This window comes from Streptococcus criceti HS-6, from assembly GCF_000187975.2.
Lineage (GTDB): Bacteria > Bacillota > Bacilli > Lactobacillales > Streptococcaceae > Streptococcus > Streptococcus criceti.
Genome location: NZ_AEUV02000002.1, coordinates 1,210,779 through 1,268,449, shown reverse-complemented (window position 1 = coordinate 1,268,449; position 57,671 = coordinate 1,210,779). Strand labels below are relative to the sequence as shown.

General features: G+C 41.4%; 51 protein-coding genes, 1 pseudogene and 1 other annotated feature (1 of these 53 only partly in view). Of the genes and pseudogenes, 9 read left to right on the top strand and 43 right to left on the bottom strand.

Features of this window, described 5'->3' with window-relative positions:
* Nucleotides 1-214 precede the first annotated feature (214 nt).
* Complete coding sequence (locus STRCR_RS05960) at nucleotides 215-2,626, bottom strand: flavocytochrome c (RefSeq protein ID WP_004226554.1); 2,412 nt, start codon at nucleotides 2,624-2,626, stop codon at nucleotides 215-217.
* A 17-nt stretch (nucleotides 2,627-2,643) separates the two neighbouring features.
* On the bottom strand, nucleotides 2,644-3,240 hold the full coding sequence (locus STRCR_RS05955; RefSeq protein ID WP_004227953.1) for an NADPH-dependent FMN reductase: 597 nt from the start codon (nucleotides 3,238-3,240) through the stop codon (nucleotides 2,644-2,646).
* A gap of 236 nt (nucleotides 3,241-3,476) precedes the next feature.
* On the opposite strand from STRCR_RS05955, the gene STRCR_RS05950 reads away from it, so the two are divergent.
* Nucleotides 3,477-4,685, top strand: a complete 1,209-nt coding sequence (locus tag STRCR_RS05950; protein ID WP_004229524.1) for an L-lactate MFS transporter — start codon at nucleotides 3,477-3,479, stop codon at nucleotides 4,683-4,685.
* Nucleotides 4,686-5,369: 684 nt separating this feature from the next.
* Nucleotides 5,370-6,254 carry an AraC family transcriptional regulator gene (locus tag STRCR_RS05940; RefSeq protein WP_004228279.1) on the top strand — a complete coding sequence of 295 codons (885 nt, stop codon included), beginning with the start codon at nucleotides 5,370-5,372 and terminating at the stop codon, nucleotides 6,252-6,254.
* A gap of 91 nt (nucleotides 6,255-6,345) precedes the next feature.
* On the opposite strand, the gene eno is transcribed toward STRCR_RS05940, so the two are convergent.
* Nucleotides 6,346-7,647, bottom strand: a complete 1,302-nt coding sequence (gene eno / locus STRCR_RS05935) for a surface-displayed alpha-enolase (protein WP_004229431.1) — start codon at nucleotides 7,645-7,647, stop codon at nucleotides 6,346-6,348.
* 200 nt (nucleotides 7,648-7,847) lie between these two features.
* Between eno and STRCR_RS05930 the strand changes: the two genes are divergently transcribed.
* A complete protein-coding gene (locus STRCR_RS05930) occupies nucleotides 7,848-8,318 on the top strand; it encodes a DUF1694 domain-containing protein (protein ID WP_004227270.1) in 471 nt (156 codons plus the stop codon).
* Nucleotides 8,319-8,728: 410 nt separating this feature from the next.
* Nucleotides 8,729-9,127 carry a PaaI family thioesterase gene (locus STRCR_RS05925; protein ID WP_004228494.1) on the top strand — a complete coding sequence of 133 codons (399 nt, stop codon included), beginning with the start codon at nucleotides 8,729-8,731 and terminating at the stop codon, nucleotides 9,125-9,127.
* Nucleotides 9,128-9,357: 230 nt separating this feature from the next.
* On the opposite strand, the gene STRCR_RS05920 is transcribed toward STRCR_RS05925, so the two are convergent.
* The 9 genes from STRCR_RS05920 to lacA all read right to left on the bottom strand — a co-directional run bounded on the left by STRCR_RS05920 (nucleotide 9,358) and on the right by lacA (nucleotide 17,472).
* Nucleotides 9,358-10,077, bottom strand: a complete 720-nt coding sequence (locus STRCR_RS05920) for a Sir2 family NAD-dependent protein deacetylase (protein ID WP_004229591.1) — start codon at nucleotides 10,075-10,077, stop codon at nucleotides 9,358-9,360.
* Nucleotides 10,078-10,368: 291 nt separating this feature from the next.
* On the bottom strand, nucleotides 10,369-10,638 hold the full coding sequence (locus tag STRCR_RS05915) for a DUF3884 family protein (RefSeq protein WP_004226297.1): 270 nt from the start codon (nucleotides 10,636-10,638) through the stop codon (nucleotides 10,369-10,371).
* A 16-nt stretch (nucleotides 10,639-10,654) separates the two neighbouring features.
* Complete coding sequence (locus tag STRCR_RS05910) at nucleotides 10,655-11,551, bottom strand: aldose 1-epimerase family protein (protein WP_004227272.1); 897 nt, start codon at nucleotides 11,549-11,551, stop codon at nucleotides 10,655-10,657.
* Between the two features lie 191 nt (nucleotides 11,552-11,742).
* Nucleotides 11,743-13,152 (bottom strand): 6-phospho-beta-galactosidase, encoded by a 1,410-nt coding sequence (lacG, locus tag STRCR_RS05905; RefSeq protein ID WP_004228572.1) that lies wholly within the window; start codon nucleotides 13,150-13,152, stop codon nucleotides 11,743-11,745.
* A gap of 11 nt (nucleotides 13,153-13,163) precedes the next feature.
* Nucleotides 13,164-14,870, bottom strand: a complete 1,707-nt coding sequence (locus tag STRCR_RS05900; RefSeq protein WP_004229637.1) for a lactose-specific PTS transporter subunit EIIC — start codon at nucleotides 14,868-14,870, stop codon at nucleotides 13,164-13,166.
* 2 nt (nucleotides 14,871-14,872) lie between these two features.
* Nucleotides 14,873-15,187 (bottom strand): PTS lactose/cellobiose transporter subunit IIA, encoded by a 315-nt coding sequence (locus STRCR_RS05895; RefSeq protein WP_004227077.1) that lies wholly within the window; start codon nucleotides 15,185-15,187, stop codon nucleotides 14,873-14,875.
* Nucleotides 15,188-15,463: 276 nt separating this feature from the next.
* Nucleotides 15,464-16,444, bottom strand: coding sequence for a tagatose-bisphosphate aldolase (gene lacD / locus STRCR_RS05890; RefSeq protein ID WP_004228613.1), 981 nt, complete (start codon nucleotides 16,442-16,444; stop codon nucleotides 15,464-15,466).
* 53 nt (nucleotides 16,445-16,497) lie between these two features.
* Nucleotides 16,498-17,013: a galactose-6-phosphate isomerase subunit LacB gene (gene lacB / locus STRCR_RS05885; protein WP_004228452.1), complete on the bottom strand. Its 516-nt coding sequence runs from the start codon at nucleotides 17,011-17,013 to the stop codon at nucleotides 16,498-16,500.
* 30 nt (nucleotides 17,014-17,043) lie between these two features.
* Nucleotides 17,044-17,472 (bottom strand): galactose-6-phosphate isomerase subunit LacA, encoded by a 429-nt coding sequence (gene lacA, locus STRCR_RS05880; RefSeq protein WP_004226261.1) that lies wholly within the window; start codon nucleotides 17,470-17,472, stop codon nucleotides 17,044-17,046.
* Between the two features lie 250 nt (nucleotides 17,473-17,722).
* Here lacA and STRCR_RS05875 point away from each other — a divergent pair, with 250 nt between their 5' ends.
* Entirely contained in the window at nucleotides 17,723-18,487 is a 765-nt protein-coding gene (locus STRCR_RS05875; RefSeq protein WP_004225726.1) for a DeoR/GlpR family DNA-binding transcription regulator, read from the top strand.
* 320 nt (nucleotides 18,488-18,807) lie between these two features.
* Here the strand turns inward: STRCR_RS05875 and dexB are convergent, their stop codons facing one another.
* The 7 genes from dexB to STRCR_RS05835 form a co-directional block, all read right to left on the bottom strand.
* Nucleotides 18,808-20,421: a glucan 1,6-alpha-glucosidase DexB gene (gene dexB, locus STRCR_RS05865; protein ID WP_004226767.1), complete on the bottom strand. Its 1,614-nt coding sequence runs from the start codon at nucleotides 20,419-20,421 to the stop codon at nucleotides 18,808-18,810.
* Between the two features lie 562 nt (nucleotides 20,422-20,983).
* Nucleotides 20,984-22,117, bottom strand: a complete 1,134-nt coding sequence (locus STRCR_RS05860) for an ABC transporter ATP-binding protein (RefSeq protein WP_004227706.1) — start codon at nucleotides 22,115-22,117, stop codon at nucleotides 20,984-20,986.
* Between the two features lie 23 nt (nucleotides 22,118-22,140).
* Entirely contained in the window at nucleotides 22,141-23,586 is a 1,446-nt protein-coding gene (gene gtfA, locus STRCR_RS05855; protein ID WP_004229237.1) for a sucrose phosphorylase, read from the bottom strand.
* A 36-nt stretch (nucleotides 23,587-23,622) separates the two neighbouring features.
* Complete coding sequence (locus tag STRCR_RS05850; RefSeq protein ID WP_004227298.1) at nucleotides 23,623-24,456, bottom strand: carbohydrate ABC transporter permease; 834 nt, start codon at nucleotides 24,454-24,456, stop codon at nucleotides 23,623-23,625.
* Between the two features lie 16 nt (nucleotides 24,457-24,472).
* Nucleotides 24,473-25,345, bottom strand: coding sequence for a carbohydrate ABC transporter permease (locus STRCR_RS05845; protein WP_004228890.1), 873 nt, complete (start codon nucleotides 25,343-25,345; stop codon nucleotides 24,473-24,475).
* A 10-nt stretch (nucleotides 25,346-25,355) separates the two neighbouring features.
* Complete coding sequence (locus STRCR_RS05840; RefSeq protein WP_004228293.1) at nucleotides 25,356-26,615, bottom strand: extracellular solute-binding protein; 1,260 nt, start codon at nucleotides 26,613-26,615, stop codon at nucleotides 25,356-25,358.
* Between the two features lie 64 nt (nucleotides 26,616-26,679).
* Nucleotides 26,680-28,845 (bottom strand): alpha-galactosidase, encoded by a 2,166-nt coding sequence (locus STRCR_RS05835; RefSeq protein WP_004227051.1) that lies wholly within the window; start codon nucleotides 28,843-28,845, stop codon nucleotides 26,680-26,682.
* 125 nt (nucleotides 28,846-28,970) lie between these two features.
* On the opposite strand from STRCR_RS05835, the gene STRCR_RS05830 reads away from it, so the two are divergent.
* The gene (locus STRCR_RS05830) at nucleotides 28,971-29,825 is read left to right on the top strand and encodes an AraC family transcriptional regulator (RefSeq protein WP_004225965.1); all 855 of its coding nucleotides are present in this window, start codon (nucleotides 28,971-28,973) and stop codon (nucleotides 29,823-29,825) included.
* Nucleotides 29,826-29,979: 154 nt separating this feature from the next.
* Here the strand turns inward: STRCR_RS05830 and galE are convergent, their stop codons facing one another.
* From galE to STRCR_RS05815, 3 genes are read right to left on the bottom strand one after another with little or no spacing between them, the layout of a single operon-like run.
* Nucleotides 29,980-30,984 (bottom strand): UDP-glucose 4-epimerase GalE, encoded by a 1,005-nt coding sequence (galE, locus tag STRCR_RS05825; protein WP_004226346.1) that lies wholly within the window; start codon nucleotides 30,982-30,984, stop codon nucleotides 29,980-29,982.
* A 54-nt stretch (nucleotides 30,985-31,038) separates the two neighbouring features.
* Entirely contained in the window at nucleotides 31,039-32,511 is a 1,473-nt protein-coding gene (gene galT, locus STRCR_RS05820; protein WP_004228210.1) for a UDP-glucose--hexose-1-phosphate uridylyltransferase, read from the bottom strand.
* A 12-nt stretch (nucleotides 32,512-32,523) separates the two neighbouring features.
* Nucleotides 32,524-33,699: a galactokinase gene (locus tag STRCR_RS05815; RefSeq protein ID WP_004229277.1), complete on the bottom strand. Its 1,176-nt coding sequence runs from the start codon at nucleotides 33,697-33,699 to the stop codon at nucleotides 32,524-32,526.
* Nucleotides 33,700-33,837: 138 nt separating this feature from the next.
* Between STRCR_RS05815 and STRCR_RS05810 the strand changes: the two genes are divergently transcribed.
* On the top strand, nucleotides 33,838-34,836 hold the full coding sequence (locus STRCR_RS05810) for a LacI family DNA-binding transcriptional regulator (RefSeq protein WP_004225508.1): 999 nt from the start codon (nucleotides 33,838-33,840) through the stop codon (nucleotides 34,834-34,836).
* Between the two features lie 168 nt (nucleotides 34,837-35,004).
* On the opposite strand, the gene STRCR_RS05805 is transcribed toward STRCR_RS05810, so the two are convergent.
* The 6 genes from STRCR_RS05805 to relB form a co-directional block, all read right to left on the bottom strand.
* Nucleotides 35,005-35,934 (bottom strand): aldo/keto reductase, encoded by a 930-nt coding sequence (locus tag STRCR_RS05805; protein WP_004225739.1) that lies wholly within the window; start codon nucleotides 35,932-35,934, stop codon nucleotides 35,005-35,007.
* 204 nt (nucleotides 35,935-36,138) lie between these two features.
* Nucleotides 36,139-36,300: a hypothetical protein gene (locus STRCR_RS12125; protein WP_157769174.1), complete on the bottom strand. Its 162-nt coding sequence runs from the start codon at nucleotides 36,298-36,300 to the stop codon at nucleotides 36,139-36,141.
* 99 nt (nucleotides 36,301-36,399) lie between these two features.
* Nucleotides 36,400-37,959 (bottom strand): cation:proton antiporter, encoded by a 1,560-nt coding sequence (locus STRCR_RS05800; RefSeq protein WP_004229229.1) that lies wholly within the window; start codon nucleotides 37,957-37,959, stop codon nucleotides 36,400-36,402.
* Between the two features lie 133 nt (nucleotides 37,960-38,092).
* Nucleotides 38,093-38,917 carry a CPBP family intramembrane glutamic endopeptidase gene (locus STRCR_RS05795; RefSeq protein ID WP_234944258.1) on the bottom strand — a complete coding sequence of 275 codons (825 nt, stop codon included), beginning with the start codon at nucleotides 38,915-38,917 and terminating at the stop codon, nucleotides 38,093-38,095.
* A gap of 420 nt (nucleotides 38,918-39,337) precedes the next feature.
* Nucleotides 39,338-39,676, bottom strand: coding sequence for a type II toxin-antitoxin system RelE/ParE family toxin (locus tag STRCR_RS05790; RefSeq protein ID WP_040804897.1), 339 nt, complete (start codon nucleotides 39,674-39,676; stop codon nucleotides 39,338-39,340).
* Nucleotides 39,669-39,962, bottom strand: coding sequence for a type II toxin-antitoxin system RelB/ParD family antitoxin (gene relB / locus STRCR_RS05785; protein WP_004227383.1), 294 nt, complete (start codon nucleotides 39,960-39,962; stop codon nucleotides 39,669-39,671). Before relB ends, STRCR_RS05790 begins: the two co-directional genes overlap by 8 nt.
* Nucleotides 39,963-40,206: 244 nt before the next feature.
* Between relB and STRCR_RS11995 the strand changes: the two are divergent.
* Nucleotides 40,207-40,425: pseudogene (locus STRCR_RS11995) on the top strand (IS982 family transposase); the annotation flags it as partial.
* Nucleotides 40,426-41,027: 602 nt separating this feature from the next.
* On the opposite strand, the gene STRCR_RS05775 reads toward STRCR_RS11995, so the two are convergent.
* From STRCR_RS05775 to STRCR_RS05710, 13 genes are all read right to left on the bottom strand, one after another.
* Nucleotides 41,028-42,092 (bottom strand): alpha/beta fold hydrolase, encoded by a 1,065-nt coding sequence (locus STRCR_RS05775; protein ID WP_004229471.1) that lies wholly within the window; start codon nucleotides 42,090-42,092, stop codon nucleotides 41,028-41,030.
* A gap of 409 nt (nucleotides 42,093-42,501) precedes the next feature.
* On the bottom strand, nucleotides 42,502-43,251 hold the full coding sequence (locus STRCR_RS05770) for a HEPN domain-containing protein (RefSeq protein ID WP_004225783.1): 750 nt from the start codon (nucleotides 43,249-43,251) through the stop codon (nucleotides 42,502-42,504).
* Nucleotides 43,252-43,534: 283 nt separating this feature from the next.
* Nucleotides 43,535-44,893 carry a 23S rRNA (uracil(1939)-C(5))-methyltransferase RlmD gene (rlmD, locus tag STRCR_RS05765; protein ID WP_004227223.1) on the bottom strand — a complete coding sequence of 453 codons (1,359 nt, stop codon included), beginning with the start codon at nucleotides 44,891-44,893 and terminating at the stop codon, nucleotides 43,535-43,537.
* A 429-nt stretch (nucleotides 44,894-45,322) separates the two neighbouring features.
* Complete coding sequence (locus STRCR_RS05760; RefSeq protein WP_004227951.1) at nucleotides 45,323-46,747, bottom strand: LCP family protein; 1,425 nt, start codon at nucleotides 46,745-46,747, stop codon at nucleotides 45,323-45,325.
* 34 nt (nucleotides 46,748-46,781) lie between these two features.
* Nucleotides 46,782-47,606, bottom strand: coding sequence for a prephenate dehydratase (gene pheA / locus STRCR_RS05755; RefSeq protein WP_004228808.1), 825 nt, complete (start codon nucleotides 47,604-47,606; stop codon nucleotides 46,782-46,784).
* The gene (locus tag STRCR_RS05750) at nucleotides 47,603-48,079 is read right to left on the bottom strand and encodes a shikimate kinase (RefSeq protein WP_004230143.1); all 477 of its coding nucleotides are present in this window, start codon (nucleotides 48,077-48,079) and stop codon (nucleotides 47,603-47,605) included. The genes pheA and STRCR_RS05750 overlap by 4 nt, the downstream gene beginning before the upstream one ends.
* On the bottom strand, nucleotides 48,072-49,355 hold the full coding sequence (aroA, locus tag STRCR_RS05745; RefSeq protein ID WP_004229057.1) for a 3-phosphoshikimate 1-carboxyvinyltransferase: 1,284 nt from the start codon (nucleotides 49,353-49,355) through the stop codon (nucleotides 48,072-48,074). The genes STRCR_RS05750 and aroA overlap by 8 nt, the downstream gene beginning before the upstream one ends.
* A gap of 327 nt (nucleotides 49,356-49,682) precedes the next feature.
* Nucleotides 49,683-50,981 (bottom strand): polysaccharide deacetylase family protein, encoded by a 1,299-nt coding sequence (locus STRCR_RS05740; RefSeq protein WP_004226599.1) that lies wholly within the window; start codon nucleotides 50,979-50,981, stop codon nucleotides 49,683-49,685.
* A 1,035-nt stretch (nucleotides 50,982-52,016) separates the two neighbouring features.
* The gene (gene rplT / locus STRCR_RS05730; protein WP_004227782.1) at nucleotides 52,017-52,376 is read right to left on the bottom strand and encodes a 50S ribosomal protein L20; all 360 of its coding nucleotides are present in this window, start codon (nucleotides 52,374-52,376) and stop codon (nucleotides 52,017-52,019) included.
* Nucleotides 52,377-52,423: 47 nt separating this feature from the next.
* Nucleotides 52,424-52,624 carry a 50S ribosomal protein L35 gene (gene rpmI / locus STRCR_RS05725; RefSeq protein WP_004229520.1) on the bottom strand — a complete coding sequence of 67 codons (201 nt, stop codon included), beginning with the start codon at nucleotides 52,622-52,624 and terminating at the stop codon, nucleotides 52,424-52,426.
* Nucleotides 52,625-52,664: 40 nt separating this feature from the next.
* Nucleotides 52,665-53,198, bottom strand: coding sequence for a translation initiation factor IF-3 (infC, locus tag STRCR_RS05720; RefSeq protein ID WP_004228388.1), 534 nt, complete (start codon nucleotides 53,196-53,198; stop codon nucleotides 52,665-52,667).
* Between the two features lie 14 nt (nucleotides 53,199-53,212).
* Nucleotides 53,213-53,342, bottom strand: a sequence feature (ribosomal protein L20 leader region).
* Nucleotides 53,343-53,365: 23 nt separating this feature from the next.
* Complete coding sequence (gene cmk, locus STRCR_RS05715) at nucleotides 53,366-54,046, bottom strand: (d)CMP kinase (RefSeq protein WP_004227552.1); 681 nt, start codon at nucleotides 54,044-54,046, stop codon at nucleotides 53,366-53,368.
* 1 nt (nucleotide 54,047) lies between these two features.
* Nucleotides 54,048-54,683 carry an SAG1386/EF1546 family surface-associated protein gene (locus STRCR_RS05710; RefSeq protein ID WP_004226120.1) on the bottom strand — a complete coding sequence of 212 codons (636 nt, stop codon included), beginning with the start codon at nucleotides 54,681-54,683 and terminating at the stop codon, nucleotides 54,048-54,050.
* A gap of 52 nt (nucleotides 54,684-54,735) precedes the next feature.
* Between STRCR_RS05710 and STRCR_RS05705 the strand changes: the two genes are divergently transcribed.
* Nucleotides 54,736-54,933 (top strand): ferredoxin, encoded by a 198-nt coding sequence (locus STRCR_RS05705; protein WP_004228511.1) that lies wholly within the window; start codon nucleotides 54,736-54,738, stop codon nucleotides 54,931-54,933.
* Here STRCR_RS05705 and STRCR_RS05700 read toward each other — a convergent pair.
* Together STRCR_RS05700 and STRCR_RS05695 are read right to left on the bottom strand one after the other, a co-directional pair.
* Nucleotides 54,917-55,420 (bottom strand): EbsA family protein, encoded by a 504-nt coding sequence (locus tag STRCR_RS05700; RefSeq protein ID WP_004229273.1) that lies wholly within the window; start codon nucleotides 55,418-55,420, stop codon nucleotides 54,917-54,919. The genes STRCR_RS05705 and STRCR_RS05700 overlap by 17 nt on opposite strands.
* 157 nt (nucleotides 55,421-55,577) lie before the next feature.
* Nucleotides 55,578-57,671: the 3' portion of a GBS Bsp-like repeat-containing protein gene (locus STRCR_RS05695; RefSeq protein ID WP_040804502.1), read on the bottom strand. 474 nt of this gene lie beyond the right edge of the window; 2,094 of the gene's 2,568 nt are visible here — the last part of the coding sequence; the start codon falls outside the window, past its right edge — the gene reads right to left on this strand; the stop codon is at nucleotides 55,578-55,580.

The window sequence follows — 57,671 nt, the reverse complement described above, 5'->3', positions numbered from 1 at the left end:
CCCATTTTCAGACACCTCCTTAAACAGTCCACTGGACTGTTTAACTACTCCGCAATTGCTAGCAGCCATCTTTTCCACTAATGAACTTGTGCAGGGAGCAAGACTTCTTGGCCTAGCCAACAAGTCTTGCTCCCACCTACTGCGCCAAGAGCTTATCCCAAAACAGGATCACCAGACAAGTTTGTTTTCCAGCCTCTTAATATCTTATACTGTTTTAACACCACTCATCAACCGCAGTTTGACCAGCAATTCGGCCGAAGGTAAAGATATCAGTCAAGGAGTTGCCACCCAGACGGTTACCGGCATGAAGACCGCCAGCGACTTCTCCTGCTGCATAGAGTCCCGAGATAATACGGCCTTGTTGGCTGATAACATGGGCTTGTGTATCAATCTTTAGGCCGCCCATGGTATGGTGAACTGCCGGCTTACGCGGAGTCGCATAGAAAGGCGCTTTTTCAACCTTGAGGTCAAAGGCTCCCTTATTGAATTCAGGATCATAACCCGCATCAACATAAGAATTATAATCAGTGATAGTTTGGACAAAGACCCTTGGATCAACATTAATTTTCTCTGCTAATTCTTCTAGAGTATCAGCGCGATAAAGCGTACCTGCTGCTACCTGTGCCTCGATTTTTTCGTCACTAGTATTGTAGGCTGTTTGTTTGATATTATCATCCGCAATCAGATAGAAAAGCCCGCCATTATCAATAGCCGCTTGTGACAACTTATCACGACTACCATATTCATCAACGAAACGCTTACCTTCCTTATTAACCATGATAAAGTTTGCAGGTGGTACCTGCAGACCTGAAAAAAGGGCTCCGGTTTCTGGATCTGATACAGGCATCATTTGAGTGAAGCCCATACCCACAAGATCAGCTCCGACACTTTGCCCAAGGAGAATGCCATCTCCTGTGATAGCTGGTGAGTTGGACGTCCTGATGTCATCGTCAATTTCTGTCCAATAAGTGTTGTATTTCTGCAACATCTTAGTGTTAGCACCGAAACCGCCTGAAGCCAGAATCACAGCCTTAGCATAAACTGTGATAATTTGACCGTTGCGGCCTTCTGCAATTGCTCCTTGGATGTGACCATCTTCAACAAGCAATTCCTTAACAGGAGTATCCGTCAGAATAGTTCCTCCTGCCTTACGAACATAGTCGTCAAGGACGGAAATATAGGCATAGCCCATTGGCGTTTTAGGCTTATGACCGCGGCGCCAGATAGCCCCCACCGGCATAGTTACATCACTGTGATCAAATTCGACCCCGACATTTTCCAGCCAGTGAACCGAATCCAAGGCATGTTCGGTCAAGATTTTCACCAAATCATAATTACCATGAATTTCATTACCCTTGAGGTCAGTTCGTTTACCACCTAGATAGGTTTGGATACGATAGAGCAATTGAGAGTCAAAAAGAAAGCTTGGATCTTTAAGATAGGCTTCGACTTGCTCTTGGAGTGCTCGGAAATCGTCACGATATTCTGGATCAATTGTTGATAAATCCATGGAAATCAACTCTTCCAAATTATGGGCTTCGCCAGGATTAGCCGCAAAGGTCTTTTGCCAGTCAGGATCCGGAGCATTCATAGGACCGCCAGCCCGAACTGTATTTCCGCCCAAGGCTGGGAATTTTTCTAGAAGGACAACGGATTTACCTTTTTGCAGGATAGTAGCTGCGGCAGAAAGGCCAGCACCACCACCGCCAACAACCAAAACATCGGTGGTAAATTCCTTGTCTTCTTTATCCAAGGCGGACGGAGCTTTAGGCCGCTTCTTCAATGTATCAGGATTACCGCCAGCTAGCCGAACGGCTCGGGCTACACCATCAAGAACACCATTAGAGGTTACGGAAGCCCCAGAAACAGCATCTACATTAAGGGTTTGCCCTTCAATAATTTCATTTGGAATACGGGTAAAGACAATATCAGAAATACCGGAAGTTTCGCCTGAACTGTCAATATCAATCTTTTCAATCCTGTCATCAGACAAGGTAACCGTCACAGGCAGAGGACCATTATGGCCTTCTGTCGTAACCTCGTATTCACCAGGCTCAAAATGAACGTCTTCGGGCTCATTGAGCTGGTTAGCGATGCCGACAAAGCGGACAAAACGATAGAAACAGCTTTCCAAAAAGTCCACTGTCTTTTGATCCTTGATATTCCCCTTATCATCAAAAGCTTTATGGGCAAAGCCTAGCAAAAATTCATTTCCAGGCATAACGGTCGCATTAACACCAGGAGCATCCAAAATCTGCCGCAAATGCAGCTGGGCCCGTGAAGACCCCTGCTCGGAATAGGAAGCTCCAACAATCATAATTGGTTTGCCATCAAGCGGATGAATATTAAAAGACAGCCATTCAAGCAAACTGTTCAAACTGGAAGGAATGGTATGATTATGCTCAGGTGTAGCAATAATAACTCCTTCAGCCTCAGTAATCTTCTGATTAAAATTTTGGATGACAGGTGAATCTGTCTGATCATCGGTTTCATTAAACATGGGAACTTGATCAATGTCCAAGATTTCAATCTCGGCTTTACTAGCAAAATGCTTAGCCATAAACTGCAATAGCAACCGATTGTAGGAATGCTTAGCATTGGTCCCTGTAATAGCAACTAATTTCATAATAATTCCTCCCCGCCTTATACTTCCCAAGCAAAGGCTTGTTTACGCTTTGTATCAGCTTCCTTGACTAACTGGTTGGTTAGATTAACAAAGTCTTGAAATTCCGCAAAGCAATCGTCCAGTTCGGAAACTTTCTCAGGATTATTTAGCTGGTTATCATCGGTTAGAACCTGCTCGGAGTGTCCTAATAAGAATTCATTTCCAGGCATAACCCTAGCCTTTAATTCTGGAGCATCCAAGATTTGCCGCAGGTGGGCCTGCGCCCGAGAAGTCCCCAGAAGCCCAAGTGAAGCTCCGACAATCATCGTTGGCTTATTAATCAAAGGGCGGCTGGTGTAAGCAATCCATTCCAAGGCACTTGAGAGCGGTGCCGGAATAGTGTGGTCGTATTCCGGAGTCGCAATAATCACACCTTGTGCATCTACAATCTTCTCATTAAAGTCAGCCACAGCTTGAGGAACTTGCTTATCTTCGGGTTCATTAAAGGCTGGTAAATCCTGAATTTCTAGGATTTCAATGTCAGCTTGGTTGGCAAAATGCCTAGCCATAAACTTCAAGAGTTTCCGGTTAGTTGAACGGGTCGAATTGGTCCCAACAATCGCAACTAATTTCATTTTGTTACCTCTTTCACATTATTGGTTCCCCCTCATTGTACTACTCTCCTATTTTTTTGTAAACGCTATCTCTTGAAAATTAATGTCATAGTATCTATTTTTCAGATAATAGTATTGCTTTTGTCGATATTTCTTAATTTTTATTCATTTTTTTGTTAAATAGCATTGACAGCGTTTCCAAAAGATAGTATAGTCTTTGTGAAAACACAAACAAAGTTTCAGAAAGGACTATTACCATGACAAAAACTACCAATCGATGGTACACCATAGCGGCCTCTACTGCTATCTTACTTTGTACAGGAGCAATCTATGCCTTTAGTATCTTTGCCGGACCACTCAGCAAACAGACCGGTTGGACCATGCCCCAGATTATGCTGGCCTTCACCTTAAACAGTGCCATCGGTCCTATTCCGATGATTTTAGGTGGTTACCTAGTTGATAAGGGTTATGTTAAGTGGACCATTTCCTTAGGGGCTCTTCTCTTTTCAGTTGGCTTTTGCCTCAGTGGCTTCGCCACTAGTCCAACCATGCTTTACCTCACTTATGGCCTTATGGCTGGACTCGGTCAAGGTTTCGCCTATTCCGGCGCTCTCAGCAATACCTTACGCTTCTTCCCCGATCGGCGTGGTTTAGCCTCGGGTATTCTAACAGCTGGTATGGGCTTTGCAGCTGTCATTGCTTCCCCAATTGCTAGTCATTTGATTCAGGCTTATGATGCTAAATTTGCTTTCCGCCTCCTCGGACTGGTCTATATTATTGTTGTCCTTATTGCTAGTTTCTTCATCAAGGCAGCACCAGCAGGTTACAAACCTGAAGGCTGGAATCCACCCGCTCAAAAGAAAACTGTTTCCTCTAACATCAATTGGATTGGCATGCTAAAATCACCAATCTTCTACACTGTTATCTCTATGTTTTTCGTCGGCTCATTCTCTGGTCTTATGATTGCTTCGCAAGCAGCAACTATTGGACAATCCATGTTCGGCCTATCAGCAGGAACTGCTGCCCTTTATGTTAGCTTGTATTCTATCAGTAACTCTAGCGGCCGCTTTATCTGGGGAACCATCTCCGATAGGCTCGGCCGAAGCAAGACCCTGACTATTATCTATTCTGTTGTAGCTTTGGCCCTCCTAGTTTTGGCCCTACTTCCCGGCCAAGCTGCCTTTGCTATCGGTATCATTGGCCTAGGTATCTGTTTTGGCGGTGTCATGGGGGTATTCCCGTCTATCGTTATGGAAAACTATGGACCAATCAATCAAGGCACTAATTATGGTATCGTATTTACTGGCTACTCCTTAGCAGCCTTCTTTGCTCCTCGACTTGCAGTGAAAATGGCGATGTCCAACCACGGCAACTACAGCTATGCCTTCTATGCAGCAATTATCTTAGCCTTGGTCGGTTTAGCTCTGAACCTAGTCTATAAGACGTTGAGCCAGAAAAATGCCTAATATTAACGGAGTCTGGGGAAAACTCGTCCAGTATCCCTGTTTTGGAATAAACTCTTGGTGCAGTGGTTGGGAGTAAGACTTGTTGGCTAGGCCAAGAAGCCTTACCACAGTTCATTAGTGGAAAAGATGGCCGCTAGCAATTGCGGAGTAGTTAAACAGTCCAGTGGACTGTTTAAGGGGGTGCTTGAAAATGGAACTGCACCCCAAAATAAGGACTCCCAACCACTGTGTCAAACTGTTATTACTGCAAAAAATAGAAAGCTGGAATACTTTTTTCCAGCCTCAATGAACTACTGCTGGTTGGTTTTCGTTTTGCCACAAGGTTAAAACGGAAAAAAGAATGTGATGATTATCGTTCCTCTTATTTCCAATCTCAAAAGGCCTTCAAACCTTTCGAGATATACGGGGGTGGGTTAACAAGGTCTGAGAGACCTTGTTAATCGGGAAGTAAAGCTTGCAAAGCAAGTGTCAAAAGCGGCCTGAGGAGAGACCGTTTTAGGTCACCACTTTAAAACCAGAACGTGGTGAGAACCAAAATTTTCAATTTTTGAGTTGACTCCACCACCCCTTTTTTACCCGAAAGCGGTCTTGTCTTACCCTTGATGCTTCAGTCTCAAACAGAGGCACGGCTTCTCAAAGCCTATGTTATAATGAGCTTACAAAATTGATTAGAATGAGGTAATTATGATGCAGGCTCCTTCTTATATTAGAGATGATCCATCTGGCTTTCCTTATGAATTTTATCAGACTCACTTAGTCTATGGACAACCAGAAATCATGTATCACTGGCATCCCGAACTTGAAATTTCTTACATCAGCATGGGCAAAGGCATCTACCACATCAACGATGAAGCCTTTGACTGTCAAACTGGAGCCATTATGCTGATTCAACCCAATGCTATGCACTCCATTCAACCAGCAAGCGAGCAAGAATTGATTAGCGATACCTTTAGCATTCATCTGGACAATCTCGGTCGTTCCATTATTGATAAATACAGCCAGCGCTACTTACAGCCCCTGCACAATGGCCATTTTAAACTAACTCCCCGTATTCAACCCAGTATGATCGGCTACCAAGCTATTAAAGATTGTTTATTTGAGATCTTTGAATTAGTCAGCCAGCAGTCTCTTTATTTTGATATGCTCTTAAAGTCCAAGTGTCACGAACTGCTCTATCTACTCTTTAAATATCGCTATATTAATCGTCATTATACAGATAACACTTATCAGAACTATCAAAAGCTCAAAGAATTGATTGACTATATTAATGAGCATTACGCCGAACATCTGACCATCTCCTTTTTAGCTGACTACTTTGGCTATAGCCGCACCCACTTCATGAGCATCTTTAAACAGCACACAGGCAGCAGCTGCCTTGAGTTTATCCTCCAAGTAAGACTCAATAGAGCCTGCGAACTACTCCTGCAAACTAACCACTCGATCCAAGATATCACTAGTCAGGTCGGTTTCGCCAACCAATCCAATTTTAATCGCCAGTTTAAGAAATATTATAAGCTAACACCCAGACAGTATCGACAAGAGTTTACAAAAGGATCTTTGCGGAAGTAATCTTCTAATTTAGTCAAAGCTCTCCTTCTAAAAGATCACAAAAAAGCTACTAGAAAAACCTAGTAGCTTTTATCAGTACTCCACTAAAACCTTATTTTTTAAGGTTGTAGAATGAGTTGATTCCTTTGTATTGAGCAACTTCACCAAGTTGATCTTCGATACGAAGCAATTGGTTGTATTTAGCCATGCGGTCTGTACGTGACAATGAACCTGTCTTGATTTGACCAGCGTTAGTTGCAACTGCGATGTCAGCGATTGTAGAATCTTCTGTTTCACCTGAACGGTGTGATACAACTGCAGTGTAACCAGCTTCTTTAGCCATTTCGATAGCTTCGAATGTTTCAGTCAAAGTACCGATTTGGTTAACCTTGATAAGGATTGAGTTAGCAGCACCTTCTTTGATACCACGTGCAAGGTAGTCAGTGTTTGTAACGAAGAAGTCGTCACCAACCAATTGAACACGATTACCAAGACGTTCAGTAAGAGCTTTCCAACCGTCCCAGTCGTTTTCATCCATAGCATCTTCAATTGTGATGATTGGATATTTGTTTACCAATTCTTCGATGTAATCGATTTGTTCAGCGGCAGTACGCTTAGCACCAGTTTCACCCTCGAATTTAGTGTAGTCGTAAACGCCATCTTCGTAGAATTCTGATGAAGCACAGTCGAAACCGAGCATGATTCCGTTTTCACCAGCTTCGTAACCGGCAGTTTCAATAGCCTTAAGGATAGTTTCAACACCATCTTCAATACCGTCGAAACGAGGGGCAAATCCACCTTCATCACCAACAGCAGTTTCAAGACCACGTTCTTTAAGGATTTTCTTCAAAGCATGGAATACTTCAGCACCCCAACGAAGACCTTCCTTGAATGTTGGTGCACCAACAGGCATAATCATGAATTCTTGGAAAGCGATTGGAGCGTCAGAGTGAGAACCACCATTGACGATATTCATCATTGGAGTTGGAAGAACTTTAGTGTTGAATCCACCAAGGTAGCTGTAAAGTGGGATTTCAAGGTAGTCAGCAGCTGCGCGTGCTGCAGCGATAGACACACCAAGGATAGCATTTGCACCCAATTTACCTTTGTTTGGAGTACCATCAAGAGCGATCATTGCACGGTCGATTGCTTGTTGGTCGCGTACATCGTAACCGATGATAGCTTCTGCGATGATGTTGTTTACGTTGTCAACAGCTTTTTGAGTGCCAAGACCGCCGTAACGAGATTTGTCACCGTCACGAAGTTCAACCGCTTCGTGTTCACCAGTAGAAGCTCCTGAAGGAACCATACCACGTCCGAAAGCACCTGATTCAGTATAAACTTCTACTTCAAGTGTTGGGTTACCGCGTGAGTCAAGGACTTCGCGTGCGTAAACATCAGTAATAATTGACATTACAATACTCTCCTTATGAGTTTAAATTTTTTACATCACAATAGTAACACAAACTTCGTCAATTAGCAAACGAGAACTGAAACTACCATCATTATTTTTTTAATTTTGAAAAAATTTCTAAGCTTCTTTTTCCTTATCGTTTTAGCCATCTCTAGCCTTTATTTTCTATCTTATGATAAAATAAGGTAACGAGGTACACTATGGATAATTTAGAAAAGAAATTAATGACAGCTGCTTCTGGTGAAACTAGGTTAAAGCCAGACGAACAGCGTCAATACATCGGCACTTTTCGCGAACGTGTTCTGCTTACGATTGATAAAAATATGGGCAATCGGGATGATGTCAAAGCGGCTTTTCCAAAAATCTTGGAAGACCTCAAGAAAAACTATTCTGCCATCAAGGTCAAATCCTGCTCCAATCTAACTCAGACCAATCAAGTCATCTACATGAAAATGGCTCAAGAGGCTGGAGTCAGCTTTACCAATGTTAATGAAAAAGGCGAGCATGCTTTCGACCTGATCGTTCATACCGACAAGGCTGTCAATCGAGAAGAAACTGATATCTTCAAGCTCTATTCCCAGTTTTTTGAAACGGTCGCTGAACCAGCCACTGAAAAAAAGAGTTTTTGGAAAAAATTGTTTGAGAGTGGGACAAAAATCAGTAAATCGTGATAAAATCACGATTTTGATTTTCCTCATTCCTTTGTTTTAAGGCTCAGGCCTCTGCCACTTTCCTATTTTTAGGCGGCAGGCTATCCCCAGACTGCCAAAGTCCGCTGGAGCATTTCAATCCCACCTCCGCACAGTTGATCTTGGTTTTCTCAAATAAGACTGCTTGGCCTATCACTTGTATGGTAGTTAAACAGTCCAGTGGACCCGTTTAAGGGAGCGCCTGAAAATGGGACTATGCCCCAAGACACCCAAACAGCAGGGATTCATTGGTGCTAAAGCACCTAATGAATTGTACAGGGGGAAGGCCTATTACCCCAAGGCCACTGCGTCAATCCGGTAAATCTAGAACAATGCTATCGAGTCTGAACTGTCGTCTCAGACTCTTCTTCTAAAACAAAGAGGATCGAAAAATGAAAGAGAATTACATCCACGAAATCAAGGCCTTTGAAAATCACCAACTAGACAGCTTTGACTATGGTCATGTGGTCGTGACCAGTGACATTGTCCAGTCATCCCTCAACTACTACGGTCAGGCCCACGGAGGCTACCTCTTTACCCTCTGTGATCAAATTAGTGGCTTAACAGCCATTTCAACTGGTTCTGATGCCGTGACCCTCCAATCAAGCATCAACTACATCAAGCCAGGGAATTTAGGGGACAAGCTGACTATTGAAGGTAGCTGCACCCACGATGGTAGAACCACCAAAGTCATCGATGTCACCATCAATAATCAAGATAGGGAACTCGTAGCCAAGGCTAGTTTTACCATGTACGTAACTGGCCAGCATAAGGAAGAAACAATCCAGTAGGAATGTGTGACCAACCACAGTCAGTTTGAGAATAGGACGTACTATCTGACTAAAAAAGCGCCTTTTAAGCGCTCCTACTATTAATAGACTTGTTCGGTAACCAAAACTGGTATAAGCTCATGAAAGCCGCATACGACAGTTCCTAAATTTTATTCCAAACATTTAAAATGGTTAAGCTAAGTTGATTTGTGGCATTACCAGTTATGAAATGCCTTAGTTTTCGAACAAGTCTAATCTTCAAAAAAATCTCTAAAATCTTCCTGAATAAATGGGATATCGGGGTGGCTCCTTGCCACCTCATTTTTTTCCTTATCCAGCCAAATAATTTTTGCAGGATCTTGCTGCAGAACTAAGCCTGCCAAAGGGTAGACTTCCAAAGTTGACCCAATAACAATGATAAGATCACTGAGCTGAGTCCAACGAGCTGCCAAGGCTAAATTGTCGGGATCAATGGCATCACCATAGAGGACAATTGCCGTGTCGACGTGATCCGCTAGAATAGCTAGAGGATCGCTGGTTAGCAAAGTGTGGGCATGTTTCATGATAGCTTGATCATCCCGCAAATCAATTTCCTGAAAACAGCTTTGACAAATCCCTATGTCGGCCTTGCCATGAAATTCAATAATATCCTTTGAACCAGCCTGACGGTGAAGCCCATCAATATTTTGTGTCAGGACAGGAACTGCCTGCTTAGCTATCCAACGGTGAACCTTGTTGGGCTCCAGTCTTTGTAAAAATTGTTGCTTATGCCACTGCCAAAACTCTCTAGGATAAGCTTGGAAAAAGGGACGTGATAAAATTTCACGGGCTTGGAAGTAGCGTCCCTTGAGCTTCGTTCCCTTCATGGTGGTATAGTCAGGGACTCCAGATAGAGTCGAGACACCTGCACCCGTGACAACGATAGGGTTCTGAGCTAACTGGATGCGGTTTTCGAGGTCTTTTTGGTTCATAGCTGCCTCCTTATCTTTTAACTTTATTATACTACGAAACGAAAACCTTAGTGTTTTCAAGCCACAGTCACACTTAAAGGGCTATGGAATATATCTCAGATATCGCCAATGAATAGCTTTAAAAGAGAGTGAGATCAACCTAAAAATGGAAAATTTTGAGTCTCACCACATCCTGATTTTAAAGTGTCAAAAACGGTCTTAGGAAGAGACCGTTTTTGACACTTGCGTTGCAAGCTCTATTTCCCGATAAAAACCGTCTCCCAGACCTTTTTAACCCACACTCTCTTTTTATCATTTTGAAAAGGGAAGATGGTCTTGGCTAAAGATTACCTGTTCTTCAGTTAGACTCGTTAGGGTTAGAAATTTTTTCTTAAACTCTTCTAGAGAATCATCGGAATGGCAGTACCACTCCTCACCGCTGGTAATATACCATTTGGCAAGGGATTTGATTTCCTTGGTCACTTGAGGAATATGAGACTTATCTTTAAAAGTAATCAGGTAAACTATTTCAAAGGCAGCTGCTATAGATTTATTTCGCAAAACTTTTAAAGATTCTAACATAATAGGTACCTACTTTCTAAAGGATACTAATGCTGAATGACTTGCAATCAGTTTGCTTGGGCTCAACCAAACTAACATTGCGCTTATCCTCAAAATAATCAGACTCGTCTAAGGATGTTGATAGTCCGCTCCACGGTTCAAGAGCGATGAAAGGACTTTGGTTGACAGTAGACCAGAGCACCAGATAAGGAAAATCCGGAAAATCTAATCGAACGCCTTTGTGATGTTTACGAGAACATAAAGTGACACTGCGAGACTGAAGTCGATCCAGCGTCAGTGCATCACGGGAGAATAGACGATAATCCAAATTAAGCCTCTTCTGCTGCTCCAAAAACGGGAGCCGATCATTAAGATCTAACAGTCCTGTATTCGGGAATGACCGCGGAATTGAGCATGTTTCTTCTTGTTCGAATTCAAGATAGTAATCTTCATACTTATCCGTTTCCAGCAAGGGGCAATTAAACCCTGGGTGACCGCCAATAAAGTAGGGTAAAGTTTTGTCTGTCTCTTCATTAGTTACCTGATAGGTCGTCTGAATTCTTTTACCTGATAAACGGTACGTAATGCTCAAATGAAAATGATAAGGATAAGCTCTCAGTATTTTTTCTGTTGGCCTTATCGAAAAGGTAACAGAATCCTCAGAGATATTATCCACCGTAAAATATTCCTTACGTACTAATCCGTGCCTAGGAATACTACCTGTAAAATGCGGACGATCCGCTGGTCTATACACAGTCCAATTCATTCGCAAACTGCCACAGATAGGGAAGAGTACCGGAGCTTGGGAACTCCAATACTCAGGATTCCCCTGCCATAAATACTCAATCCCATCTTTATCCTTGATCGATGTCAGAGCAGCACCAAATTCTGATAATTGAACTGCCAATTTATCATTTTTTAATGTAATCGTCATGATGTCCTCACTTAGTTTATATTTTAAATCAAAACAAGACAAGAGTCTCAATTAAACATTGTGACTCTTGCCTCGCTACGGTCTTTTCTGAAATTGAGAAAAGGGATTTTAATGAATTAGGTGGAGATTTCAATTAATAAATGGAGAAATATTTGAAAGTTACAAGTTAGAAAGTTAATAAAGTATACTAATTATTCATCAATTTCCTGAGTTTGAGCTAACTTTTTATACCAGTAAGCGCTCTTTTTAGGATAGCGCTCCTGCGTATCAAAGTCAACATAGAAAAGACCGTAGCGTTTCTCATAGCCATTAGACCATGAGAAAACATCCATCAAGGACCAGATGAAGTAGCCTTTGACATTGGCACCATCAGCAATGGCATCTGTAAGAACCTCTAAGTGCTTTTTGACATAGTCAATCCGTGCGTCATCATAAACAGTATGATCGATAAATTCATCTTTGTAACCAAGACCATTTTCGGTGATATAGATCTTCTTATAATTAGGATAGTCTCTTTTCACGCGCATGATCTGATCGTACAGTCCCTGTGGGTAAATAATCCAATCCCAATCTGTTTTTGGAATATGGGTTGGCGCTTCTCTGCGGCCGACACCTTTAATTTGGTATTTAGAACTGCCTTTTTCGCCTCTACCATTATGAATAATTTCCGTTTCGCCATCAAAAGCCTGCATCCAATCGCTCATATAGTAATTAATGCCCAAGAAGTCATTCAGATCCTTTGCAGCCTTAAGAGCTGCAAAATCGTCATCGCGCAGGTCCAGTTCTCCGCCGTTGACAGCTAAGATATGGTTGACTCCTTCCATGGTTTTATCCGAATATTCCCCTAAATAAGTGGCATCAAGGATAAATTTATTGTGGATGATATCTTCTAGTTCCGCAGCACGCACATCAGCAGGATTCGACGGATCGTAAGGGTACTTAGTTGGAAGAGCATGAACCACGCCAATTTCACCAGAGTAACCGCCGTCTTTAAAGGCTTTCACCGCACGGGCATGAGATACCATCATATTGTGATGAGATTGGAAAACTTTAGCCAAATCGTATTTAATGCCCGGCGGGAATTTTCCTACCAGATACTGACCGTCACCAATGGGGCCAATTTCATTGAAGGTTGTCCAGTAGTTAACTTCTGGAAACTCTTTAAAACAGAATTTTGCATAATCAACAAAGTGATCCATATTTTCCCGGTTGAGGAAATCTCCATTAGCATGGAGAGCTGCTGGGGTATCAAAATGGTGCAGAGTCACAAAGGGTTCAACATGACGCTTGTGACATTCGGCAAAGAGCTTGTGATAGAACTCAACGCCTTTAGGATTAACATCGCCAAAGCCTGCTGGGAAAATCCGCGACCAAGCAATAGAGATACGAATACCATTGACGCCAAATTCTTCAGCCAATTTTAAATCAACGGGGTATTTATGATAAAAATCGCTGGCAGGTTCTGCGGTGTACCAATAATTATCTTCCAGATATTTGTCCCAAGCAACAGGACCCTTGCCTTCTCCTTTGGTGACACCTTCTGCCTGATAAGCAGCGGTTGCGCCACCAAAGATGAAGTCTTTTGGTAATGTTTTAGTCATCTTATGACCTCTCAATCTTTAAATTGCTCTTCAACAAATGCCAAGGCTCCCTGACCATCACGTGTCAGCTTGATGTATTGAGCACCCTCAGTCTTAGCTAATTTAATACCAAGTTTGTCTGTTTCAGCCTTCATATCATCGTAGTTAGAGGCCACTTGCGGTGCTAAAATAACTAATTGATATTGTGGCAGGATTTCTCGGTGAGCACCGTAGCTGCCAGCAGCTGCCTTAACAGGTGCTCCGTATTCTGCCGCTGCCTTATTAAGGGCATTAGCTAAGAGACCGCTGGTACCGCCACCGGCACACAGGACCAGAACGTTGGTTTCTTCTTGGATACTGCTACTTTCTGCATCAGCTTTCGCATCTGAATTTTCAAGAATGGCATCGGCCTTTTTAGTATCAAAGTTAGCAGCAACTTTTTCTTTAAGAGAATCGGCAGCGTCACCACCGGCTGCTTCTTCAGCCAGAATTTGTTCATCATAAACCTTAACGAATGGATAGTAAATAGCGACATCAACTACAATCAAGAGAGCAGCTAAGGCAAATGATAGAATACCAAAGCCAGTCCCCATAACAATTCCCAAAGGTCCAGGGGTCGTCCAAGGTAAATTGACACTAAAGCTATTCATGCCAAGCGTATCAACAAAGAACTTGAAACACCAGACATTAACAATCGGAGTCAGAACAAATGGAATAAAGAAAACAGGATTCAAGACGATTGGGGCACCGAACAAAATCGGTTCATTAACCCCAAAGAACGTTGGCACAACCGAAGCACGCCCAATGGCCTTGTTCCGTTTGGACTTCGTCAGCCACATGAACATGAAAGGCACAACCAGAGTTGCCCCTGTACCACCCATAGTAGCGATAAACATCTGCGTTCCTGATGTGATAACCTTATCAGCATGTTGGCCAGCTTGCAATAATTGATAATTGGTTTCAACATTGGCATAAGTAATCGCTGCAATCGCGGGTTCAACGATGGATGGGCCATGAATCCCCACAAACCAGAAAAGAGCATAGGCACCAAAGATAATGGTAATACCAATATAGCCATCCGCAGCTGAGAATAACGGAGCCAAAAGGGTTCCGATTGATTCTGCTACATTAACACCAATAGTGGCGTGCACAACCAATTGGATAGCATAAAGAATAATAATAGAGAAGGCAAAAGGGAAAATATCTTTAAAAACTTGGGAGATATTTGGCGGAACCTCCTCAGGCATCCGAATCGTCACATTGTGTTTGACACAGAATTTATAGACATTAACAGTGATAAAAGCTGCAATAAAGGCGGTCAAGAGCCCCTTAGTTCCCATAAAAGCACTGAGGAAGCCGCCTTCCTTAGCGGGATCAGCTGCCATGATTAGGAAGCCAGCCATTGATGCCAGCATGGTTGAGATAAAATTAATTTGATTGGTGCTTTCTAAGCGGCGATTCATAGAATCTGTCAAAGACTTGGCTGTTGTTCCAGCTACTAAGAAGCCAATAATCCCCATGGTATAGTTGTAAGGGGTCATCAAACCATTTTCAATAGTTTTCGGCCAGATAAACCCAAAAATATTTGGGACATAGGCAATCAAGAGGAAGATACTCGAAAACAAGATAACCGGCATGGCTGAAATAAAACCATCACGAATAGCCCGCAGGTAGATATTTCGAGACACCTTCTCAAAGAAAGGTTTTCCCTTTTCAATTTGAGCAATTAAGGCATTCATAATTAATTTCCTCTCTTATAAAGTTCTACGATATGGTTAATCAAATCCTTAATAACCATTGTTGTCATCAGGTGGTCCTGACCGTGCATCAAAGTGACGCTAAAAGCAACATCATCACCTGACGCTTCTTTTTGGAGCAAACTTGTTTGAGCATTATGCGCATCGACTAAACAAGCATCTGCTTCCGCAATGAGACTTTCTGTCTTTTCATAGTCACCAGATTGGGCTGCTTTCAAAGCCTCTAATAATTTCGAACGAGCGTCTCCAGCGTAGGCAACAATTTCAAAACCTAATAAGGTTGTTTCTTCTCTATTCATGGTTTTCCTCCTTTCTAATTCCAAACAAAAAGAGACCACAAACAAACCAAAGAAATTCACTGTTCCTTGATTCATTTGTAGTCTCGCCTAGTTTGTTTAGTTACGATCTACCCTATTCAATTATGTTTTCATATTAACATAAACAAGGAAAAATGTAAACCCTTACTTTTCATGATATTTTCAAAGTTTTTACATATATAGATATAGCAGGAGATCAGCAATTTTCGAGCAACTCTCCGTATTTACACGCAAAGAGAGCGGAGAAAGCCATCACTCTTAAGCTTTAGTTTTCCAAGAAGTGGCTGTTTTTTGCAGGACCTTATTAAGGTCGTCAATATTTTTAAAGCCAGTGGTTCGCAGCCATTCACGAGCGGCTTGCTCGCCATTTTCAATATAATCTTTAACACTGCCTGCCCAAGTGGCACGACCGCAGAGAACACCATTGAAATTAGCTCCCGACTCATGAGCAAAAACTAAAGTATCTTGGAAGAGTTGGGCTGACACACCCGCACTCAAATAGATATAAGGAAGATTAGTTGCTTGCTCTTGTTGTTTAAAGAATTCAGCAGCTTCTGCCTTACTATAAACAATCTCTCCATCACCAAATCCTTCAACATAATTCATATTAACTGGGACTTCAACCTTTAATACATCAATGTTAAAACGTGGATCTGAGAAGACCTTCATGGCTCCCAAAACTTTGTGCGGTTTCACCTTAGCAAATTCTGCACCCTTAGCGTCCGCAATCTTTTCATCGTAGGCCAAAATTTCCAAGAAGAAAGGAATATCTTCAGCTACACATTCAGAACCAACTCGTTCGATATAGGCTTGTTTTTGCTGATTGAGATCCTCGCTGCTATCCACATCGTAGTAGAGTAAGAACTTAACCGCATCCGCTCCTTGCTCCTTCAAGCGTTTGGCTGACCAGACGTCCAAACAGTCTGGCAGGCGTTTCGTGCTGGTAGTATCGTAGCCGGTCTTTTCGTAGGCCAAGAGGAGACCAGCATTTTTATCCAAAACCTTTGTCGCTGGCAAACCATATTCTGGATCCAAAAGCATGGATGAGGCATAAGGGGTCAATTCTTCTGCCACCAAAACTTTCAGTTCTTCCATTTGAGCAACAGTGGGCTCTGTATCTTGGTGCTCAGCCATCAAACGTTTGAGGGCCCCCCGCTGGTCAAAGGCTAGGGCTGAAATGATGCCATTTTCATCACTCAATTTTTCCATGTAGTTGCGTTTTTGTTCTGTTAATACCATTTTGCTTCCTCACTACTATCTTCAAGTTTTCTATTGTAACGTAACATCTGAGCTTAATCGTGGTATTCACCGCGGTCCCACTTATCAAGGAATTCCTTGAAAAAGTCTGGATCCGATTGATCAGCATTTGATGTTTCTACATGGGCAATCTTAGCAATCAATTTGTCATTTTCTGGGGTTGCTTTGTATTCAGCATTGATAAATGCGTCAATGATATCGTTCATCAAAAGTCCACCAGTAATCATGCCACCAAAACCAATAACATTAGCATTGAGTTGCTCTTTAGCATAAAGAGCAGACGTCATATCCCGTACCAAGGCTGAACGAACGCCCGGCACCTTATTGACCGCATTATTAATACCGACACCAGTACCGCAAATACAAACACCAAGATCAGCTTGGCCGCTGACAACAGCTTCACCGACCTTTTTCCCGAAGATAGGATAGTGGGTTCGAACATGATCATAGGTTCCAAAATCAAGTACTTCATGGCCTTTTGATTTCAAGAATTCTGAGACAGCCATTTTATCATCCGTTACAATATGGTCACAACCAATAGCAATTTTCATTTTTACATCCTCCAGTTCAAGCTACTTCTCTTAGCACATCTTATTAAGCATATCCACGCGGACTTGATGACGGCCGCCATCATAGTGCCCTTCAACAAAGCCTTTAACAATATTCTTAGCCAGCTCATCCCCGACGATTTCAGCACCCATGGTAATGATGCGGGAATTATTGTGCGCCCTTGTCATATAGGCCGAGCGCTCATCAGAAACTTCTGCAGCCACCATGCCCTTGATTTTAGTTGCTACCATGAAAGGACCAGCTCCATAAGCATCGATCACAATGCCAAGGTTACCTTCTGCTGCATTGACTTCCTTAGCCACAGCTAGGGTGACATCAACAAAATCCTCTTGTGAAGCGTCACTCACATCAAGGACTTCAAACCCTTTTTCTTGCAAATAGCCCTTTACGAGTTCTTTAAGATGATTTCCTGCCTTATCGGCACCAAGTACAATAGCCATTTTCGTTCTCCTTTGTTTGTTTTTGTTTGTTACGAGATTATGATAAACCAAAACCAACTTTTTGTCAAGAAAAAGTTGGTTGATTTTGTTTGTTTTAAAACACTCTTGTAAACCCTTTCATATCAATGATTAGGACTATTTTCCAATCATTTTTATAAAAAAATTTTTTCGTAACTTTTTGTTTATAAATGTGTTTTTTGTCTGTTTAATATGATATAATGTCATCACAATAAAGGACTGGAGCAAGGGAATGATTAAAAAAGAACGTTTAAATTGGATATTAGATCAGTTATCCCAGCAATCTATCATTACGGTCAATGCAATTATGGATGCTCTTAAAGTCTCTGATATGACTGTTCGCCGTGATTTAGCCGAATTAGAAAAAGAGCACCGCCTTATCCGTATTCACGGCGGTGCTCAAAGTATCAATTTATCAAATCGTCAAGAAAAAACAAATGTGGAAAAGCAATCACAGCAGGTTGCTGAGAAGAAACAAATCGCTTCTTACACTGCCAAGCGGATTCAAGATGGGGAAACAATTTTTATCGGGCCAGGAACAACCTTAGAATTCTTGGCCCAAGAATTAGTGGACAGAAAGCTGAGGATTATTACCAACAGCCTGCCCATCTTTGATATTTTGAAGGATAGTAACAGTGTCGATCTCCTACTGATTGGTGGTGAGTACCGACCTATCACTGGGGCTTTTGTGGGGTCCTTAGCCAGCAATAATATTGAAAGTCTAGTCTTTTCCAAGGCATTCATCAGTGCCAATGCTGTCTACAAGGATACGGTAGCCACCTACAGCGAGTCTGAAGGTACCATCCAAGAGTTAGCCCTCAATAAATCCATTGAGAAATATCTCCTGATTGATTACAAAAAGTTTGACTCCTACGACTTCTTTGTCTTCTATAAAACCAGTGATTTTGATTATGTTATCACCGATGGAAAGCTGAGCAATGACAAGAAAAACGAATATGAGGAATTTACCCGTGTTTTAAAAGCCAACGAAGGGTAGCTTTCTTACGCAAACAAAGCCAGCTCCAGCAACTTGGGCCTCTTTGGGGAACATTGTAAAATCCCATTTAAAACCGCAAGCAAAAAGACCATCAGGACTGAACCTGATGGCCTTTTCATATCTAAAAATGCGAGCGAGTAGGTGTTTTATGATCAAAGAAAACCAAGGATAGGCAAGATAACAACCTCTTTCCATGTCATTATTTGGATTGCCATGGTCTGACCCCTTTAGCTTACTAGCACTCAAGTATTTCTTCAAGTTTAGCTGGACAATAAGCCGTTGGACTTTTAGCGCTTAGTCTGCATACTATTACTTTTAGGTTAATGACTGAGCTTCAGGCAGAAAGCATCCCAGGGCCTAAGCCTCCTATTGGTTAAAACACCTTGGATATCTGTATTTGCAATAATGATCTCTTCAAAAGAGCTGGACCAAGCAAAATCTTGCTCCTGATTTGATAGATTGGCTACAACAAGGTAACTATCTTGATCTAAGACACGCTTATAGGCAAAGATCTTATCCGCTGTCTCCAGAAGTTCAAAGTTGGCATCAATTAGCCATTCATTATCCTTACGAAGTTTAATTAATTTCTGATAAGTATAAAAGATTGATTCTGGATCTGCCAAAGCTGCTTCAACATTAATAGTTTGGTAATTGGGATTAACTGGCAGCCAAGTGTTAGGAGTGTCTGAAAAGCCGGCTTGTTCCGATCTGGTCCATTGCATTGGGGTTCTGGCATTATCCCGTCCAATCATCCGAATACTGTCCATGATCGCTGGCATATTCTGACCTTCTTCCAAGGCCTCTTGGGCAAAATTGAGCGATTCAATATCATTGATTTCTTCAAGGTCAGTAAAAGGATAATTGGTCATACCGATTTCTTCCCCCTGGTAGATGTAAGGGGTCCCTCGCATCAAATGTAGGAGAATGGCCAGAGCCTTAGCAGATTTTTCCCGATAAATACCAATATCACCCCAGATAGAGAGAATCCTTGGAAGATCGTGGTTATTCCAAAATAAGGAATTCCACCCCTGCCCCAGTTCAAGCTCAGTCTGCCACTTATTAAAAATCTCTTTAAGAGCAGGAATATTGAGCTCCCTCTCATAATCCCATTTAGGTGCCCCCAGCTTATGCTGCAGACCGATATGTTCAAATTGAAAGACCATAGAAAGCTCATGATGTTCGGGATTGGAGTACTGTTTAGCAATTTCAGGGCTGGCTCCCCAAGTTTCCCCAACTGTCATCAGATCATGGACGCCAAAGCTAGCTCGATTCATTTCCTTTAGATAATCATGGAGCTTGGGACCGTTGGTCGAAATACCTTGATCAGGGATTTTCCCAATCATGTCAATAACATCCATGCGAAAACCACCGATACCCTTGTCAATCCAAAAATTCATCATGGCGTAAATTTGCTGGCGGAGCTGGTCATTTCCCCAATTCAAATCAGGCTGTTTCTTACTGAAAAAGTGGAGATAATATTGACCTGATTTTTCATCATATTGCCAGGCGGAGCCACCAAAGATAGATTGCAAATCATTAGGTTGAGCCCGCCAAATATAGAAGTCCCGCTCTGGGCTACTAGGATTTTCTTTAGCTTCAATAAACCAAGCATGCTCGTCAGACGTATGATTGACCACCAAATCCATGATAATCCTGATTCCCCGTTGCTTAGCCTGATCCAAGAGCTCTTCCATATCTGCCATATCGCCAAAAATATCGGCGATAGCTTCATAATTTGAAATATCATAACCATTGTCATCCATTGGACTCTGATAGACTGGAGATAACCAGATAGCTGTAATTCCTAATTTTTGAAGGTAATCCAACTTGCTGATAATACCTTGTAAATCACCAATACCATCACCATTTGAGTCGTTGAAAGATTTGGGATAAATCTGATAGACCGTTGCCTTATGCCACCAATGCTTTTCCATAGCACTTCCTCACTTTTATTTAGAAATCGTTTTTACACAAAGTTATTATATCCCTTTAGAATAGATAAACCATAAAGAGGCTGGGAACAAAATATTCCAGACTTCTATTTTTGCAGTAATAACAGTTTGACGCAGTGGTTGGGAGTCCTGATCCGGGACGTTGTCTTATTTTCAGGCGTCCCCTTAAACAGTCCACTGGACTGTTTAACTACTCCGCAATGTTAGCGGCCTTCCTAATCAACTGTGCGGAGGTGGGACGACGAAGTCAATTTATATAAAAAATTGACTTCTTATACATAATCTTCAAAGATTACAATGTTTTGTGGGTGAGAGCGAAGCCATCATGGCTGTTTGTCCCACTCTCTTATGGTCGAATTAAAATTGCTAATACTCTTTAAAAATCAATGCCACTTCGTTGACCCCGCCTTTCTGCACTTCAGTACTGTCTATGGCTCATCGTCTAGTCTGGTTGTCTTCGAGTATAAGAACCTAACTCTTAGTGATTAGGATACTATTACTATTTTTATCAACTAGCTAAACGCTTAGTAACTTAGGATAAAACTTAACGGATGACTTTTTCAGTCTCTTTATCAAAGAAATGCCCCTTAGCCACATTGAAGGCTAACTTAACTTCTTGACCAGGCTCATGAAAGTCACGAGCTTCAACCCGTGATGAAAATTCATAAGTTCCATGTTTAAGATAGAGCATGGTCTCAGCTCCTAGTAACTCAGAAACCTGAACTTCAGCTGTCACAATAGCGTTCGAGTAGGTATCAAGGGCAATATGATTAGCGGAAATATCTTCTGGACGAATACCAAAAATAAGCTTTTTACCCAAATAACCTTTAGTTTCTAAAAGTTTAGCCTGACCTTGAGGAAGGGCAATCTCAAACCCTGCTTCCCCAACTAGACGGTCTTTCTTAGCCGTAACTTCAAAGAAGTTCATGGCAGGACTACCGATAAAGCCTGCCACGAATTTATTAGCAGGTTGGTTGTAAAGTTCTTGAGGAGTCCCGATTTGCTCAACGCGACCAATGGTTCCTGAACCATCTTTATTCTTAGTCGAACTCATGATGACAATCCGATCGGCTAGGGTCATAGCCTCGGTTTGGTCATGGGTAACATAGATAGTTGTGGAACCGATCCGACGATGCAGCTTGGCAATTTCGGCTCTCATGGAAACTCGCAATTTGGCATCCAAATTGGATAGGGGCTCATCCATTAGGAAGACTTTGGCATCACGAACGATAGCTCGTCCCATAGCAACCCGTTGACGTTGACCGCCAGAGAGGTCAGCTGGTTTCCTTTCAAGGAACTCGGTTAAGCCAAGAATTTGAGCGGCTTCTTTAACCCGCTGATCAATATCTTCCTTGGAATACTTCCGTAATTTTAAACCAAAGGCCATATTATCATAGACTGTCATATGGGGATAAAGGGCATAGTTTTGAAAAACCATGGCGATATCACGGTCCTTGGGAGCTAAATCATTGACAACTTTGCCATCAATTTTAAGCTTCCCCTTACTGATATCTTCTAAGCCAGCCACCATCCGTAAAGTTGTCGACTTACCACAGCCAGAAGGACCGACAAAGACGATGAATTCCTTATCTTTGATGGAGAGGTCAAAGTCTTCTACAGAATAGTGACTACTATTAGGGTATTTTTTATAAATGTGGTTTAAATTTAATTCTACCATAGGCTTCTTCTGCTAACTCCTTCTCATTCGAATGTAATGGTTTGACCATTCTCAGTGACCTGATAGGTTAAATCTTGCAAATTAATAACAGCTTGAGCTAAAGCACTCTTGTCCTGATTAGAACGCTTGATAACGATGGTGTGGTCATCCAGAACTTCCGTTTCAAGGCTGCCGTCTAAGTCGAAAGCTTGAGAGTTGTTGCGATAGCTAAACAGTTTGATCAAAGCTTTGACAACTGGCCGTTCAACCTCGTGAGCAATCTCTTCACTGCTATAATAATGACGATTGATATTGCGACCTTCCTTGGTTTTTTCCAAGAGCTTCAGATCGTTTTTTCCAGCCAAAAGTCCAACATAATAAACTTGTGGAATCCCTGGTGCAAAAGCTTGAATGAGACGAGCTAAGAAATACTTCTTGTCATCGTCACCAAGGGCTGAATAGTAGGTCGAGTTGATTTGATAAATATCAAGGTTATTATATTCTGCCGTTGAATATTTGCGATTGACGTTGGCTCCAACCTTGTAGAGTTGATCGGAAGTGTAAGCAATTTCCTCGTCTGTCAAGATATCTTTAACATCTACAACTCCAATGCCATCATGGGTATCCAGCGTAGTAAATTGCTTCATAGGACTTTTAGCCAGCCAATCTGCCAAACGTTGCACCCTACCGCTATAAAGAGAGTAAAGGGTTACCATTGGAAGGGCAAAATCATAAATGAAATAGTCATGCTCAGCAATTTTGAACTGGATAGAATAATGCTCATGTATTTCCGGCAGGATATCTGCCCCTGCTTCCTTGGCGATTGTCTGTACCTTGGTTAGGAGATCCCAAATTTCTGGTTCGACAAAGAAATCATTAGTGTCCAATTTTTTCACGGCGTAGGCAAAGGCATCCAGGCGAATGAGATCACAACCATTGACTGCTAGATGCTCGATGTTTTTTTTGATAAAGTCCATGGTCACTTCTTTAGTAACATCTAGATCAATTTGCTCTTCTCCGAAAGTATTCCAGAGATGTTCTTTGGTTCCATCGGCGAAGACAATCTCCTGCATAGGAGCCTTGTCTTTACGTTTATAAATTAAATCAATATCTGCTTGGGTGGGACGGTTTTCCGGCCAGAATTTTTCCCAGCGCAGAAATAAATCCGCATAGTCAGAAGCATCTTTTTTCTCTTGAAAATCCTTATAATACTTAGATTGACGGGAGATATGATTAATCATAAAATCAAACATCAGGTAGTATTTAGCACCTAAACGTTTGACATCATCCCAGTCACCAAAAGCAGGATCCACCTTATCGTAATCAACTGGAGCGAATCCCCTATCTCCTGTCGAGGGGAAGAAAGGCAGGAGATGGACGCCTCCAATTGCATCTCCAAAATAGATGCTGATATTTTCATCCAGCTCTTTTAGGTTCCTACCTAAACTATCTGAGTAGGTAATTAACATCGTTTTATTTGTTAGTGTCATCGCAACCTCTTTTCTAACTCACTTAGCTTTTAGTTATCATTTGACAGCACCATTGCTCATTCCTGAAATGATATGCTTTTGGAAGATCAGGTAGACGATGGTGATAGTGATAATGCCGACAATATAGGACGCAAAGCTTGGTCCATAGTCATTGAAATACTGACCAGTATAATTGTATTGGAAGAGAGGCAAGGTCCAAAGTTTGGAATCCTTGTTCAAAATCAAGAGGGGTAACATGAAGTCATTCCAGAACCAGAGAGCATTGATAATGAGGGTCGTCGCATGCATAGGTTTGAGCATGGGAAAGATAACTTTGAAATAAGTCGTGAACCTATCTGCCCCATCAATTTCTGCCGCTTCATCCAGACTATCTGGAACGCTCATCTTGATATATCCAACATAGAGAAAAAGAGTCTGAGGGATAGCATAGGTTAGGTAGAGGATAATCAACCCCCATATATTAGCTAAACCAAGCCGATTCATCATCACAGTAATAGGAATCATAATGACTTGGAAGGGCACGAAAATCCCAAGAATCAAAAGGCTATACATGATAGCAAAGGCCTTCTTCCGAGACATATTGCGAGCAATGGAGTAAGCTGCCGCTGGAACGAAAAGCATAACAACAGCGACCGAAACAACGGTGATAATGGTGGAATTCCAGAAGTAACTACCAATACCATCATTTAAGAGTCTTTGATAGTTATCTAAGGTAAAAGGATTTGGCCAAGAGAAAAAATTCTCCATAATATCCTTAGTGGTTTTAAAGGAGCTAAAAACGGTAACCAGTAAGGGTATTAAAATAAGAAAACCGCCAGCGCTGAGAAGGACATAGTTCCAAAAATTATCAAGAGTTTTATGTTTTTTCATTTTCATAGACCTCCTCTTAAATTTCAAACTTTTTAGACAGTCTAATTTGCAAAATAGAAATGATACCGATAATGACAAAGAGAACAAGGGCAATAGCATTGGCATAGCCATAAGAATTATTCTTAAAGGCATAGTTATAGACCAAGAGTCCTAGAGATGTCGTAGAGTCATTTGGTCCACCACCAGTCAGGGCAAAAATTTGGTCAAAGGCAGTTAGCCCTGCTTTCAGAGCCATAATAAAGACAATTGAGATGCTTGGAAGGAGGTAGGGCAGCTCTACACTCCAAAAAATCTGGCGACTGCTTGCTCCGTCAATTTCAGCTGCTTCAATAATTTCAGATGGAATACTTTGCAGACCCGAGAGAAAAATAATAATTGGCATGGCTAATCCTTGCCATAAGAGGACAAAGATAACGGAGAAAATAGCACCTGCATTAGTCCCTAATAAACTGACCTTCAAAAAGTCAATATGCAGAGCAGAACCGATAGCAGGCAGACCGTAATTAAAAATTTGTTTAAAAATCAAGGAAACGGTCAACCCAGACAGAACTGCTGGAAAGAAGAACCAAGCTCTAAAGAAGGTCTGTCCTTTGATTTTTGAATTGAGAGCCCTAGCAATGAAAATCCCCAAAGCAATCTCACCAACGATGAGACAAACAGTCAGAATCAGGGTGAATCCAATAGCGGACAGAAACTTGTTATCTGTGGCCAAAATCTTATAGTTGTTGAGACCAACAAAATGGAAATTGTAGGTTAAGCCCGTCCAGTCAGTCAAACTATAAAAAGCTCCCTGAATCATAGGCAGATAGAAGAAAATAGCCTGTAAAAGTAAGGGAATAATCAGAAATGACCAGCCCCAATATTTGTTGAAAAATTTTCTAAACTGCATGACTTTCCTCCTATTCCGTCGCCTTCATGGGATTAAAGAAGGCATTCAAATCATCAGCATAACCTTGCTTATTACCAGTTGTCAGATAGTTGCTGGTCAAGGTGAAGAAATCGTTCTCGCTGGTCCAATCTTGAGCTAACCAAACCAAGTGACGATTGGTAAAAGCTAACTTATTAAGATTAGCTAACTCGGAATCAGATTTTTCTTTGACACCCTTAACCGCAATTGGCGAGCCGTCAATATCATAGTATTTTTGCATAGCCTTAGCTGTTGTCATATAAGCCACAAACTTATTAGCTGCACTCTTGTGTTTGCTTTTAGAGGAGATAGAGAGAGCCAAATCACCTGCGCCGATAGTTAGAGAATCTCCTTTCTTTTCACCTGGAAACGCAAAGGTACCAATTTCAAAATTTGGATCCTGTTGTTTAATAACGGTCAAGGCCCAAGAACCATTTGGCGTCATTAAGGCATCTCCTTTAGCGAAGCTAACTAAAGCATCATTGTAGCTGGCACCTTGCCAGTTGGTTTGAAGGGCACCTTTTTTACGCAGAAGGTCGAGGCGTTCAATATCCTTTTTCATCAAGGGATCACTAGCTTTAATCGAATCAGGTTTTGAAAAACGCAGATAATCATTGACTACTTTTCTGCTACCCGCTGAGGTTACAAAGGCCAGTTGATTATACCCATTAAGCGTCCAACCTTCAGAACCAGCGATGGCAAATGGTGTTTGCTTGTTTTTGATGATGGTATCAACTAAGCTTTCAAATTCATTCCAAGTTTCTGGCACCTTTAAACCAAGTTTGGCAAAGGCTGTCTTATTATAGTAGATACCATAAACATTAGCGGAGAGAGGAACATTGTAAACTTTTTTCTTGATAGCATACTTCTGGGCATAGTTATTTTTAATATTATTAACATAGGACTTATGGGTCATATCTTCAAAATAACCCGCCTTTGCCCACTCTTGGAAATCAACATTTTGTGGGTAGATATTAATGACATCGGGGACGTCACCTGAGAGCATCCGTGATTTCAAGACATCACCAGGATTGGGTACATCGACAACCTTGACATGAATCTTAGGATTTTCCTTTTCAAAATCTTTAGCGATTTCCTTCAAGGTCTTGGACATTTCCTTTTTCTGATTGAAATATTCAATCGTTACTTTTCCACTAGGCAAGGAATCCTTGTGACATGCCGTTAAAAATACAGCCGCCAATATTACCATTCCTAAGCCTAGAATGAATTTTACTTGGTTAAACCATTTCATCAATTAGCCTCCATTCTTCCAAAATTCTATTAGGGCTAGAAGACAGGCGATTAAGTCTGTCTGTCTAAGTTTCTTTTACAAAATAAAGTTGCTTACTGAGGTAGTCGCCTTGAGGAAGAACCATGGTCAAACCAGCATACATAAGTTCAGCACCCGAATAAGACTTATCCTCATCTACCAATTTATAAGTTGCGTCCGGATCCAATCCCTTTAGCTTGAGGGTTGTTTCCATGGTCTCAATCGTGGACAAAATACGGACATAAGTAAGAACCACCTGCTTGTCATCATTAAACTGGACAGCCATCTCATTAGCCCCTCTGCTTGGATTAAGAAGGCGGTAAAGCCTCCCTTTTTGAACGGTTGGACGGATAGCCTTATATCGCTTAACTTGATTAGCAATTTCTTCCTTTTCTAAGTCAGAAAGCTTGGTTAAATCCAACTCATAGCCGAGATTACCCATCATAGCGACATGGCCTCGTGTTTTAAGCGGTGTAACCCTTCCCATCTGGTGATTGGGAACAGCTGACACATGAGCTCCCATAGAGATTGTTGGGTAAAGATAAGAAGATCCATACTGAATAGACAGGCGAGAAATAGCATCTGTATTATCGCTGGCCCAAACTTGTGGGAAATATCGCATCATTCCAAGGTCATTACGGCCACCACCGCCCGAGCAGCTCTCAAAAAGAACTTGCGGGTGCTTCTTTGTCAGATAATCAATAACCTCGTACAGTCCCAATATGTAAGCATGGGATTGCATTTGTGTCTCCAGATAGGTATCACCATTACCAACATTGGTGATATTACGGTTGTAATCCCACTTGATATAGTCGATTGCATGCCGACGCAAGATATCATCAAAAGTTAGCTTAATATACTCCACTACTTCAGGGTTTGCAAAGTTTAGAACAAGCTGGTTGCGAGAATAGGTGTGGCTGCGTCCAGCTGCCTGAATGACCCAGTCGGGATACTTCCTATAAAGATTACTATCTTCGGAAATCATCTCAGGTTCAACCCAGAGGCCAAATCTCAAGCCTTTGGCGTGGATGTCAGCAATCAACTGGTTTAAGCTGCCCCCCAATTTTTCTTCATTTACCCACCAGTCACCCAGAGCCCGATTATCATCAAAACGATGGCCGAACCAACCATCATCTAGTACGAAAAGCTCCATCCCTAACTGACTGGCCTCATCTGCTAACTGAAGCAATTTGTCTTTTTGAAAATCAAAATAGGTTGCCTCCCAGTTATTGATGAGAATAGGACGTTCAACATCTGCAAATTGCTGGGGAATGATGTGGGATTGAACAAAGGACTGGCTCTCTTGGCTAAGAGCTGTCAATCCTTGATCGCTATAGCTAATCAGGGCTACAGGAGTATCAAAAGTCTCGCCTGGCTTTAGCTCCCAAGCAAAATTCTCATCATTAATGCCTATTCCCAAACGGATTTCATTGAGCTGATTCTGCTGAACAAAAGCTTGGAAATTCCCACTATAGAGGAGTTGCAAGGCTAAAGATTCACCATAATAGTCATTAGCTTCTTGTTCACACAAAATTAGAGCAGGTGTCTGCGAATGACCAGAAGCCCCCCGATTGGAACTGATGGAAAAAGTTCCCTGTTCAACCGCTTGCCTTCGAACTGTTTTTTCTCTGGCATAGGCTCCTTGGAGACTGATTACATCATAAGGAGCAGCTGGCAAATCACACATGGTCGATAAGATACGGTGAAGGATAACTTTTTCTTTAGAAAAATTTTCAATCCGAATAAAAGTCGATAAGGTGTCTCGCCCAGAATAAGTTGTATAGTAAAGTTTGACCCTTGTTTGGGAAAGGTCATCAACCAAGCTTAATTCCAAGGTTTCAGCCCCCTCAGCTGAATACGGGTTCGGTAAGCCACTGGCCACCACTACGCCTTCTATGACCCTAGCCTCGGTAAATTTGAACTGATTCAAAGCATTATTACCATGCTGCAGGACTAAGGCTGGCTGCCTAAAATCACCAAAACCGTGAGTCCCTAGAATCTGTCGCTGAGTGTCATAGCTATAGGTTCTGACGTTTGGATCGGGATTTCCAGAAAAAGCATGATCGCGTTCATGAACCCTATTAGAAAAATGATATTGGGAGATTTTCTTTCCCAGATGCCTTAACAATAAATCAGAATTCTTTTGTTCAATAATCATTGAAGAGGTTTGCGCTTCTATATAAAATAGATTACCTTCAATCTTAATTCCCATAGACATACCCTTCCTAAGTAATCTACTCGTTTACTTCTCTATTATAATCGTTGTAAGCGCTTTATTATATAGTTCTATGTTTCCTTTATATGGTATAATGTTGCCTAAAGACAAGGAGGGCTAAGATGAATGTTTTAAACACCTACAATGAATTTGATAGCAACCACATTGACCTCAATATTGACCACTATGGTGCTGAAGCTTGTGATTCTGGCTATTCTTTTGGACCGAGCACCCGTGATAACTATGTCCTTCATTTTATCATTAGCGGTCAGGGAAACCTTCGGATAGACGGAAAATCTGCATCTCTAGGAACGGGAGACTTATTTTTGTTACCTAAAAATCATGTTAGCTTTTACCAAGCTGATAGAAAAGAGCCTTGGACTTACCTTTGGATAGGCTTTAGTGGATCTAGAGCAGATTCCCTCCTCCAACAAACTTCTCTCATGACTGACTACTATGCCCACTCTTCATTAGATTCGGCTATTCTGAAACAATTATTGGAACTTTTTGATAGCGATGATCGTTCTTTAACAACAATCAATGAATTACGGCTTTTGGCTCAGCTCTACCAATTGTTGGCTAGCCTGTTGGAAGAGTTTCCCCAAATTAACCAAGATGCCGGTCAACAGATTGAAAATTATAATCGGCAGGTTTTGAAAATTATCCATAGTCAGTACGATCAACCGCTGAAAGTTTCTGAAATAGCCAAAAAATTGAATCTCAATCGGAGCTATCTCTACAAAATCTTTAAAGAACGAACTGGTTACTCCATTAAAGAATATTTACTAAAAGTACGTATGGAAAAAGGAGCCAGCCTCCTAAAAAAGCCGAACCTAACCATAACAGAGATTGCTCACTCTGTTGGCTTCACCGATGTTTTAGCTTTTAGCAAAGTCTTTAAAAAATACTTCAAGAGAAATCCCAGCTACTTCCGCAAGGAGCAACTGAAAAAATTAGCTAACCCTCCTAAAGAGTGAATTAAAAAACTTTACACCTTTCCAGTTTAAAAACAGTAGTTGACTACTTGAAGTCCGCGAGTTTCCTAATAAATTTCTTTATGAATTTTTGGAATAAAATCACAAAAAAACTCCTAGCCGCTAACGTATAGCCAGACTAGGAGTTTTTACCGTTTCATGCATTTCTATCGTCATAACCCTTTGGGTGACTGGAATGCCAAGCCCAAGCAGTTTGGATAATTTTTTCAATATTATCAAATTTAGGTGCCCAGCCGAGAACCTCTCTGGCCTTGGTCGAATCTGCAACCAAAGTATCAGGATCTCCTGGCCGGCGGTCAGCCTTTTCAGCTGGGATTTCCTTACCTGTGACCTTGCGGGCAGCTTCTAAAATTTGCAGGTTAGAAAAGCCTGTCGCCGAACCGAGATTAAAGGCGGTAGAGGGATTGCCTTGACGCAAATAATCTAAGGCGAGTAAGTGGGCCGATGCCAAGTCAAAAGGATGAACATAGTCACGCACATTAGTGCCATCAGGAGTATCATAGTCATCCCCAAAAATCATGATTTTTTCTCGTACCCCTTGAGCTACTTGAAGAATGATTGGCAGCAAGTGGGTTTCAGGTCCATGATCCTCACCAATAGAACCATCTGGCTTAGCCCCAGCCACGTTAAAATAACGCAAAGGCACGAACTTAATACCATAAGCCTGATCGGACCATTCCATAATGGTCTCCATCATCAACTTACTTTCGCCATAAGGATTGATTGGTCTTTGTAGCGTTGTTTCTTTAATGGGAATTTCTTCAGGAATGCCATAAGTCGCTGCAGTTGACGAGAAAACAATATGCTTGATATCAAACTCATTCATGACTGCCAAAAGTTTAATCATCCCGGCTGTATTGTTATCGAAATACTTGAGAGGATTCTCCATGGACTCGGCCACCAGAGAAAAAGCCGCAAAATGGATAACAGCATTAAGGTCAGGATTCTCCCTAAAAACCTGCCGCATGAAATTTTGATCTGCTAAATCTCCTTGATAGAACTTGACGGATGGATGAACAGCAGCCCGGTGACCAGTCACCAAGTTATCCACCACTACAACATCTTCCTGCCCCTTTTGGACCAAATAATCCACCATGTGAGAGCCGATATAACCAGCTCCTCCAAGAACTAAAATTGCCATTTTACAAGATACACTAGGGCTTAAGCCCTCCCTTTCATCATTTGATTCATTTGCTTAGTCTATGCCAATGGTTTCAAGGAAGCGTCTAAATGCCAGTTGACCATCTGGATTTCGTTTATAGACACCCGCATCTTCCAGCACACGAACAAAAACTTGGCCAACGGCATGCTGCACGACCTGATGCACATTACCAACGCTAACATTGACAGAGCTTTTTAACTCATCCGCCCAAGTCTTGTGATAGTCAGCAATCTCATTATACTGATTTATCAGATAGTTTTCAACCTCAACCAATTCCTCTTTTAGACGAGGTGGGAGAATAGCCAACCCCATGACCTCAATTAGGCCAATGTTTTCCTTTTTGATATGCTGAACATCGGCATGAGGATGGTAGACACCATCTGGATACTGATCTGATGTATGGTTATCGCGGAGAACTATATCCAACTCGAACTGGCTGTTGCGTTTTCTGGCAATCGGAGTTACCGTATGGTGAGAACCTTCTTGACTAAAAGCAACTACATCCACTTTGGGATCACTATAGTGTCGCCAAGCTTGGAGAATCTCTTCTGCTAAGGCCACAAGGCGGCTTTTATTTTTCCCCGTCAAACGAATGACCGACATAGGCCATTTGACAATTCCAGCTTTAATATCAGGGAAATCTTTAAAGTAAAAAGTATAATCAAGCTCTGCCTTCTCCATAGGGAAAACATGACGTCCCCCCTGATAGTGGTTATGGGTCAGTATAGATCCCCCAACGATAGGTAGGTCAGAGTTCGAACCTGCAAAATAACCGGGAAATTTATCCACAATCTCTAGAAGTTGTTCAAAAGTTCTTCTTGTAATCTGCATAGGGATATGCTGGCGATCTAAAAAGATACAATGCTCATTGAAATAAGCATAGGGCGAATATTGAAAGCCCCATTCCTGTCCTAACAAATCTAGGTGAATAATGCGATGATTGGCTCTGGCTGGATAGTCAATCCGACCCTGATATCCCTCATTTTCCATACAAAGTTGGCACTTGGGATAGGAAGACGCCTTAACTTTCTTAGCTGCAGCAATTGCCTTGGGGTCTTTTTCAGGTTTGGATAAATTAATGGTAATTTCAATATCACCGTAAGCCGAAGGCACTTGATAGGCAATATTTTTAGCGATAGCTGCTACCTTAATATAGTCATTAGCCTTGCTTAGTCGGTAAAAATCAGCAATGGCTTGCGTCGGAGAGTCGCCATAGGTCTGCCAGAAGTCTTGATTGACCTTACTAGGAGCCGGGGTGATAAAATTCATCAATTCTGCTCCCAGACAGTCCTTTTCTTCTGTTAAAGTTCCCACCTTTCCATTCGCCACGGCCACTTGGAGCAAAGCTTCCTTGAGTTCAATCAAATCCGTCAGACTGCTCTCTTTATTGACGCCGTCTTCTCCGACCAAGGCCAATATTCGATTGTGGAGATAGAGACTGTCAATCTCTTGGTAATCACTATTAGCAATAATTTTCTCTACAAAAGCATTTACTAAGCTTGTCATTCTAGATTCCTCTTAATGTTTACGTGATAAAACACGTGATCCTTGTGAAATCTCTGCGGTATAAAAAGCAGGGGCATAGCCAATAATTTGGGTATAAATCTTTTCTAAGACTTGTGTAAAAGTTCCCACCTTATCTCTGGCGACCAGAGCGATAGCGCAACCACCAAATCCAGCACCCGTCATCCGAGCTCCGAGAACACCTTCTTGTTCCCAGGCAGCATGAACCAAGGTATCCAACTCAGGACCGGTTACCTCATAATCATGTTCTAAGGAAACATGAGAAGCGTTAATTAAGCGGCCAAATTCTGCTAATTGACCAGACTCCAAAGCTTTACGAGCCTGCAGGGTTCGTTGATTCTCCCAGATAGCATGGCGAGCCCGCTTGATGCGGTCAGCATCTTTAATAAGATAGCAATACTCATCAAAAGTTTTGGCATCTAACTCGCCCAGTGTCTTGATCGCAAGTTTCTTGTTCAGCTCTTCTACTGCCCTTTCGCACTCAGACCGGCGTTCATTGTATTTTGAATCAGTCAATTCACGCCGTTTATTGGTGTTCATGATAACAATCAGATTATCACCTAAATCAAGCGGAACTAGGTCGTATTCCAAGGTGTTAGTATCCAGATAAATGGCCCTTTTATCAGCTCCCATCCCGACAGCAAACTGGTCCATAATACCAGAATTGACACCAATAAAATCATTTTCAGTCTTTTGACCAGCTTTGACTAAATCAAGACGCTCAAGCTTGAGTTGGTAAAGTTCCTCAGCGACAATTCCCACTAATAATTCCAAGGAAGCAGACGAGGAGAGGCCAGAACCATTGGGAATATTTCCGTTGACATAAAGGTCAAGTCCAGTGTCAATCACATGTCCAGCTTCCTGTAAAAACTTAATCATCCCTTTAGGATAATTGGTCCAACCATCTGCTGAGTCATAAACCAGATGATTTAGGTCAACTTCGATAATTCCAACCTCAGAAAAATTGGCAGAATAGAATCGCAGAGTCTGATCCGACCGTTTGCGAGCAGCACCATAGGTTCCTAGTGAAATAGCTGCTGGAAAGACATGACCTCCATTATAATCCGTATGTTCACCAATTAGGTTAATGCGTCCGGGTGAAAAGAAGGTAGCATCTGCTTGCTGCTTAAAAATTTCCTCAAAAGCTTGATTTAAACTTGTACTATCCATAGATTTTCTCCATTCGATTTTTATTAATTTTATTTTATCCAGTGAAAACGCTTTCGTCAATAATTTTACTAAATTTTTACTAATCTTATTACTTGTGCTATACTGGTTATGACTAAAATAAAGATAGGATGGATATCAATGGCAACTTTAAAAGATATTGCCAAGCTTGCAAAGGTTTCTCCTGCTACCGTTTCTAGGGTACTCAACCGCGATGAAACACTTTCTGTTAGTGAGACAACCAGACACCGCATTTTAAGTGTCGCCGATGAATTGGGTTATACCAAACATCAAAAAAGCGGAAATTTTACTAAAATTCGACAAAAAATCGCTGTCGTCCAGTGGTACAGCCAAGAAGAAGAACTCAATGACCTTTATTACTACGCTATCCGGACTGGAGTTGAAAAAAGAGCCCAAGAACTGGGCTACGATATCCTACGTTTCTTTCAAGACGAACCCATTCAGCTAGGCCAAGAGGTCGCTGGCCTGATAGCTATTGGCAAATACAGCCAGACACAAATTAAGGAACTGGAAACCTATCGTAATGCTATTGTTTTTGTAGACAGCGACACCTTAACTGCTGGGCATTCCTGTGTGACAACTGATTTTGAACATGCTGTCACCAGCGTTATCGATTACTTCCTTGCTAAAGGTATCAATAAAATCGGCATGATTGCTGGTCAAGAAAAGACTGCCGACAACGCTGAATTGCTTAACGATCCAAGACTGAAAATCTTTAAAACCTATGCTTACGAAAAAAATATCCTTGATGACCAAATCATTTTTAAGGGAGAATTTTCTAGTCAATCAGGCTATCAGCTAATGAAAAAGGCTATTAAAGACCTCAAGGAAAATCTCCCTGCTGCCTTCTTCATTGCCAATGATACTTTAGCTATCGGAGCCTTACGAGCCCTGCAAGAAGCCAATCTCTCTGTACCTAACCGCGTCAGTCTCATCTCCTTTAACGATACCCCCTTAGCCAAAGAAGTCTTTCCTAGTCTCAGTAGCGTTACCGTTTACACTAAAGACATGGGGCGCTGTGCTGTGGATGTCCTCAACCGTCATATCCTTAATAATGAAACCATCCCAACCTTGACCAGATTAGCGACTAAACTGACACTGAGAAACAGTAGTTTATAGCGATAAAACTTGGAAAGCGTTAACGAAAAATTAAAGAAAAAGAAAGGCATGAAATCTTATGATTGTTAATCTAGTTTTCATGCCATTTTAGTCACCTTTGTTAGTTGTATCATTACCAACAAAACTAACAAAAGCCCTATTCATCCGAACAGAGCCTTCATTATTTTTTTATGGCAAATATTTTCCAGAAGCCAAGTAGAGTTCATACCAATCATGATGGGACAACACTACCTGACTTGCCTGAGCGGCCTCTTCAATATGCTGCGGGTTCATACTGCCAATAATAACCTGCATCTTGGCTGGGTGGCGCAAAATCCAAGCTAAAGCGACAGCAGCCTTTGTCACCCCTTCGCGTTGGGCAAATTTTTCCAAAACAGCATTTAATTCTGGGAATTTTGGATTATCAACAAAAGTTCCTTTAAAGAAACCAGATTGAAGCGGAGACCAAGCCTGAATGGTGATGTCGTGCAAGCGGCAATAATCCAGCGCATCACCATCACGATTGATGGACATTTCAGTCTCCTTATTATTCATATAAAGCGGCTGATCAATCAATTGAGACTGATCCAAAGAAAGCTGCAATTGGTTAAAAATAAGCGGCTGCTTAACGTACTTTTTAAGTAGCTCAATTTGCAGAGGCATTAAGTTACTAACACCAAAATAACGAACCTTGCCTGTACGTTCTAACGCATCAAAAGCTTCGGCTACCTCTTCTGGATCAAAGAGAACATCCGGTCTGTGAAGCAAGAGAGAATCCAGATAATCGGTTTGCAAACGTGCCAAACTCTCATCCACACTGGTTAAAATATTTTCTTTAGTCCAATCGAATTCCTGACGTTCAAAACGTAAGCCACATTTAGATTGTAAGAAGATATCTTCGCGTTTGAGGCCAGTTAGCTTAAAGGCTTGGCCAAATTTGCGTTCGGCAGCGCCATCTTCTCCATAACAAGTGGCATGATCAAAGAAGGTAACACCAACTTCATAGGCTGTTTTGATAACCTGAGCGGCATCTTGATCGCTCAAATCAGGCATTCGCATACAGCCTTGTACAATCGCTGGAACAGCTTGTGGACCATTGACAATGGATAAAGTTTTCATAGCGTCTCCTCCTCACCGGATATAGAAAATTTTTAAAGCAAACATCAATAATGGCTCAAAAATCAGAAAAAAACTAGTTCAACAGAGCTGATATAAATACAATAAACTTATACTAACTTCATCATAGTATAATCCCTCAAAACAATCAAGCATTAGCTTAATCGCTCTTTATCCATCTAGAACTAAAATATTGTCGGCATATTATCAAGAATGATAGGTGATACCATTTTGTTCCAGCAAAGATGGCCGATCGAAGCGATCATGGAAATGCTTGTCAACACCCTGATTCTGCTCCTTGAGGTCACTATTGCCAAGACTGCCTAGCAAAGCTTGGAAGTATGCCCAAACGTGAAGAGTTGTACCCATTAATCAATTAGCCGTTATGGAGCACCTTAAATCCTATCATTTTCTTTATAGCAAAAAACTCCAAATCTAATAAGATTGGAGTTCAGCAAGAGTTATTTCTTAAGTAGTAGACTCATCATCTCTTTGATAACGGCGATTTTCCAAGATTCGCAAGAAATGGTCATTTGGCAATTGACCATTATGATATTTCTGATAAACTTCCTTGATAGCATCGGTATGCTTGGCATAAAGGTCTTTACGTAATTCCAACTGCTCTTGATGAAAGTCTTGGATTTCCTCTCGATTCTTCACAAGCAAGTCTCGCATTTCCTGACGCTCCTCAGGATTTTGAATAGTGTCTAACCCCCAAGCAATGCGCTTAGCTGCATAATCTTGATATTGACGGGCCCGTTCTCTTTCCTGCTCAAAGTGCTTGTTCAAAATCGTTGTGATGTCCCTTGGAGAATGAAAAATTTCACGCACGGCTGAAATTGGCTCAGCATCAACTACTGTATAGGTGAGTGCACCAAAATAAGGCATGAGAAAGACCGTAATGGCTCCTGCTGCCACCAACACCGAAGCAATGTCACTGGTCATAAAATCATCCTTAACCGCAATTCCAGTAATCCCAACAATCAAGGGAAGGGCTGTCGTACAATAAAAGGCAACAGAAAAACGATTATGGAGAGTCAAACGCTGTTCGGTATCCTTCTCTAGGGATAGGGAAAGAACGATAGGAACGGCGCGAATCAAGAAGAGAGCCAGAATAAAAGCCACAAGCAGCCAAGGACGATCCGCTACCGCTGTTAAATTGATACCACAACCCGAAATCACAAAGAAGAGAGGGATCAGAAAACCATGGGCAATCCCATTGATCTTCTTCTCCAAAGTATGACTATTCTCTGGAATAACAAAACGAAGGACAAAGCCAGCCGCAAAAGCTCCCAAGACAATATCCAAATCAAAGATAGCAGAAAAAGCTACTAGAACAATTAAGAGGAGGATCGTTACTCGAACCGTCATCTGGGAATTCGTATCAGACTTAGAGTGAAGAAATTGATACATGGCCCCGCCTCGCTGGACGGCCTTATTTCCTAAAGCTGCTAGCCAAATACAAATCAGTAGTAGACCGCCTAGAATAGCCGCCGTCTTCCAAGTCGACCGAGCTGAGAGCAGGACGGCCATGGCAATGACTGTCGATACCTCTCCCCAAGTTCCGTAAGCAATAATCGTATTACCGATTTGGGTACCTGTTAGGCCGCGTTCTTCAAGGATAGGCATGAGGGTTCCCAGAGCCGTTGTCGTAAAGAGCAAAGCAGTCGCTATCAGGCCCTGTTTCCCTGAGGCAATATCGGGCATGATAAAGGCGACACCTAAACCAATAGCAAAGGTCACGACCCAAGTCCCAAAGCCCTTCTTGCCTTCTTTTCCAACAATAACCTTAGGATCAATTTCATATCCCGCCAAGAGAAAGAGGAAGGCACAGCCTAAATCAGACAGAAGCTCGAGGGCTTCACTATCTGAATGAATAAGGTTGAGGGCATGAGGTCCAAAGACCGCCCCTGCCGCTATTAGAATAACCGTTTCAGGCACAACCTGCCGAGGAATTAAACGAGCCACCATGGGGGTGACAGCTGCAATAAAAGTAATCAGTGTTAATGAAATAAACGTTCCTATCATACTAAACTCCATTATCTAAGTCGGACCAGACAAACCAGCCCAACAGACAATTAGCCAGTATTATACCACTTTCCGCTCCAAGACGCTAGAATTTGAAACTGTATAAAACTGTATTAAGAATCACCAAGGTTGGTTATAACAGTGATGGTTGATGCTTGTTTTTCATAGAGAGCAGTATAGCCAAAACTAGAATAATTGCCTGACAACCATACAGTACAAACTGATTCCCTCCAACAGCTAATTGGGAACAGACATTTATCATGGCATGAGTCATGGCACAGATCCACAGACTATTTGTTTTGTGGTACAGTGCTGATAAGACAAAGCTATTGACTAACAAACTGAGGCAGAAATGACTACCTGTTGCTACTGACATGTCTCCTAAACTCCCATCAATATAAAAGAAAGCAAAATGCCATATCCCCCAAGTCATAAAGGTAAGAACCGTCGCGATAATATAGGGTACTTTCTCTTCAAGAATAGGCTGAAAGGCATATCTCCAGCCTATTTCCTCTATTCCGCCAAACACTAATGCTTTTAGGAAAAGCGCTAGTGGCAAATACCAGATATTGATCTGAAATTGTCCGCCTATCAAAACATGGACAAAATTCAAAGCTAAAAATGTGAACACCAACAAATAATCTACTGGACCTTGCTTAATGTAAAAGAAATCCCTTAGCACTGTTTTGAGGCTGATGACTTTATATTTATTAACAGTCACTATCCCCCAAAGGGCCGACGATGTTCCGCCTATCCCAATAGCTGTCCAACCAGCAAACGATGAATAGCCCGTTGCTATGCCTATACGACCCAGCAACCAGACGGCAAGACAAGTAAGGTAAACTTGCCCTAAGGAGCCAGTCAAATATAGCGCTAGTGCTCTTTTTCTATCCATTCTTAATAACTCCTGTAACTGCCAATCTGCCATAATCATTTTGTCCTGTTTTTCAATATCCAATAAACGTCAATTCTTTTTATTTAACAATGGTAGCATCTCTTAAAGCATTGATAGTCATGAGCTTTCCATAAGCTGTTCTTATTTCCCCTCAATAGTTACTGATGCTAGAACTACTTTCGGACTCAAATTGATGATACCTTGCCCAACAATTTGTCAGTCTGTTTATTCAAATGACAATACTGAAGGAAAATAGTCTTCTTCAAAATATTTCACCGTTTGTCAGGAAATACGTCCATTGAAATAACAGAAACATCATTTTCTATGTCCTTATCTTCTAGTGAATAGGAATAGACACCCTTGCCATCTTCTTAAATAACACCTGCATATTTACATAGCCCTTCTTACCTTAATCTAAGAAGGGCTTGCTTTACCTCTTGTAAAGTCACTTTTTTATACTCATTTTCCAAAAATATTCCCTAATTACTTATTAAATAATTTTGCCCAGTTTTGCTTTGAATTCATGATACGAGAAATATAAACATTGTGCTCCTCAATGTAGTAAAAAGCTAAATAATTCTCAATTGGCATGTAGCGGTAACTTTTGCCATCATCAGTTAATTCACCATAACCACGGCTCGCCACACGAGGACAGGCTTCAGGGAAGGTTTCTAAGATTTCTAAAGCTGATAAAATTAAATCAATTTTACCATCAGCAGATTGTTGGCTATAAAAGTTGAGAACAATGTACTCATGAATAGCTTTTAAATCCTGTTTAGCCGCATCAGATAAGGAAACAGTGTAACGTTTATGACTAGTCAAGACCAAATTCCTTCCTTACGTCTGCAAGTGCTGTGACCTTACCTTGAGCAATATCTTGATGGCCTAACAGAATCTCTTTCTTTAAATCTTCAAAAGCAATTTGATACTGTGACTCTGGCAAGTCACTCGAAACAAATTCTTTGGCATCAACAGCACCAGTCGCAATCTTTCTTAATGCAGCATTAAAAACATCTGTAAGACTGATTTGCTCGTCTGCTAAAATGTCCTTAGTTTGTTGATAAAAAACAGAATCAGCACGAAAATTAACAGGTTGTGTAGTAGTCATATCCAAACCTCTTGTATATACATTTTGTATTTACATTATAGCATATCGTTAATGCCTATTTCAACTAAAAACTCAGTATACATCGTTCAGCATAGACACTTCCTTCGCTCCCTTGGTGACGAATACAAAAAATAAATGATGAATAAAATTATCTAATGACCCGTGGTGCTAGTTTATTTTTTAGTTAACAAAAAAGTTCATTTGGACTATGCTGTCAGTAACCAAACGAACAGAAGTCATCCAAATGAACCATTTAAATGATACCGCTAAACGCCATCACTTACCATACAATATGGGGGAACCATGTGTTCCTCCTATTATCGCCGCTATGCGCCAAGGAACTGATACAGCGTCGAAATGTTAACTATTGTAAATTAAGGACAATTCCATTCTTGTCCTTCTAGTGCTTCGAGCTGAACTCGGCATCAAATCCCAGCGACGATTTTATCAACTCTGTCAGATACTGCTTGTGAAATTCAAGCAAGAAATCATAATCGAAATCGAAACATATCATAAGGCTCCATCCTACTAATGAAGGCAATGTACGACAAACGCATGAAGAAAATTTTGTTTTCAGATAACAATTTTATAAAAATAAGTTAACCTTCGCTATAATAAAAGTGGAGGATTTTGTTATAGATGAGCTACTAAATTTCTTGGTTACAGTTAGAGATACTCGTGAACCATGGAAAATCAAACACCTATTGTCAAATATCGTTCTCCTCGTTTTCTTTGCCCACTGGTAAGACCGAATCTCTCACGATCGGTTTTTGGGGATTGCAAATTGTCCACATTCATTTATTGTCACCAAGTCCCAGATATTGCTTCTTTGTGGCGCAGGTGGAATGTTCTCTTTTCTATCTATCGTTTCTGCTTTTATCAGCCTATCAATCATGACACCTTGGATATCCGCAAGATGCTTATATTTTTCGATGTCCGAGACAGTTCGCCACTCTCCCTTTTTGCATAAGTCCTACGGGGATATCTATTTTCTCCGCTATTTCTTCCTGCGAAAAGCCATGTATATTACGAAGCATCATAAGATTTTCTTTTAACATAATGTCTTCATTTTGATAGCAGCGAGTTTACCTTTTCAATATAGAAAGCACTATGAGCAGTATGAATCACATGGTTACTGTTTTCAGTCTCTACCAACTGACAATTTTCACCAATATAAGACACTGCTCTCTCGGCTTGTTCGCGGGATGCTGCACACAGATATGTTCCATTCTCGTGAACCATCTCCTTTGCATGAATATAAACACAGGGAACTTCTATTGCTGACAATATCTCCTTGTGTGTCAGACCGTGATTCCAGCTCAGGTCATAGAATCGTTCACCGTATGCAAAATCATATTCCCTGACATATTCAAAAACATACCAAATCGAACTTGGCAGAAAGCCTATTTGAACAGCCTTATTAGGGTTCTTCTGATGCTGCTTTTGTGCATAGTTAGCAAGTTTCGGCATAGCATCAGGCATATACAGCTGACCCCAGTAGCAATGACGGAGATAGTAACTTTCCCAACACTCTGCCTTATCCGACTCATTGTAATCATGCAAAGACTTGTAGGTATCACGATAAGCAAAGCTGTCTTCCCAACCTTCCCCATCGGTAGAAAATACTGGTGGATCTTCCAGCACTGCTCCAGCTATGTTTTGACCGCCGTATGCTGCTACATACGCTGCCGTGATTGCTCCGTTGGAGTGTCCGGCAACAACGGTAGGCTTGCCGATGACATTATTGATAAACCAGATCAGATCGTCACCATTCACATCGAGGTAATACAGACTTTCATCATGTGATGATTCCCCGTGTCCATAAACATCAACAGCGTAAATATGCCAATTTTTACTAAGCTCAGGAAGAACAAGTGCGTAGTCTTCCCAGATGCTCATCTGTCCATGGATTAATAGAAGGGCAGGTTTATCATTGTTCACTTCACCATAATTGATGACATTACCACTCGGAAGAGTAACTTGCTTTTCAACTGCACCTGCCATATTCAGTGTTTTCTTATATCTGTCATACCAATGGATATTGCGATACCAATAAAGTCCAAAAGCTACAATGGCAACTATAATGATAATCAACAGAACTATACCAACAATTTTCATTATTTTTTTCAAGAGAACCTCCTTATTTGATTCTTATGAAAATTGTAGTAAAAAGTTGCCCCATTATCTACCAATCAAAGCTGTCAAAATGATTGATTTTTTGTTATGTTTAGTTGCCTAACCTGCATACTCTATCCCGATATCTAAGCCACAGCCACAAGCTGTTTTTATCCAATTGACCAAGTCAAATCTCTGACGAGTGCGATTGTTTGGTAATAAACCAATTTTTTACACTCAAATCTGCCCTCAGGGGCTGATGGTCAAATGCTCGAAAAGACCTGAAATGCAACTCGCTGTTTCCAATCGTTTCGTCACGTCATTCTTTACTCTTCGAAAGTTTTTGAACTAACTTTTTATAATGGACCTCCGCTTTTTCGTAATCTGGCTTCCACTTTGAATTAATTGTCTGTTCAACTTGTTTTTAAAATTTAGAAACCTTAATCGTCAAATCTAAAAGTTCTTTTACAACTTCCTCAAAATTTTCCTTCGAAAGTGAAGTCTCTCGAGAATACTCAAAACCACTCACTGTAGTTAGTCTGGGATTTGTTCCTGCAGCAAGATCTTCAGCAGGAAATCTATTAAGATGCGCTAGATCATTTCTCAGAGAAAACAGATTATCTAATTTATCCAATATATCGGTATTATTTTCATCAATCTCCAAAAATTTTGAATAATTTTGATATTTTCCAGAAAATTTTTTTCCGCTAGAATATTGTTCTGTAATTCTATTTAGATATTTTAAATACTTTTTCGGGACATAATTCTTATCCAAATTTTCCACTAATTTCCCTTTTTCTGTCTCCTTAAAACCTTTTACTAACAAATCTATATTTAGTTTTAGTAACTGCTTAATAGAATCTTTGAAATATAGTTCAAGGACAGCAGTCAGTCTTAAAATATAGTAGTTTATAAAAGCACTGTACATTTTTGAAGATGTTACTTTTGGATCAGTAAATATTGAATCAAGATTTCCCTTATCAAAATCCTCCGCAAGCGTCCCTTCTTTAATACTTGATGCAATAGCACGATCCCCAAGCTTAAAGAAGTCATTCTCACTAACATGTAGCATAATAATTGACTCATTTCTTAATTCTTTCACTAAACATTCAAATACTTTATAAGGTGCCCCAATTTCTCCTTTAGATTTTTTAAAAGATTTTTCGTGTTCCATGACTTAATCTCCTCAAATAAATATTATCTATAAAAATTCCATTTTATTAATGGTATTATTAAACAGTGTTGACAGATCAAAATAGAATTAATCATTAACATAACCCATACTAACTAAATCTACTCTTAGGCAGCTATTTCAGGAGCAGAAGTCATTACTACTCTTCGTCGTGCCACTCCTTGACTAGCAAACTTACGCACTCAACATGGTGGTATTCGGGGTCAACAGATCCACTGGATCTGTTGAGCATCTTGCCTTAAAACAAGAAAGCAAGGCGGACAATCTAATGGCATTGTTCAAGTAAAGCGACACACTCGATGTGGTGTGTGTTTGGGAAAAGGTCCACAGGCTGCACTTTTTTAAGCTTATAGCCCAGTTCTTCATAAAGCTTGATGTCACGCGCCATGGTAGCTGAGTTGCATGAGACATAGGTGATTTTGCGGGGCTGCATGGCGCTGCTTGCTTTGATGAAGCTTTCTGTTAGGCCTTTACGCGGAGGATCAACCAGAATGACATCTGGTTTGATACCCTGTTTACTCCACTTGGCCATAGCTTTCTCTGCTGAGTCCGCTATGTAATGGGCATTTGCGATGCCGTTGAGTGCCGCATTTTTCTCAGCATCCTTGACCGCTGCTTTAATGACTTCCACGCCATAAACCGCCTTGACTTGCTTAGCCACAGATAAGCCAATGGTACCGATACCTGAATAGGCATCAATAACGACATCCTCCTTGCTCAGCTCAGAAAAATCAATAGCTGTCTGATAGAGCTTTTCAGCCATGACCGTATTGACTTGATAGAAGGACTGAGCTGAAATTTCGTACTGATTCCCCAGCATGCTGTCGATAATGGTATCTTTACCGTAGAGGGTCCGAAATTCTGAACCCAAAACGACATTAGTAGCCTTATCATTGATATTTTGGATGATGGATTTGACTGCTGGAAAGGCAGTAGTAATCTGTTCAATCATTTGCTCAATTCGAAAGATTTTTGACCGCGTCGTCACCAGAACCAGCATCATCTGACCTGTATAATGTCCACGGCGGACAACAAGATTGCGGATAAGACCTGTCTGCTCTTTCTCATCATAAGGTTTGAGATCATAGCGTCGCAAAAGATCCCGCACAAAAACAATAAGCTTATCAATTTCCTTATCCTGAATATAGAAATCCTCGATAGGCACAAGATCGTGAGAATTCTTGCGGAAAAAGCCTGTCTCCAGCTGACCGCGAACCCTGCGAACAGGTACCTGCGCCTTGTTACGATAGGCATAGGGCTGATCCATACCAAGTGTCGGGAGCACCTCGACATCACTAATTCCAGCAATCTTGGTCAGATTATTAACCACTTGCTGACGTTTAAAATCCAGCTGCTTGTCGTAAGCTAGATGTCCCAAGTCAGCAATCCCAGTTCTCAGGTAGGCTGTATCCAGATTCTGCACCCGATCAGGTGACAGTTCTAAATAAGTCTCAACCTTGCCGTAACCAATTTTCTTTTTGATTTTCAAAATACGCATGCGGATTTTTTCACCCGGAAGAGCATTATCCACAAAGAAAACCAAACCATCAACCTTGGCCAGTCCTTGACCCTGATGGGTTAGATCGACAATCTCAACATCAATCACATCATTTTTATTTAACATTTTTTCTCTTTTCTTAAATCATTAGTCTATTTCTATAAAAAAGAGTCTGAGACAAAATTTCAGACTCGATTTGACTGTTTTAAACGGAAGTAATCATCAAGTAGTTAATTGGAAGTCTTTATCTAGGGCGCATGCCCAATTTCAGGAATCCCTTAACCCCTTTAGTTGCCATATTAGTGATAACTTCAACAGTCTGGGAAACTATCAAAATAGGGGAGAGCAAGTAAGACTCGCCCTATCTACTTAACCCTGCAAACGACTCTAGTGGCGTTTCGCAATCTGAGGATAAACCGCCAAAGCCTGCCGCCTTAAAACAAAAGATCAGCAGAGGTCTGAGGCTTAAAATAGGAGAGCGTGGAAAATCGAAATCGCCATTTCATACGATCTACTGATGATTGCCCTACTCTCATTATAGTATAGTTGAGCCAATCACCGCATACCCATTTTCTTCAGTTGGGAACGATAGTGGTCAAAATCAATAGATAGGCCTAAACCGCCATACATATCATAATCATCAACCCAGTCCCCATTTTCAGGTACGGTTTTCTGCTGAATTCCCTTAGACGCATCTGTCATAATGGACACCCCATTTTTCAGCAAGAAACTGTAAGGCATATTAGTTGAAGTCATGGCAAAGACTTTACCAACGGCTTCTGAACCCGTAAAAAGTTTGGTCGGATTCTTTATCTGGCTGATAACAGCCTTCATGACCTGCTGCTGCCGCTTGGTCCGTCCAAAGTCGCCTTCGTCATCATGGCGGAAACGGGCATAATTCAGCAGCGTTCGGCCATCCATCCTTTGCTTCCCAACCTTAATAGTCTGCTCAGGTGTCACACCATCCTTGGCATTAAGGTCATCGGGCACTTGAACCTCTGAAACTTCTTCTCCTTCAACGGTCGCAAACTTGGCATTAATCTCAACCCCATTCGGGAAAAGCGTGTCAACAGCTTCGGCGAAGGTCTCGAAGTCCAGCATAACATAATACTTAATCTTGAGACCAAAATTATCCTTGAGGGCCTGCCGCATATACTCAGCTCCCTGATTACCGTCTTGCTCCCCTAAATTAAAGGCAGTATTGAGTTTTTGGTCATTGGAATAGCTATCAGCACTGGCCCCATCAATATTGATGAGGGTATCTCGCATAAAGCTGACCATCTTAGCTTTATGGTCGCTATTACCGATATTAACCACCATAATGGAGTCGGTTCTCGCATCGGTAGAGCCCTGAGTGACCCGCTTATCACTTCCCAGAATCAGGATATTAGTACCATCCTCAGTATCCTCACCATTGAACTTTTCCTTGATTGCTGGTTTATACTTACTGTTGGCTCCATTGACAGCTGAAAGACCCTTATAAAACTTATAGCCCATTCCTGCAAAGATGAGCAACATGATCCCTAAGAGGGCTAAGAAAGTTCTCTTGACCCAATGGCGATTATTTCTAGGCCTCTTGGGACGAGAAGGCTTGGCAGAACTATCATAGACAGTCGGTTCAACTGTCCTTTGCGATCTTTGCCTCGCCTTACGTGCTTGATAGGAGGAATGTTCATCATCATAAAGGGGCAAACCTTGATCAGTATAGCCGTCCTGATCTAGATCGTCATCGTAGTCTGGATAGTAGCCATCATCAGTGTCATCATTTTGATACCACTGGCTTGAATTATCGGGCTCTTCCTGATAATCCGATTGGCCGTATTGATAAGCACTTCTGCTACGCTGGGCCTGATTGAAGGCCTCAACCTTATTTCTTAAATAATGAAACTCTTCCTGCTCCTTGGGCGATAGATAATGGTAGTTTCGCATCAAGTAGTTGTAACGCAACTCTTCATGATGCGTAAGATTATGATTTGCCATAGTTTCTCTCTATTATCCGATAATTCTGTAGTTTTTAAATGTTATAAACATTATACTCCCCTAGTACCTTAAAGTCGATTCCAAGGGCTTGCAATTCCTCCAGTGCAAATGCGACGAGCTCACTTAAAGAATTGTCCAAATCAATGATAAAGAAATATTCTCCCAAAACGGTCTTCAAAGGCCGGCTCTCAATCTTAGTCATATCAATACCCCGCCAAGCAAAGACTGACATGGCCTTGTAGAGAGCCCCTGGCAGGTTATCAGGCAAGGTGAGGGCTAAAGAAATCTTGCTAGCCTGAGCTTGCAGAGGCAGCTGGGGTACTTTTTGCCCCAGAATCCAAAAGCGGGTATAATTCTCATCAATCTCTTGTATATCTTGGCCAATAATGGTCAAGCCATATTCCTGAGCTGCCACGCTAGGAGCAATGGCCGCATAAGACTGCTCAGGATGTTCTGCCACATAACGAGCCGCATAGGCCGTGCTGGCTGTCACTTCGATTTTTGCTTGGGGATAATGTTCCCGAATATAAACCTTCCCCTGAGCAAGCGCTTGAGGGTGAGAAAATATTTTCTCAATGTTCCTATCTGCAGTACTGGCCATCAACTGCTGCTGAATGGGTTGAACAATCTCTGCCACGGCCTTGATATCAGCTTGATGAAAAAGGTAGTCCAAGGTCTCATGAACCGAACCCTCAATGGAATTTTCCACTGGGATGAGAGCAAAATCAACCTGACCATTTTCATAGGCCTTAATCACATCCGTAATAGTAGCATAAGGGACTAATTCTTGTTCCGGAAAAGCCTTGAGAGCAGCATTATGGGTAAAGGAGCCACTAGGGCCCAAATAGGCAATCTTCATCCGATTTCCTCAACAATTTCATCTGGTGTCTTATTGGTAACATCAATAATGACATTAGCCGCTTCCTCATAAAGGGCTTGCCGACCATCAAAGATAGCCCGAAAATCTTCCTTGCTGTTATTGACAAAGAGAGGACGAACATTGGCTTCATCCCTGGCAATCCGATTATAGAGGGTAGCAAAGTCTGCTTTCAGATAGATAGTCTCTGAATTTCGAGCTAAAATATCTCGATTAGCAGGGCTTGTAACCACACCGCCGCCTGTTGCAATCACTGAATTGCTATCAGCCAGTTCTGCTAAGGTTTCAGCTTCAACTTGACGAAAGGCCACTTCTCCTTTAGTTGCAAAGAAATCTGCGATCGGCATACCAATTTTTTCGGTAATCAGGGCATCCATATCAATAAAATTTTCATCCAAAAGGCCAGCAATAGTAGATTTACCAGAACCCATAAAACCAATTAAAATCTTAGCCATTCATCAATCCTTTCAAATCATCAAAGAAGCCTGGATAACTAGTATTGATAGCCTCCGCTCTCTCCAGCTCGACCTCTCCTTTTTTGACCAAGAGAGCTGCGACAGCTGCCATCATGCCAATCCGATGGTCTCCAAGGGTATTGATCCTTGACCCATGCAGAGCAGTCTTCCCTCGGATAATCATGCCGTCTGCAGTCGGTTCAATGTCAGCTCCCATACTATTGAGGGCATCTGCTACTACTTGAATGCGGTCGGTCTCTTTAACCTTGAGCTCTTCCGCATCAGCAATCACTGTCTGCCCTTGAGCCTGCGTCGCCAATAAGGCAATGATAGGCAATTCATCAATCAAACGTGGAATGATATCACCAGAAATGCTCGTCCCCTGTAAAGCTGAGCTTTCTACTGTAATGGTAGCAGACTTGGCCACAGGATCCACTTGACTGAGACTAATTTTCCCGCCCATCGCCTTGATGACATCCAGAATACCCGTTCTGCTTTCATTAATTCCAACATTTTCCAAAATAATCTTAGAATCAGGCAAAATCAGGCCAGCTACTAACCAAAAAGCGGCACTGGAAATATCTCCGGGAACAACAACCTCCTGACCAGTTAATTTTTGACAGCCATGAACACGAATTTCCTTACCTGAAATCTCTAAGTGACCGCCGAACTGCTCAATCATATCTTCAGTATGATTGCGGGTTTTCTCTTTTTCGATAATAAGGGATTCTCCATCTGCCTGTAAAGCCGCAAAAATCAAAGCCGACTTGACCTGAGCTGAGGCTACTGGCAGCTGGTAATGAATGGGCTTAAGCGAGCGACTGCCATGAATTTTTAGAGGCGGTAAATCTCGTTTCGTTTGACCAGAAATCTCCACCCCCATCTGACGCAGAGGAATCGAAATCCGATCCATGGGACGCTTAGACAGGCTGTCATCACCATACAGTTCAGCAGAAAAGTCTTGACCAGCTAAAACACCTGAAATCAGACGGATAGAAGTACCCGAATTGCCCATATTAAGCTGCTTCGTTGGCGCTTTGAGACCATGGAAGCCTACACCATAGATTGTAACGACATGACCATCATCCTCAATCCTAACCCCCATATCTCGAAAGGCCTGCATAGTAGATAAGACATCTTCACCACGCAAAATATCATGAACAGTCGTCATTCCCTCGGCTAAACTGCCAAATATAATGGAACGATGACTAATGGATTTATCACCGGGAACACGGATCGTTCCCTGAAAATGCTGAACATTCGTTGCTAATTTCATGAAAGACTCCCATAATAAGGCTAATATATACTAGTATTTTACCATAAAAGACAACCATTTTTAGACAAAATCCTAATTTTTCCTAAGTCGAGATGCGGAAATCTCTTCTAAAAACTCCAGTTTCTCCAAGGCAAAAATAGATGCTAATACAAGATACTAAGCCGTTAAGCGATTCAAAGACATTTAGGGAGCTTGACGAAAAATCCCTAAAGATTCTAGGAAAGCGAGTCTAATTCACAGAGTCGTAGGCGTGTTCAATTTAAAAATGCTCAATGAACCTGGCAAATGATAGAAAAAAAGACCTGAGAAACTCAAGTCTTATCTAAATTAAACATAACCATACAATTCACTGACAGTCACAAACTTATACCCCTGTGAACTTAAATAGTCCAGCACTGTCGGTAGAGCATCGACCGTTGTCTGGTGAATATCATGCATCAGAATAACGCTGCCATTTTTCACCTGAGACTTTACCTGACTTAAAATAGCCTGTGTGTTGCGATTTTTCCAATCCAATGTATCAACATCCCAAAGCACTTGATAGAGATTTGTTAAGCTCCGCACCTTATCGTTGGTAGCACCATAGGGCGGACGTAAAAGTTTGGGTGCCTGACCTGTTGCCTTTTCAATCGCCTGACTTGTTTGGGCAATTTGCGAAGAGGCTTGATTAACCGGCAGTTTATTCAATTGGGGATGATTCCAAGAGTGGTTGCCAATATCATGACCGTCCTTCAACTCTTCCCTGAGGATACCTTCATTGCCAGCAACGCTTTGGCCGACAACAAAGAAGGTGGCCTTAGCCTTGTATTTCTTCAAAATTTTAAGGACCTTAGGTGTTGTCATAGGATTAGGACCATCATCAAAGGTCAGAGCAACAACGTGTCCTGACATCTTCTCCTGTAAACCTGCTCCATGTTTATAAGATTGATAGGCTTTCAGATCCTTATCTTTTAGATAATTAGGATTGAGAATATCGTAAAGACTGGTAACAGCAATCATAACCTTTTGATCGCCGATAGTTAAGACTAGCCGAGACTGGCTGTAGCTAAAAGCTATCTTTGATAGCTTCTCCTGTTTAAAGACCGTCAAGACCTTAGCCTTCTGCTTCTTACTGATTCCTTGGGCTTTAAGCGCTGCTTCAATCTTAGGCGATAAGGCTGCCTTTAAATCTGTTGTTCGCGATAGTAGATCCGTCAGTTTCAAAACCGTATTATCCGACTTGATTAAAAAACTCCTAAGCTCTTTGCTTTTTCCTTTGTGCAATGATACCCCCTGCTTATAGTAAGGGTGTTCATAAAATTTAGCCTGCTGGACATTTTTTAAAGCAGAGTCCGAACAAGCCATACCGACGAAACGATAATCACCATCTTTAGCCGTTTTAGCGGCTTTATTCATCGTTTCTTTTAATCCAGCATAGGTTTTTCCTTTATCATTACAAGGATAGTAAAGCCAAGTATTCTCCTTCTTAGCGGCAACTACAGAGCCTTGCTTTTTGCTAAAAACTTTCTCAGACCTAGCTACTCGGGCTAAGTTCTTCCTAATAGCACTATGTTGGTACAGTATTATTCCTAATAAAGCTACTAAGCAGAGCACGATACCCCAGAAGCGATACGGTTGTTTATTCACAATTGTCCTCCATTCCAACATCTACTATTATAGGGCAATTAGTCCCGAGCTTCAAGAGGCTGTCAATAATCTATGACAAAAGGCAAGCCAAAATTTCAGCATTAAAATTCAAAACGAGATAGTTTCCAGACAGCTAACTGTCATTGCTACCTATCTGAAAATTGTATCAATTTCTGTCTTTCTCAAAGCATGCTGCTAAAAAAATAAATCGTCAATTAAATAAGAACCTAATGTAATTGCATTAAGGTATTTTTCTAAATGATGAGAGTGGGACAGACAGCCATGATGGCTCAGCCTCCTCAATAATACAAAACTCCACCAAAGACTCATCAAAACTTTGATATAATAGCATTATCAACCCGATAGGAGATTATGACTATGAACAGACTGCTAATTCCAATGCTATCGACATTAATGTTAAGTCTCTCAAGAATACTCTTAGCACACCTTTCACAATCAGACTTATTTTTAACAGACCCTGTACATTGGGCCAAATCGCATGGCAAATTGCTTAAATTTTGTAATGAGTTACTAGCCATCGCATCATTTTTATTTAGTGGCTCAATCATTTTTTTCATGTTATACCATAGGCAGGACGACTATTTTATGCTAGCAATAATTAGTAGTAGCTTGATATACTGTATCTTTGCTTGGATAGGTATTCTGTTAATCATTGGAAATAGTGTTTATCCGGTTAACGGCCTTAAAACACTGAAGGCGTCTGAATTACCTACAGCTCTATTACAAATATATTCCAGATTGCATTTATCAGATTTATCTCTTGGCATACTAACAATTGCTTTATCTAACTTGAGTCCAAATTTATATATCAAATTAAGCGGTTATGCTGTCGGGATAATGCAGATTTTGTTTACTTACTACAGTAAGCCATTGAAGCACAAAAGCTATACCTTCGCAGTCATTGCATAGACTATCTGGATTATTTTATTTCAATTAATGACTAACTAAAGCCATTGGTCTCTTCCACATTTTATTTTAAAAACAAAAAATGAGCGCTAGGCCCATTTCTCATTTTTATTTACCAAGTTTTGCTTTAGCCGCATCAGCCAGTGCTGTGAAAGCTGCTGCATCGTTAACAGCTAAGTCTGCCAACATTTTACGGTTAACTTCAATTTCTGCCAATTTCAAACCATGCATCAATTGTGAATATGATAAACCGTTCATACGAGCTGCCGCATTGATACGTGTAATCCACAATTTACGGAAATCACGTTTTCTTTGACGGCGGTCACGGTAAGCATAGTAGTAAGAATTCATTACTTGTTCTTTTGCCGTACGGAACAAGATATGCTTAGCACCATAATAACCTTTAGCTAATTTAAGTACACGTTTACGGCGTTTGCGAGAAACAACGCCACCTTTAACACGAGCCATTTATATTTTCCTCCAAATATTCTTCTTAATTGCTTTGACTAAATGCCTTATTTCATTTGAGACAGCATTGCTTTGATACGTTTGAAATCTCCTGAATGCACCATAGCTGCCTTACGAAGATGACGACGTTGTTTTTTAGTCTTACCGTGGAAGCGGTGTGAAGTGTAGGCACGGAAGCGTTTCAATCCGCCTGAACTTGTACGTTTAAAACGTTTAGCTGATGCGCGGTGTGTTTTTTGTTTTGGCATTTTAATTTCTCCTCTTTAAGTTTAATGACTGATAAATCCCTTATTTTTTCTTATCAGGGATTGGCGCCAACTGCATGAACATTTGGCGGCCGTCCATCTTAGCGCGTTGCTCAATGATAGCGATATCTTGCGTCGCTTCAGCGAAGTCAGCTAAGACTTGTGCACCAATATCCTTGTGAGTGATCATCCGTCCACGAAAACGGATAGAAACCTTAACCTTGTTGCCCTTTTGCAAGAACTTACGGCCGTTTCGGAGCTTGGTTTCAAAGTCACCCTTATCAATAACGGGACTGAGACGAATCTCCTTAACAGTAACAGTGCTTTGTTTCTTGCGCTGCTCCTTTTGTTTCTTTTGATACTCAAACTTGAACTTTCCATAGTCCATAATCTTAGCAACTGGTGGAGTTGCCTGCGGTTGGATCAAGACGAGATCAACATTAGCATCATCAGCCGCTGCTTGAGCTTCAGACAGGGGTTTGATTCCAAGTTGTTCTCCATCAAGTCCCACAAGGCGAACTTCCCGAACGCGAATTTCATCATTTATGAATAAATCTTTTTTTGCGATGATTTTCACCTCTTCATTTTTTTAGAGAAAAACGAAAGCGGACTTGCCAACGCAAGCCCGCACTACAGTAATATTTCATGGAAATGAAACTTGACATGTAGAGCCAGACAACGTTAGTCGCAAGGCGAGAAGCTCTCACTTCTGCTTTCCTCATTGTTAGCAGTATAACATGTTGACTAACCTCTGTCAATAATTTTCTCTGCTTTTTCTGAAATAAAATCAACCACACCATCAATTGATACCCCAGTCGTATCAAAGGTAATGGCATCATCAGCTGCCTTCAGCGGAGAAACCTTGCGGTGGCTGTCCTTGTAATCCCGATCCGCAATTTCTTGTTTAAGCTGCTCAAAATCAGTTACAATTCCTTTTTCTTGATTCTCTTTGAAGCGGCGCTCAGCCCGTTCTTCAACAGAAGCAACCAAAAAGATCTTTAACTCAGCATCAGGCAGGACAACTGTCCCAATGTCACGGCCATCCATAATAATAGCCCCACCCGCAGCGATTCGGCGCTGCTCATCAACCAATTTTTCACGAACTTGAGGGATAGCTGAGACAGCTGAGACATGGTTGGTCACATCATTTTGACGGATAGCCAGCGTAACATCCTCACTACCCAGACTGACGGTTTGACTGCCATCAGCTGCTTTGCCAAAAGCAATCGGATAGCGGTCAAGCAATTTTAATAAGGCATCAACCTGCTCCAAATCAATACCATGTTTGAGTGCCAAGTAGGTGGCACAACGATACATGGCCCCTGTATCTAAGTAAGTATACCCCAATTTCTTGGCGAGAATCTTAGCAACAGTGCTCTTACCACTGGAAGCCGGACCGTCGATAGCAATTCTAATTGTTTTCATCTTAGTTTACGTGTACCTCATCACCCGGATTAGCATACCAGTATCCTTGAGTCATGTGTTCAGGATTAAGCTCTCTAAGTTTGTCAACAGAGATTCCTGCACGCGCTGCAATAGCCACTTCACCTTCACCCGGTTGAACAGTAATGGTTTCACCATCACCAGAAGCAGACGATGACGAAGAAGATTCGCTACTGGATGACGCCTCTGTACTCTCTTGGGGATCAGATTCTGAACTAGAAGGCTGCTCAGAACTTGATTCTTGTTTAGCACTTGATTTAGAAGCACCATAAAAACTTGAAGTTTCCTTAGTTTCATTGCTGCCACCGTTTGACGTGTAAAAGACAAAGAAAAGAATAGCAACTACAACCACAAAGAAGACACTGAGTAAAATAGTCAAAACTGGAGTGCTGACAAAGGAACTACGATTTTGACTACTGACCGAGCGGCTACCGCCAGAACGATGTCGCCCAATAACAATATCGTCATCCTCATCATCCTCAACTGCTGCCGCCTCCGCTTTATCATCAACATCCCTGATTTCCGCATCTTCGACATTGTCAAATTCTTCAGCTTCGTTTACTTCTTCAAGCTCTTCAACTTCTTCTTTGATCGGTGTTTCCCATGGTTTTTTAGACATGCTGTCCTCCCTCATCCTTGTAAAATTAATCAATACGTACTAAAATAATACTATGAAAGTCTCAATTATTCCAGAAAAATGCATTGCCTGCGGGCTCTGCCAAACTTATTCTGCCGCCTTCGATTACCACGATGACGGTATTGTCAAATTCGCTGACAGCAACAAGCTCGAACGCATGCTGCCAGACACACAAGCTAACCTTTTAGCTGTTAAATCTTGTCCAACGAAAGCCCTCAGGATTGATTCCTAAGCGAGGGCTTTTCTTTTTTATCATTTTGATAAAGCTTGAAATAATCCAAACTATCCGAATGGTCAAGCAGCTCCACTTCCCCCTTGAAAGCTGGATTCAGTGCTAGGTCATCTAAGAAATATTTCTTAGGCCACTTACGCATATAAAACAGCCGGGACTTGCCATTCGTAAAAATGAGGGCCAGAGTTGTTCGTGTCACCTCAATCCGCTTGATGCTTGCAATATCAACCTTGAGTGGTTTTAAAAAGTTAAGGGAAATAATCCAAAGTTTATTATCCTCACCAATCACAAAGTAGCGGTGAAATCCCAGACCGACAAAAATCATGAAGATGGCAATAAAGGTCAATCCTGTCCTTGGGACAGAAGCCCTTTCATAGAATAATGACATGGCAATAAAAATCGGAATAAAAGTGATGGACCAATAAATAATGGACCAAGATAATTCCGGCTGCCAGTGATATCTAACTTTTCCAAATATCTTTATCATAGCGGCCCCTCCATACCAGTACATTTTACCATAAAAAGAAGAGATTTCCCATTCTAACTGAAAAAACTTGGAAGAATTTTTCATACCTTCTTGTTGGGTTTGAACACTAAAAAGGAGATTGGAAAAACTTTGCCAACCCCCTTTTATTCAATAAGTTTTAACTCAAACGACCTGTATAGTCAATACTTTGGTCAACATTGGCCCCCAAAGCTTTGGAAACACTGGTATATTGCCAAGCTGCCGCATTGCTATAAAGATTATCATTGGCAGCTTCTTCTTCAGACATTTGATTGTAACCATTGACATAATGGGCTACCCACATATTTTCCATACCAACTTGGCCTGTTGAGAAACTACCACCTCGGGTGTCTAGCCAGCTGGCCATAGTATAGTAAATCAGGTTATTATAGCCCATACTCTTCATGGTTTGGGTCCAAACCGCAGTATTTTCATTGACATTGGCCCGAACCTCACTTGCTTCAATATCATCAACCATAGCAGTTCCTGCAGTCAGGCCATAAGACTTAGCCACATTGACAAAGAAGGCTGCTTCGCTTCTGGCCTCATCCGCATTAGTGTAGCGGGCAAAATGATAAGCAGAAACCTTGAGCCCAGCCGCTCTTGCATTAGTAATCTGACGAGCTGCATAAGGGTTAATGTAAGAATTTCCTTCAGTCAGTTTAACCACAACTCCTGTGATTCCACGCGCCTTGAGCGAACGATAACTTTCAACAGAAATGTTGTCATTATAGCTGCTGACGTCGATAAAGTAACGATTGGCTCTTGCTTTATTTAAATCATACTGCCCTAAATTGAAGCCAGTCCGGCTACCATCTTGATAGTTAACATAGACGTGGACGGTGTAGCTGCCCTTAATATTTCCATGGTTACTTTGATTGATATCTACACTGGCAACACCATTATTGACATCTGCACTATACCAATGAATATTAGTTTGGTTTTCTTCTGACCACACTGCAACATCCATGCTTTTAGCTTTTTTAGAATGATCTGTTTCATTGAGAATAACTCTCATAGTCCCCTGTTCAGCGTTATGATCCCTAACGGTTGGCCAAACTTCGGCTGGCGTAACTGCATCTGCTACAGAAAAATCAGCAGCTGATAAGCCAATTAAACGCCCACCATCAAGGCTTGAGTAGCCATACAGATGAACAAGGTATTTCCCTGATTCAAAATTATGATTCTTCAGCTTAATGAGTCCAGTATAACTGCCATCGGCATTTTTAGTTGTGTCGTACCATACAATATCATCCTGATCATTTTTTTCAGTCCAGACAGGAACTAGAACCGATGTTATGTAACTTGGCACTTTATCAACTGTAACCCTATAAGTTACATCATCTTGCTTGCTAATGTTAGCTGAAGCAGTCGGTGAAGGGACATCTATCGTAGTGGTATTGATACCAACAAATTTTCCACCCTTATTTGCGTAAGTATGAATATGATAAGTTCCGTAACCAGAATGATTAGTATAAGGGGCTAATGCTGAGAAACTGCTGTCAGCTTGATACCAATGGACATCGTCCTGATCTCCAGTTTGAGACCAAACAGCAAAATAAATATTGCTGAGGTTTGCTACCTCATTTGAATCTAGGTGAAGTTTAATACCATTTGTATCCAAACTAGCTGTAACATTATTTTGCGGAGCAACCTTGATGGCATCAGCAGTCTCTTTTTTATCAAAGCCAGAAGTAGCTGCTAAGCCTACCAAGCCACCTGTAATAGAACTTTGTCCATATATATGAACACTATAATGCCCTAAATCATTGTGATGATTAGATGGATTGATCCTTAAGCTGTAGCTAGTAGCACCTGACTTTTCAGCATGATACCAAGCAATATCATCTTGATCATTTTTATCTGACCAAACTGGCACCAAAAGATCGGTAATATCATCAGAAACATTATTGACCGTTAAACTATAAGTCCCATCTGAGTTTGGTACAATCTTAGTAGAAATTTGAGGAGGATTAACCTCAGTGCTTGTTGCATTTCGACCTACAAAATGTTCTCCAATTTTAGAATAGGTATGAATAATATATTTCCCATAAGAGCGATGTTTAGCAAGATCTATATAGGCAGCACCTTTATCATTAGCAGTATACCAAACCATATCATCTTGATCATTCTTTTCGGTCCAAACCGCAAAATAAATAACCTCATCTTTAGCCATTGGACGATTATATTGAATCGTCATCATTTGACCAGATACAGAGGCAGTCGTCACTTG

Excerpts from the sequence above, each read along its gene's own strand:
- STRCR_RS05960 (WP_004226554.1), bottom strand. The coding sequence starts at position 2,626 with ATGAAATTAGTTGCTATTACAGGGACCAATGCTAAGCATTCCTACAAT.
- STRCR_RS05955 (WP_004227953.1), bottom strand. The coding sequence starts at position 3,240 with ATGAAATTAGTTGCGATTGTTGGGACCAATTCGACCCGTTCAACTAAC.
- STRCR_RS05950 (WP_004229524.1), top strand. The coding sequence starts at position 3,477 with ATGACAAAAACTACCAATCGATGGTACACCATAGCGGCCTCTACTGCT.
- STRCR_RS05940 (WP_004228279.1), top strand. The coding sequence starts at position 5,370 with ATGATGCAGGCTCCTTCTTATATTAGAGATGATCCATCTGGCTTTCCT.
- eno (WP_004229431.1), bottom strand. The coding sequence starts at position 7,647 with ATGTCAATTATTACTGATGTTTACGCACGCGAAGTCCTTGACTCACGC.
- STRCR_RS05930 (WP_004227270.1), top strand. The coding sequence starts at position 7,848 with ATGGATAATTTAGAAAAGAAATTAATGACAGCTGCTTCTGGTGAAACT.
- STRCR_RS05925 (WP_004228494.1), top strand. The coding sequence starts at position 8,729 with ATGAAAGAGAATTACATCCACGAAATCAAGGCCTTTGAAAATCACCAA.
- STRCR_RS05920 (WP_004229591.1), bottom strand. The coding sequence starts at position 10,077 with ATGAACCAAAAAGACCTCGAAAACCGCATCCAGTTAGCTCAGAACCCT.
- STRCR_RS05915 (WP_004226297.1), bottom strand. The coding sequence starts at position 10,638 with ATGTTAGAATCTTTAAAAGTTTTGCGAAATAAATCTATAGCAGCTGCC.
- STRCR_RS05910 (WP_004227272.1), bottom strand. The coding sequence starts at position 11,551 with ATGACGATTACATTAAAAAATGATAAATTGGCAGTTCAATTATCAGAA.
- lacG (WP_004228572.1), bottom strand. The coding sequence starts at position 13,152 with ATGACTAAAACATTACCAAAAGACTTCATCTTTGGTGGCGCAACCGCT.
- STRCR_RS05900 (WP_004229637.1), bottom strand. The coding sequence starts at position 14,870 with ATGAATGCCTTAATTGCTCAAATTGAAAAGGGAAAACCTTTCTTTGAG.
- STRCR_RS05895 (WP_004227077.1), bottom strand. The coding sequence starts at position 15,187 with ATGAATAGAGAAGAAACAACCTTATTAGGTTTTGAAATTGTTGCCTAC.
- lacD (WP_004228613.1), bottom strand. The coding sequence starts at position 16,444 with ATGGTATTAACAGAACAAAAACGCAACTACATGGAAAAATTGAGTGAT.
- lacB (WP_004228452.1), bottom strand. The coding sequence starts at position 17,013 with ATGAAAATTGCTATTGGTTGTGACCATATTGTAACGGATGATAAAATG.
- lacA (WP_004226261.1), bottom strand. The coding sequence starts at position 17,472 with ATGGCTATTGTACTTGGTGCCGATAAGGCAGGAAATCATCTTAAAGAA.
- STRCR_RS05875 (WP_004225726.1), top strand. The coding sequence starts at position 17,723 with ATGATTAAAAAAGAACGTTTAAATTGGATATTAGATCAGTTATCCCAG.
- dexB (WP_004226767.1), bottom strand. The coding sequence starts at position 20,421 with ATGGAAAAGCATTGGTGGCATAAGGCAACGGTCTATCAGATTTATCCC.
- STRCR_RS05860 (WP_004227706.1), bottom strand. The coding sequence starts at position 22,117 with ATGGTAGAATTAAATTTAAACCACATTTATAAAAAATACCCTAATAGT.
- gtfA (WP_004229237.1), bottom strand. The coding sequence starts at position 23,586 with ATGACACTAACAAATAAAACGATGTTAATTACCTACTCAGATAGTTTA.
- STRCR_RS05850 (WP_004227298.1), bottom strand. The coding sequence starts at position 24,456 with ATGAAAAAACATAAAACTCTTGATAATTTTTGGAACTATGTCCTTCTC.
- STRCR_RS05845 (WP_004228890.1), bottom strand. The coding sequence starts at position 25,345 with ATGCAGTTTAGAAAATTTTTCAACAAATATTGGGGCTGGTCATTTCTG.
- STRCR_RS05840 (WP_004228293.1), bottom strand. The coding sequence starts at position 26,615 with ATGAAATGGTTTAACCAAGTAAAATTCATTCTAGGCTTAGGAATGGTA.
- STRCR_RS05835 (WP_004227051.1), bottom strand. The coding sequence starts at position 28,845 with ATGGGAATTAAGATTGAAGGTAATCTATTTTATATAGAAGCGCAAACC.
- STRCR_RS05830 (WP_004225965.1), top strand. The coding sequence starts at position 28,971 with ATGAATGTTTTAAACACCTACAATGAATTTGATAGCAACCACATTGAC.
- galE (WP_004226346.1), bottom strand. The coding sequence starts at position 30,984 with ATGGCAATTTTAGTTCTTGGAGGAGCTGGTTATATCGGCTCTCACATG.
- galT (WP_004228210.1), bottom strand. The coding sequence starts at position 32,511 with ATGACAAGCTTAGTAAATGCTTTTGTAGAGAAAATTATTGCTAATAGT.
- STRCR_RS05815 (WP_004229277.1), bottom strand. The coding sequence starts at position 33,699 with ATGGATAGTACAAGTTTAAATCAAGCTTTTGAGGAAATTTTTAAGCAG.
- STRCR_RS05810 (WP_004225508.1), top strand. The coding sequence starts at position 33,838 with ATGGCAACTTTAAAAGATATTGCCAAGCTTGCAAAGGTTTCTCCTGCT.
- STRCR_RS05805 (WP_004225739.1), bottom strand. The coding sequence starts at position 35,934 with ATGAAAACTTTATCCATTGTCAATGGTCCACAAGCTGTTCCAGCGATT.
- STRCR_RS12125 (WP_157769174.1), bottom strand. The coding sequence starts at position 36,300 with ATGGGTACAACTCTTCACGTTTGGGCATACTTCCAAGCTTTGCTAGGC.
- STRCR_RS05800 (WP_004229229.1), bottom strand. The coding sequence starts at position 37,959 with ATGATAGGAACGTTTATTTCATTAACACTGATTACTTTTATTGCAGCT.
- relB (WP_004227383.1), bottom strand. The coding sequence starts at position 39,962 with ATGACTACTACACAACCTGTTAATTTTCGTGCTGATTCTGTTTTTTAT.
- STRCR_RS05770 (WP_004225783.1), bottom strand. The coding sequence starts at position 43,251 with ATGGAACACGAAAAATCTTTTAAAAAATCTAAAGGAGAAATTGGGGCA.
- rlmD (WP_004227223.1), bottom strand. The coding sequence starts at position 44,893 with ATGTTAAATAAAAATGATGTGATTGATGTTGAGATTGTCGATCTAACC.
- STRCR_RS05760 (WP_004227951.1), bottom strand. The coding sequence starts at position 46,747 with ATGGCAAATCATAATCTTACGCATCATGAAGAGTTGCGTTACAACTAC.
- pheA (WP_004228808.1), bottom strand. The coding sequence starts at position 47,606 with ATGAAGATTGCCTATTTGGGCCCTAGTGGCTCCTTTACCCATAATGCT.
- STRCR_RS05750 (WP_004230143.1), bottom strand. The coding sequence starts at position 48,079 with ATGGCTAAGATTTTAATTGGTTTTATGGGTTCTGGTAAATCTACTATT.
- aroA (WP_004229057.1), bottom strand. The coding sequence starts at position 49,355 with ATGAAATTAGCAACGAATGTTCAGCATTTTCAGGGAACGATCCGTGTT.
- rplT (WP_004227782.1), bottom strand. The coding sequence starts at position 52,376 with ATGGCTCGTGTTAAAGGTGGCGTTGTTTCTCGCAAACGCCGTAAACGT.
- rpmI (WP_004229520.1), bottom strand. The coding sequence starts at position 52,624 with ATGCCAAAACAAAAAACACACCGCGCATCAGCTAAACGTTTTAAACGT.
- cmk (WP_004227552.1), bottom strand. The coding sequence starts at position 54,046 with ATGAAAACAATTAGAATTGCTATCGACGGTCCGGCTTCCAGTGGTAAG.
- STRCR_RS05710 (WP_004226120.1), bottom strand. The coding sequence starts at position 54,683 with ATGTCTAAAAAACCATGGGAAACACCGATCAAAGAAGAAGTTGAAGAG.
- STRCR_RS05705 (WP_004228511.1), top strand. The coding sequence starts at position 54,736 with ATGAAAGTCTCAATTATTCCAGAAAAATGCATTGCCTGCGGGCTCTGC.
- STRCR_RS05700 (WP_004229273.1), bottom strand. The coding sequence starts at position 55,420 with ATGATAAAGATATTTGGAAAAGTTAGATATCACTGGCAGCCGGAATTA.